The organism is Streptosporangium sp. NPDC000239, assembly GCF_040300765.1.
Classification (GTDB): Bacteria; Actinomycetota; Actinomycetes; order Streptosporangiales; family Streptosporangiaceae; genus Streptosporangium.
Map to the genome: position 1 here is coordinate 68,984 of NZ_JBEPEI010000018.1, position 56,915 is coordinate 125,898.

Annotated in this window: 55 protein-coding genes, 1 tRNA gene and 1 pseudogene (1 of these 57 cut by a window edge); 43 read left to right on the forward strand and 14 right to left on the reverse strand. The window is 69.0% G+C overall.

Features of this window, described 5'->3' with window-relative positions; all coding sequences use genetic code 11:
* The 3 genes and pseudogenes from ABT340_RS33120 to ABT340_RS33130 form a co-directional block, all read left to right on the forward strand.
* Positions 1–311, forward strand: a pseudogene (locus ABT340_RS33120) (hypothetical protein); the annotation flags it as partial.
* A gap of 209 nt (positions 312–520) precedes the next feature.
* Entirely contained in the window at positions 521–661 is a 141-nt protein-coding gene (locus tag ABT340_RS33125) for a hypothetical protein (protein WP_352014821.1), read from the forward strand.
* Positions 662–768: 107 nt separating this feature from the next.
* Entirely contained in the window at positions 769–1,419 is a 651-nt protein-coding gene (locus ABT340_RS33130; protein WP_352014822.1) for a hypothetical protein, read from the forward strand.
* Between the two features lie 96 nt (positions 1,420–1,515).
* Here the strand turns inward: ABT340_RS33130 and ABT340_RS33135 are convergent, their stop codons facing one another.
* Positions 1,516–2,676, reverse strand: coding sequence for a PucR family transcriptional regulator (locus ABT340_RS33135; RefSeq protein WP_352014823.1), 1,161 nt, complete (start codon positions 2,674–2,676; stop codon positions 1,516–1,518).
* Between the two features lie 282 nt (positions 2,677–2,958).
* Between ABT340_RS33135 and ABT340_RS33140 the strand changes: the two genes are divergently transcribed.
* Genes ABT340_RS33140 through ABT340_RS33165 form a run of 6 tightly spaced genes read left to right on the forward strand, consistent with a single transcriptional unit; the run spans position 2,959 to position 11,691 of the window.
* Positions 2,959–3,747 carry an alpha/beta fold hydrolase gene (locus ABT340_RS33140; RefSeq protein WP_352014824.1) on the forward strand — a complete coding sequence of 263 codons (789 nt, stop codon included), beginning with the start codon at positions 2,959–2,961 and terminating at the stop codon, positions 3,745–3,747.
* 25 nt (positions 3,748–3,772) lie between these two features.
* Entirely contained in the window at positions 3,773–4,633 is an 861-nt protein-coding gene (locus tag ABT340_RS33145) for a VOC family protein (RefSeq protein WP_352014825.1), read from the forward strand.
* A gap of 23 nt (positions 4,634–4,656) precedes the next feature.
* Complete coding sequence (locus ABT340_RS33150; RefSeq protein WP_352014826.1) at positions 4,657–6,426, forward strand: FAD-dependent oxidoreductase; 1,770 nt, start codon at positions 4,657–4,659, stop codon at positions 6,424–6,426.
* Between the two features lie 6 nt (positions 6,427–6,432).
* On the forward strand, positions 6,433–7,986 hold the full coding sequence (locus ABT340_RS33155) for an FAD-dependent monooxygenase (protein ID WP_352014827.1): 1,554 nt from the start codon (positions 6,433–6,435) through the stop codon (positions 7,984–7,986).
* Entirely contained in the window at positions 7,983–10,031 is a 2,049-nt protein-coding gene (locus ABT340_RS33160; RefSeq protein ID WP_352014828.1) for an acetate--CoA ligase family protein, read from the forward strand. Before ABT340_RS33155 ends, ABT340_RS33160 begins: the two co-directional genes overlap by 4 nt.
* The gene (locus tag ABT340_RS33165) at positions 10,012–11,691 is read left to right on the forward strand and encodes a (2,3-dihydroxybenzoyl)adenylate synthase (protein WP_352014829.1); all 1,680 of its coding nucleotides are present in this window, start codon (positions 10,012–10,014) and stop codon (positions 11,689–11,691) included. The genes ABT340_RS33160 and ABT340_RS33165 overlap by 20 nt, the downstream gene beginning before the upstream one ends.
* Positions 11,692–11,910: 219 nt before the next feature.
* On the opposite strand, the gene ABT340_RS33170 is transcribed toward ABT340_RS33165, so the two are convergent.
* On the reverse strand, positions 11,911–12,279 hold the full coding sequence (locus ABT340_RS33170; protein WP_352014830.1) for a VOC family protein: 369 nt from the start codon (positions 12,277–12,279) through the stop codon (positions 11,911–11,913).
* Between the two features lie 63 nt (positions 12,280–12,342).
* On the opposite strand from ABT340_RS33170, the gene ABT340_RS33175 reads away from it, so the two are divergent.
* On the forward strand, positions 12,343–12,825 hold the full coding sequence (locus ABT340_RS33175) for a MarR family winged helix-turn-helix transcriptional regulator (protein WP_352014831.1): 483 nt from the start codon (positions 12,343–12,345) through the stop codon (positions 12,823–12,825).
* A gap of 218 nt (positions 12,826–13,043) precedes the next feature.
* On the opposite strand, the gene ABT340_RS33180 is transcribed toward ABT340_RS33175, so the two are convergent.
* On the reverse strand, positions 13,044–14,174 hold the full coding sequence (locus ABT340_RS33180; protein WP_352014832.1) for a serine hydrolase domain-containing protein: 1,131 nt from the start codon (positions 14,172–14,174) through the stop codon (positions 13,044–13,046).
* 190 nt (positions 14,175–14,364) lie between these two features.
* Between ABT340_RS33180 and ABT340_RS33185 the strand changes: the two genes are divergently transcribed.
* The 3 genes from ABT340_RS33185 to ABT340_RS33195 all read left to right on the forward strand — a co-directional run bounded on the left by ABT340_RS33185 (position 14,365) and on the right by ABT340_RS33195 (position 16,997).
* Complete coding sequence (locus tag ABT340_RS33185) at positions 14,365–14,865, forward strand: hypothetical protein (RefSeq protein ID WP_352014833.1); 501 nt, start codon at positions 14,365–14,367, stop codon at positions 14,863–14,865.
* Positions 14,866–15,644: 779 nt separating this feature from the next.
* Positions 15,645–16,226 carry a hypothetical protein gene (locus ABT340_RS33190; RefSeq protein ID WP_352014834.1) on the forward strand — a complete coding sequence of 194 codons (582 nt, stop codon included), beginning with the start codon at positions 15,645–15,647 and terminating at the stop codon, positions 16,224–16,226.
* A gap of 222 nt (positions 16,227–16,448) precedes the next feature.
* Entirely contained in the window at positions 16,449–16,997 is a 549-nt protein-coding gene (locus ABT340_RS33195; RefSeq protein WP_352014835.1) for a DUF2199 domain-containing protein, read from the forward strand.
* Positions 16,998–17,807: 810 nt separating this feature from the next.
* Here ABT340_RS33195 and ABT340_RS33200 read toward each other — a convergent pair.
* Positions 17,808–17,897: transfer RNA gene (locus ABT340_RS33200), tRNA-Ser, on the reverse strand.
* A 488-nt stretch (positions 17,898–18,385) separates the two neighbouring features.
* Positions 18,386–18,949, reverse strand: a complete 564-nt coding sequence (locus ABT340_RS33205; protein WP_352014836.1) for a YceI family protein — start codon at positions 18,947–18,949, stop codon at positions 18,386–18,388.
* 101 nt (positions 18,950–19,050) lie between these two features.
* Here ABT340_RS33205 and ABT340_RS33210 point away from each other — a divergent pair, with 101 nt between their 5' ends.
* The gene (locus ABT340_RS33210; protein WP_352014837.1) at positions 19,051–19,563 is read left to right on the forward strand and encodes a MarR family winged helix-turn-helix transcriptional regulator; all 513 of its coding nucleotides are present in this window, start codon (positions 19,051–19,053) and stop codon (positions 19,561–19,563) included.
* Here the strand turns inward: ABT340_RS33210 and ABT340_RS33215 are convergent.
* Positions 19,523–20,032 carry a SigE family RNA polymerase sigma factor gene (locus tag ABT340_RS33215; RefSeq protein ID WP_352014838.1) on the reverse strand — a complete coding sequence of 170 codons (510 nt, stop codon included), beginning with the start codon at positions 20,030–20,032 and terminating at the stop codon, positions 19,523–19,525. The genes ABT340_RS33210 and ABT340_RS33215 overlap by 41 nt on opposite strands.
* 306 nt (positions 20,033–20,338) lie before the next feature.
* On the opposite strand from ABT340_RS33215, the gene ABT340_RS33220 reads away from it, so the two are divergent.
* A complete protein-coding gene (locus tag ABT340_RS33220; protein WP_352014839.1) occupies positions 20,339–21,316 on the forward strand; it encodes a hypothetical protein in 978 nt (325 codons plus the stop codon).
* A gap of 5 nt (positions 21,317–21,321) precedes the next feature.
* A complete protein-coding gene (locus ABT340_RS33225) occupies positions 21,322–22,167 on the forward strand; it encodes a MauE/DoxX family redox-associated membrane protein (protein ID WP_352014840.1) in 846 nt (281 codons plus the stop codon).
* Positions 22,168–22,291: 124 nt separating this feature from the next.
* On the opposite strand, the gene ABT340_RS33230 is transcribed toward ABT340_RS33225, so the two are convergent.
* Complete coding sequence (locus ABT340_RS33230) at positions 22,292–23,473, reverse strand: DUF8462 domain-containing protein (protein ID WP_352014841.1); 1,182 nt, start codon at positions 23,471–23,473, stop codon at positions 22,292–22,294.
* A 380-nt stretch (positions 23,474–23,853) separates the two neighbouring features.
* Here ABT340_RS33230 and ABT340_RS33235 point away from each other — a divergent pair, with 380 nt between their 5' ends.
* Genes ABT340_RS33235 through ABT340_RS33250 form a run of 4 tightly spaced genes read left to right on the forward strand, consistent with a single transcriptional unit; the run spans position 23,854 to position 27,269 of the window.
* A complete protein-coding gene (locus ABT340_RS33235; protein WP_352014924.1) occupies positions 23,854–24,624 on the forward strand; it encodes a M15 family metallopeptidase in 771 nt (256 codons plus the stop codon).
* Between the two features lie 53 nt (positions 24,625–24,677).
* The gene (locus ABT340_RS33240; RefSeq protein ID WP_352014842.1) at positions 24,678–25,541 is read left to right on the forward strand and encodes an NUDIX hydrolase; all 864 of its coding nucleotides are present in this window, start codon (positions 24,678–24,680) and stop codon (positions 25,539–25,541) included.
* Positions 25,542–25,572: 31 nt separating this feature from the next.
* A complete protein-coding gene (locus ABT340_RS33245; RefSeq protein ID WP_352014843.1) occupies positions 25,573–26,580 on the forward strand; it encodes a permease in 1,008 nt (335 codons plus the stop codon).
* Positions 26,577–27,269, forward strand: a complete 693-nt coding sequence (locus tag ABT340_RS33250) for a TIGR03943 family putative permease subunit (protein ID WP_352014844.1) — start codon at positions 26,577–26,579, stop codon at positions 27,267–27,269. Before ABT340_RS33245 ends, ABT340_RS33250 begins: the two co-directional genes overlap by 4 nt.
* Before the next feature lie 6 nt (positions 27,270–27,275).
* Here ABT340_RS33250 and ABT340_RS33255 read toward each other — a convergent pair whose 3' ends face one another.
* Both ABT340_RS33255 and ABT340_RS33260 read right to left on the reverse strand, forming a co-directional pair.
* A complete protein-coding gene (locus ABT340_RS33255; protein ID WP_352014845.1) occupies positions 27,276–28,043 on the reverse strand; it encodes a PrsW family glutamic-type intramembrane protease in 768 nt (255 codons plus the stop codon).
* Between the two features lie 91 nt (positions 28,044–28,134).
* Positions 28,135–28,701: a cadmium resistance transporter gene (locus ABT340_RS33260; protein WP_352014846.1), complete on the reverse strand. Its 567-nt coding sequence runs from the start codon at positions 28,699–28,701 to the stop codon at positions 28,135–28,137.
* Between the two features lie 115 nt (positions 28,702–28,816).
* Here ABT340_RS33260 and ABT340_RS33265 point away from each other — a divergent pair, with 115 nt between their 5' ends.
* From ABT340_RS33265 to ABT340_RS33285, 5 genes are all read left to right on the forward strand, one after another.
* Positions 28,817–29,548, forward strand: a complete 732-nt coding sequence (locus ABT340_RS33265; protein ID WP_352014847.1) for a hypothetical protein — start codon at positions 28,817–28,819, stop codon at positions 29,546–29,548.
* Positions 29,549–29,817: 269 nt separating this feature from the next.
* A complete protein-coding gene (locus ABT340_RS33270; protein WP_352014848.1) occupies positions 29,818–30,099 on the forward strand; it encodes a hypothetical protein in 282 nt (93 codons plus the stop codon).
* 227 nt (positions 30,100–30,326) lie between these two features.
* Positions 30,327–30,680 (forward strand): hypothetical protein, encoded by a 354-nt coding sequence (locus tag ABT340_RS33275; RefSeq protein WP_352014849.1) that lies wholly within the window; start codon positions 30,327–30,329, stop codon positions 30,678–30,680.
* 62 nt (positions 30,681–30,742) lie between these two features.
* Positions 30,743–30,982, forward strand: coding sequence for a cell division protein SepF (locus ABT340_RS33280; protein WP_352014850.1), 240 nt, complete (start codon positions 30,743–30,745; stop codon positions 30,980–30,982).
* 53 nt (positions 30,983–31,035) lie between these two features.
* Complete coding sequence (locus tag ABT340_RS33285) at positions 31,036–31,602, forward strand: hypothetical protein (RefSeq protein WP_352014851.1); 567 nt, start codon at positions 31,036–31,038, stop codon at positions 31,600–31,602.
* Between the two features lie 9 nt (positions 31,603–31,611).
* Here ABT340_RS33285 and ABT340_RS33290 read toward each other — a convergent pair whose 3' ends face one another.
* From ABT340_RS33290 to ABT340_RS33305, 4 genes are all read right to left on the reverse strand, one after another.
* Positions 31,612–32,004: a (R)-mandelonitrile lyase gene (locus ABT340_RS33290; RefSeq protein ID WP_352014852.1), complete on the reverse strand. Its 393-nt coding sequence runs from the start codon at positions 32,002–32,004 to the stop codon at positions 31,612–31,614.
* A gap of 48 nt (positions 32,005–32,052) precedes the next feature.
* Entirely contained in the window at positions 32,053–32,664 is a 612-nt protein-coding gene (locus tag ABT340_RS33295; protein WP_352014853.1) for an HAD family hydrolase, read from the reverse strand.
* A 43-nt stretch (positions 32,665–32,707) separates the two neighbouring features.
* Positions 32,708–33,466, reverse strand: coding sequence for a DeoR/GlpR family DNA-binding transcription regulator (locus tag ABT340_RS33300; RefSeq protein ID WP_352014854.1), 759 nt, complete (start codon positions 33,464–33,466; stop codon positions 32,708–32,710).
* A gap of 142 nt (positions 33,467–33,608) precedes the next feature.
* Entirely contained in the window at positions 33,609–34,547 is a 939-nt protein-coding gene (locus tag ABT340_RS33305; RefSeq protein WP_352014855.1) for a hypothetical protein, read from the reverse strand.
* A 177-nt stretch (positions 34,548–34,724) separates the two neighbouring features.
* On the opposite strand from ABT340_RS33305, the gene ABT340_RS33310 reads away from it, so the two are divergent.
* A complete protein-coding gene (locus ABT340_RS33310; protein ID WP_352014856.1) occupies positions 34,725–35,966 on the forward strand; it encodes a cytochrome P450 in 1,242 nt (413 codons plus the stop codon).
* Positions 35,967–36,104: 138 nt separating this feature from the next.
* Here ABT340_RS33310 and ABT340_RS33315 read toward each other — a convergent pair whose 3' ends face one another.
* Positions 36,105–36,647, reverse strand: a complete 543-nt coding sequence (locus ABT340_RS33315; RefSeq protein WP_352014857.1) for a hypothetical protein — start codon at positions 36,645–36,647, stop codon at positions 36,105–36,107.
* Positions 36,648–36,785: 138 nt separating this feature from the next.
* Here ABT340_RS33315 and ABT340_RS33320 point away from each other — a divergent pair, with 138 nt between their 5' ends.
* The 17 genes from ABT340_RS33320 to ABT340_RS33400 all read left to right on the forward strand — a co-directional run.
* Entirely contained in the window at positions 36,786–37,460 is a 675-nt protein-coding gene (locus ABT340_RS33320) for a response regulator (RefSeq protein WP_352014858.1), read from the forward strand.
* The gene (locus ABT340_RS33325) at positions 37,457–38,836 is read left to right on the forward strand and encodes an ATP-binding protein (protein ID WP_352014859.1); all 1,380 of its coding nucleotides are present in this window, start codon (positions 37,457–37,459) and stop codon (positions 38,834–38,836) included. The genes ABT340_RS33320 and ABT340_RS33325 overlap by 4 nt, the downstream gene beginning before the upstream one ends.
* Positions 38,833–39,441 (forward strand): hypothetical protein, encoded by a 609-nt coding sequence (locus ABT340_RS33330; protein ID WP_352014860.1) that lies wholly within the window; start codon positions 38,833–38,835, stop codon positions 39,439–39,441. The genes ABT340_RS33325 and ABT340_RS33330 overlap by 4 nt, the downstream gene beginning before the upstream one ends.
* A 431-nt stretch (positions 39,442–39,872) precedes the next feature.
* Positions 39,873–41,705 carry an AfsR/SARP family transcriptional regulator gene (locus ABT340_RS33335; protein WP_352014861.1) on the forward strand — a complete coding sequence of 611 codons (1,833 nt, stop codon included), beginning with the start codon at positions 39,873–39,875 and terminating at the stop codon, positions 41,703–41,705.
* A gap of 33 nt (positions 41,706–41,738) precedes the next feature.
* Positions 41,739–42,893, forward strand: coding sequence for a sensor histidine kinase (locus tag ABT340_RS33340; protein WP_352014862.1), 1,155 nt, complete (start codon positions 41,739–41,741; stop codon positions 42,891–42,893).
* The gene (locus tag ABT340_RS33345; RefSeq protein WP_352014863.1) at positions 42,847–43,545 is read left to right on the forward strand and encodes a response regulator transcription factor; all 699 of its coding nucleotides are present in this window, start codon (positions 42,847–42,849) and stop codon (positions 43,543–43,545) included. Before ABT340_RS33340 ends, ABT340_RS33345 begins: the two co-directional genes overlap by 47 nt.
* A 106-nt stretch (positions 43,546–43,651) precedes the next feature.
* Complete coding sequence (locus ABT340_RS33350) at positions 43,652–45,091, forward strand: alpha/beta fold hydrolase (RefSeq protein WP_352014864.1); 1,440 nt, start codon at positions 43,652–43,654, stop codon at positions 45,089–45,091.
* Between the two features lie 126 nt (positions 45,092–45,217).
* On the forward strand, positions 45,218–45,343 hold the full coding sequence (locus ABT340_RS33355) for a lasso RiPP family leader peptide-containing protein (protein WP_352002374.1): 126 nt from the start codon (positions 45,218–45,220) through the stop codon (positions 45,341–45,343).
* A gap of 79 nt (positions 45,344–45,422) precedes the next feature.
* A complete protein-coding gene (locus ABT340_RS33360; protein ID WP_352014865.1) occupies positions 45,423–47,222 on the forward strand; it encodes an asparagine synthase-related protein in 1,800 nt (599 codons plus the stop codon).
* Complete coding sequence (locus ABT340_RS33365; protein ID WP_352014866.1) at positions 47,222–47,479, forward strand: lasso peptide biosynthesis PqqD family chaperone; 258 nt, start codon at positions 47,222–47,224, stop codon at positions 47,477–47,479. The genes ABT340_RS33360 and ABT340_RS33365 overlap by 1 nt, the downstream gene beginning before the upstream one ends.
* The gene (locus ABT340_RS33370; protein WP_352014867.1) at positions 47,476–47,898 is read left to right on the forward strand and encodes a lasso peptide biosynthesis B2 protein; all 423 of its coding nucleotides are present in this window, start codon (positions 47,476–47,478) and stop codon (positions 47,896–47,898) included. The genes ABT340_RS33365 and ABT340_RS33370 overlap by 4 nt, the downstream gene beginning before the upstream one ends.
* Complete coding sequence (locus ABT340_RS33375; RefSeq protein ID WP_352014868.1) at positions 47,895–48,659, forward strand: ABC transporter ATP-binding protein; 765 nt, start codon at positions 47,895–47,897, stop codon at positions 48,657–48,659. The genes ABT340_RS33370 and ABT340_RS33375 overlap by 4 nt, the downstream gene beginning before the upstream one ends.
* On the forward strand, positions 48,659–51,223 hold the full coding sequence (locus ABT340_RS33380) for an ABC transporter permease (RefSeq protein WP_352014869.1): 2,565 nt from the start codon (positions 48,659–48,661) through the stop codon (positions 51,221–51,223). The genes ABT340_RS33375 and ABT340_RS33380 overlap by 1 nt, the downstream gene beginning before the upstream one ends.
* Positions 51,223–52,977 carry an ABC transporter ATP-binding protein gene (locus tag ABT340_RS33385; RefSeq protein ID WP_352014870.1) on the forward strand — a complete coding sequence of 585 codons (1,755 nt, stop codon included), beginning with the start codon at positions 51,223–51,225 and terminating at the stop codon, positions 52,975–52,977. The genes ABT340_RS33380 and ABT340_RS33385 overlap by 1 nt, the downstream gene beginning before the upstream one ends.
* A gap of 62 nt (positions 52,978–53,039) precedes the next feature.
* Positions 53,040–55,760 carry a type 2 lanthipeptide synthetase LanM gene (gene lanM, locus ABT340_RS33390; RefSeq protein WP_352014871.1) on the forward strand — a complete coding sequence of 907 codons (2,721 nt, stop codon included), beginning with the start codon at positions 53,040–53,042 and terminating at the stop codon, positions 55,758–55,760.
* 13 nt (positions 55,761–55,773) lie between these two features.
* Complete coding sequence (locus ABT340_RS33395; protein ID WP_352014872.1) at positions 55,774–56,565, forward strand: methyltransferase domain-containing protein; 792 nt, start codon at positions 55,774–55,776, stop codon at positions 56,563–56,565.
* Positions 56,566–56,570: 5 nt separating this feature from the next.
* Positions 56,571–56,915: the 5' portion of a nuclear transport factor 2 family protein gene (locus ABT340_RS33400; RefSeq protein ID WP_352014873.1), read on the forward strand. 60 nt of this gene lie beyond the right edge of the window; the window shows 345 of its 405 coding nt (coding positions 1–345); the start codon lies at positions 56,571–56,573; the stop codon falls past the right edge of the window.

Consider the following 56,915-nt stretch of genomic DNA (forward strand, 5'->3'; position numbering starts at 1 on the left):
GCGACGGAACCGTACGAACCTGGAACACCGACGGCACCCCACGAGCCACCCTCACCGGCCACACCGGCGGAGTGAACGCCGTGGCGATCTCCCCAGACGGCTCCTGGCTGGCCAGCGCCTCCGACGACGGGAGCGTGCGGATCTGGGCCATCAGTGATGACCCGTCATGCATCGCCGTCGTACGTGGTGAAACAGCGATGTTCGGCCTGTGCTGGAGCGAGCCGAACATCGTGATCGCCGGTGGAGCACGGGGCATCTCCATATTCAAACTGTCCACCCCGAGCGGCCGAGGAGCCCTGTCCCGTTCCTAGCCCGAGAGAGGCCTTTCGCGTACGGAGGATCGGGGCTTCGAACCCGGATGGGCGGCAAACCCGGACGTGCTCGTTCAAACGTGGTTCCACCGGCCGGTGGTCCGGGTGGTACCGCTTCGGCACCGCGAAGACAGCGCCTGCCACGGAAACGACAGTGGACAGCGTGGGCCGGGGCAGGCAGGCTGATCGCCGACGATGAGGGAGAGACCATGAATCTCGGCGTTTCAGGCATGAGCTTGATCTTCATGCTGTTCGGCGCTTTCATTCAGTTCCTGGTCATCTATTTCGCCGTACGCCTGGCTCTGAAGCATGACCGTGAACGGTCCGGGCGTGATTGGCCGCACAGATAGTTCCCCCGAGAGCGGAACAGCCAACGCCAGGCACAGCACGTGAAACGGCTGGGGCCACAGGCGGGACGGCCAGACCTACGGCCCCGCACGAGGAAGCCCTGAGAGATATGGATCATGACATCACCGACGTTCCTCAAGGGCTCACTCGTAGGGCCCGCGACTTTGTCAAAATTCATGGCTTCCGGGTGAGACCTTCGAAGGGCGATCGATTTCGGGACAGGTGGATCGCGTTAGGCATCCCGGCACACGAGATCGATCGGGCCGCGGAGTACGAGGCTCGTTGGGGTGGATTCGCGCTCCCGCCGGCTCCGCATTACGAGGGTGGTCCCCGGGTTCTGTCTTCGGATATTCCGGAAGGTTCACCGGCCGAAGGCTGGTGGTTCGACGCGGGCGGACAGCGGACGTCGGTTCCCTACGCCTTCATGATCGGTCCTGGTGATGAGTTCGGTATTCACAGCGAACTCTGGACCCCTCTGCACGCGACCGTCGAGGGCTGGGTGGAGTCGGTCGCGCTGGCCTACCACGCGTCGATGTGGGCCACGAAAATCACGAAGATCACAGGCGACGAGGTTGAAGCGATCCAGCTCGAAGGTTATGAGCCCGTACAGGAGGTGGCAGGGCTGGCGGACACCTGGTGGAGGGGACCGGACTCGCTTGTGGCGATCTACAGAGGAGAGGCGGAGTGCCTTTCCGCTCCTGCGTGCCGGACCGCGTTCGTCTATACGGGCCTGGATCGCTGGGGTCTCCACGGTGGCTGACCCGCTGATCGAGAAATACGGGCGTGAGGTGAAGCCGGCCCTTCCCGGTGACGACCTCGAACGACGCCAGGCGCACGGTTCCGGGTCGCGGACGTGTCACCTGTGCGGCCACAGGCCGGCGAGGCGGGCGATGCGGAGGCCGGCGTGCAGTTCCAGGCGGGTCGCCCCGTCCGTGATGTCGCAGCCGATGATCTCGCGGATGCGGTCAAGCCGGTAGTAGAGCGTGCTGCGGTGGATGCGCAGACGCCGCGCCGTACCCTGGATCTCGCCGCCGCTGTCGAGGTAGCCCTCCAGGATCGTCGCGAGTTCGGCACCCTGGGGCGCGCCCAGCAGGCGTCGCACTCCGGCGGGGAGCTGGCTCGCTGTCAGCCGGTCGAGCGGCAGTTGCAGGAACAGACGGTCGATGCCGAGGTCCTCCCAGAAGACCCGCCTGCCGTAACGACGCCTGTCCAGCCGGGAGGCACGGAGGGCGAGCCGGGCCTCGTGGTAGGAGTCGACCGCCTCCGGCAACGACGGTTTCACGCTGCCCACACCTGCCACGACCTCCTCCAGATCGTGGTCGGCGAGGGCGCGTTCAAGCCTGTCGTGGTTGACCGGACGCGGAAAGAGAACGATTCCCTCGGCTCCGAGAACGGCACCGACGATCTTCACGGTCGTCGATCTCATGGTGAATTCGAGGGTCGCCTCGACGGCAAGTCTCGTCACCGACCTTGAGGACGACTCAGGGGCCTGGAGGACGAGAACCGAGTAATTCTCGACGTCATCGATGAGGTTTTCCCGCACGAGGGTCTCCGCCGCCGCCGAACGGGCCTCCGGCGATTCTCCGAGCAATGCCGAAAGCAGGTTCTTCGAATTCTCCTTGTCGTGCCTCCGCTCGGAGATCCGCAGTGAGAGCAGCGCGCCCATTTCCGGCGCGGCGGATTCCAGTACTTCGAGATCGTCGACGCGCGGCGCCTCCCGATCCTCGACGTAGTAGACGTAGCCGAGCAGCTGCTGTTCATGACGCAGCGGCAGGACGACCAGCTCCCCGCCGGCCTGAGGCACCCGCACACCGTGCTTCACGTAGCGTAGCCGATGCCCTTCCACCAGCGAATTCGTCACCGGCGCCGTCGAGCCCGCGAGCAACCGGGCGAGCCGGGCCAGCCGGGCGTCGGTGTCGTGGACGCTGAACGCCGCGATCTTCAGGTCGTGGTCGAGCACCACCAGCGCCACGCCGAGACGGTCAGCCAGGTCCTGGACGGCGTCATCAAGGCTCACAGGGGTTGCTCCTCTCCTGCGACACAACGTCGGATCAACACCGACAACTAACGACACATCGTACGAAGCGCATCAACGTGGTGTCTGTCTACGGTGGTGCGACAACGCACAAGCTAGCAATACCAGGGGCGAAAGAGGCAAGTCCCGCCGTCGCCTGGCAGGCCCGATCCCGGCCGTTCACCGATCAACGCACCATCCTGAGCAATGCCCGTGCGTGACAGGAAGGAGCCCATTCCAGTGACCGAGCGCACCGTCGAAACCAATGGCTATTCCACTTTCTTCTTGGAAAGCGGGGAGGAGAGCCACGAGACCGTAATTCTTCTGCACGGCGGCGGCCCCGGCGCCAACGCGGGGTCGAACTGGAGCAGCTTCATCCCCGCGCTGAGCGACGACTATCACGTGGTCGCCCCCGACCTCGTCGGCTACGGCCGCACCGACCACCCCGAGGACATGCCGGGCAGCCTGACCGGATGGATGCGCATGCGGGTCGAGCAGGTGCTCGCCCTGATGGACGTCCTCGGTGTCGAGCGGGCGCACCTGGTCGGCAACTCGATGGGCGGCGCCCTCGCCATGCACCTGGTGATGACGGCACCGGACCGTTTCGCCCGGATCTCCCTGATGGGCAGCGCGGGCGGGCACTCGCAGCCGACGCCTGAGGTCATGCGGATGGTGTCCTTCTACAAGGACCCGACGATCAGCGCGCTGGAGAACCTCACCAGGTGGTTCGTCTACGACGAGGACGCCCTGGGCACGTCGATCTCGGAGATCACCGAAACGCGTTACAAGGAGGTCATGCGGCCCGAGGTGCGGCGTTCCTTCGAGCGCTTCTTCTCCTCCTCCCCCGCCGAGATGGCCGTACCGCCGTCCGCGCTGCGCCGGATGCCGCATCCGTTCCTCATCGTGCACGGCCGTGAGGACCGCTTCGTCACCCCCGACTCCAGCGTCTTCCTGCAGCAGCACCTGCCCAACGCGCAGCTGCACGTCTTCCCGAAGTGCGGACACTGGGTGCAGATCGAGCGCACCGCCCAGTACGCGGCACTGCTGCGCGGCTTCCTCACCGACGCGTTCTGACCCCGTACGACTAGGAGAGCACAGCATGGACATCAAGCAGCTCGGCTACCTTGGCCTGTCCGCGCGTGAGCCGGACGCCTTCACCACCTACGCCACCGACATCCTCGGCATGCAACGGGTCGAGGGAGAGGACGGCGCCACCCACTTCCGCATCGACGACATGCACCACCGCATCACCGTCGAGGCCGGAGAGCAGGACGGCGGCGCCTACTACGGCTGGGAGGTCGCCGACGGCGACGCGTTGAGCGCCGCGCTCAACGAGCTGAGCGACCACGGCGTCGTGGCCCACGAGGCGACGCAGCGGGAGCTGGAGATCCGGCGCGTGGCCGGTATGGCGCACTTCCTCGACCCCGCGGGCAACCGGGTCGAGCTGTTCCACGGGGCCTCGCTGGGCGAGGGGCGGTTCACCTCGGCACGGGACATCGAACGGTTCGTCACGGGTGACCTCGGCCTGGGCCATGTCGTACTCGCCAGCCCGGACGTGGCGGCCCAGCAGCGGTTCTACACCGACGTCCTGGGCTTCAAGATCAGCGACACGATGCGGGTGCCGTTCCAGGCGACGTTCCTGCACACGAACCCGCGCCACCACAGCATCGCCTTCGTGGACGGCCCGTTCTTCGGCATCGACCACCCGTTCCTGCACCACTTCATGCTTGAGGTCCCCGACATGGACCAGGTGGGCCGGACCTACGACCTCGTGCTCGACCGCGACGTCCCGGTCACCATGACGCTCGGACGGCACAGCAACGACCAGATGTTCTCCTTCTACGCCGAGTCCCCCGTCGGTGTGCACACCGAGTTCGGCAGCGGCGGCGTCCTCATCGACGACGAGACCTGGCAGGTCACCGAGATCCCCGGCCCCGACCTCTGGGGCCACCGGCACTGACCGCACCTTTTTGGAGCCATGACATGGATACCCTCACCCCCGTCGTGGAGACGGACGTACTGATCGTCGGGGCCGGTCCGGCGGGAGCCACCGCCGCGGCGCTGCTCTCGACGTACGGCATCCCCAACGTGGTGCTCAACAAGTACCCCGGGGTCTCGAACACGCCCCGCGCGCACATCACCAACCAGCGCGGCGTCGAGGTGCTGCGTGACCTCGGACTGGAAGGGGAGGTGGTCAAGAACGCGACTCCGCAGCACCTGATGGGCGAGCACGTGTACGCCACGAGCCTCGCCGGGCGGGAGCTCGGCCGTCTGCGCACGTGGTACACCCATCCCCACTTCAAGGCCGAGCACGACCTCGCCAGCCCGTGCTCCGTGTGTGACCTGCCGCAGCACGTGCTGGAGCCCATCCTGGTCAACGCCGCCGCCTCACGGGGGTCGTCCGTCCGCTTCAACACCGAGCTGCTGACGTTCACACAGGACGACGACGGCGTGACCGCCCTGGTCAGGGACAGGCTGACCGGCCAGGAGTACGGCATCCGCAGCAAGTACCTGATCGGCGCGGACGGCGGCAACTCGACGGTCGCCGCGCAGGCCGGCCTGCCCCTGGTCGGCAAGATGGGGCTCGGAGGCTCGATCAACGTGGTGTTCGAGGCGGACCTCACCCGCTTCGTCGAGCACCGTCCGGGCGACATGTACTGGTTCGTCCAGCCGGGCGTCGGCCACGACGGCAACGGCATCGGCGTGCTGCGCATGGTGCGTCCGTGGACCAAGTGGGTCGGCGTGTGGGGCTACGACGTCAACGCCGGGCAGCCCTCGCTCACCGAGGAGGACGGCGTCCGCATCGCGCACCAGCTGATCGGCGACGACCAGGTGCCGGTGAAGGTCGAGTCGATCTCCACCTGGGCGGTCAACGACGTCTACGCGACCGACAACATGGTCGGCCGGGTCATCTGCGTCGGCGACGCCGTACACCGGCACTCGCCCATGAACGGCCTCGGTTCGAACACCTCCATCCAGGACAGCTACAACCTGTGCTGGAAGCTCGCGATGGTGTTGCGCGGCGAAGCCGCACCCACGCTGCTCGACAGTTACCGCGACGAGCGGCTGCCGGTCGCCAAGCAGATCGTCCAGCGCGCCAAGCGCAGCGACGGACTGATGCCGCCGATCTTCATGGCGCTGCGCCTGCCGCCCGCCTCCGGCGCGCAGGAACTGCACGACGCCCTCGACGCCCTGCTGCAGCCGACGGCCGAGGGCGGCCGGCTGCGGCAGGAGTTCGACACCGCGCTGCAGGACACGATCATGTGCTTCAACACGCACGGCGTCGAGACCAACCAGCACTACGCGTCCGCCGCGATCGTGCCCGACGGCACCCCCGAACAGCCCGCGCCGCGTGACGAGGAGATCTACTACTTCGCCTCGACCCGTCCGGGACGCCACCTGCCGCACGTGTGGCTGACCAGGGACCAGCGGCGCGTCTCCACCTTCGACCTGTGCGGCCGGGGCCGGTTCACCCTGCTCACCGGCATCGACGGCGCCGCCTGGCGGGAGGCGGCCGAGCGCGTCGCCAAGCGCCTGGGTGTGCCCATCCGGGTCTGGTCGATCGGCCGCGGCTGCGACTACGAGGACGGCTACGGCGACTACCGCACCCTTTCCGAGGTCGCGGAGGACGGGGTTCTCCTGGTCCGCCCGGACCACATGGTCGCCTGGCGGTCCGCCTCCGCGGTGGACGATCCGGAGGCGGCGCTGGGCGCCGTGTTCGGCCAGATCCTCGGCCGCACGACCAAGGAGTAGTGGGCCATGCGCATCGCGGTGGTCGGCGGCGGCCCCGGCGGGTTGTTCTTCGCCGCACTGATCCGGCAGGCGGACCCGTCGTACGAGGTGACCGTTTTCGAGCGCAACCGCGCCGACGACACCTTCGGCTTCGGGGTGGTCTTCTCCGACCGGACCCTGGAGGCGATCCACGAGGCGGACCCCGTGCTGCGCGAGGCCCTGGCCGAGCACGGCAGGCACTGGGAGGACATCGAGGTCCGGCTGAAGGGCGAGCGGATCAGGTGCGGCGGCAACGGCATGGCCGCGGTCGTCCGGCGCACGCTGCTCCTGATCCTGCAGGAACGCGCCCGCTCCGTCCGGGCGGACCTCCGCTTCTCCACCGAGGTGACGTTGGACGACCTGGCGGGCTACGACCTGGTGGTCGCCGCCGACGGAGCCTCCTCGCGGATCCGCGAAGCGCTCGGTCCCGACCTCGACTCACAGGTGGAGACCGCCTCGGCCAAGTTCATCTGGTTCGGCACCGACCACCTCTTCGACGGGCTCACCTTCGTCCACGAACGCGGCCCTGACGGCGTCTTCGCGGTGCACGGATATCCCATCTCCGACACCATGTCGACGTTCATCGTGGAGACCGACGAGGCCTCCTGGCGGCGTGCCGGTCTCGACGCGTTCGACGTGAACCAACCTCCCGGGGCGAGCGACCTGCGCTCCAAGGAGTACCTGGAGAAACTGTTCGCCGAGCAGATCGAGGGCGGACGGCTGCTCACCAACAACTCCCGATGGGGCAACTTCCGCACGCGCCGTACCCGCCACTGGTACGCGCTGGCCCCACGGCCCGTCGTCCTGCTCGGCGACGCCGTACACACCGCGCACTTCTCCGTGGGTTCCGGCACCAAGATGGCCATGGAGGACGCCGTCGCGCTCTCGCGGGCGCTGGTCGGGAACCCGGGCGACCTCGCGGCCGCCCTCGCGAGCTACGAACGGACGGCCAAGCCACCGGTTCTGCGCATCCAGGACTCGGCGCGGCCAAGTCTCGCCTGGTGGGAGAACTTCGGCGACTACCACGACGCCCTTGAGCCGTGGCAGTTCGCCTACCACTTCATGTCCCGCAGCATCTCCGACGCACGGCTGGCCAGGCGTGCGCCGCAGTTCACCGACTCGACCCACCGCCGGTGGCGGGACCTGCACGGCGCCGACCCGCTGGAGACGCGCTTCGAGGTGACCGGCTGGTCGGCGTCCGGCCGGCTGCTCGACGTCGTGGCCGGAGCGGACGGTGCCCCCACGGCCGTCCTGGGGGAGAGTGATCTGCCGCTCTCCACGGTTCCGCTGCCCGGCGCGTGGGGCGCCCTGCTGGAGGCGCCGGACGACGAGGCCGACCTGCCCCACCTGTCCGGCTTCACCACCGGCGCGGTGCTGGTCGCCGTACACGGTGGCACGGCTCTGACCCGCACCCGGCTGTGCGAGGAGGTACGGATGCGCACAGGACTTCCCGCGCTGCTGATCGAGCGGGATCACGACCGGGACCGGGCACTGACCACGGTGCTCTCCGGTCGCGCTGACCTGGTCGGAGTGCTCACGTGAACGATTCCGGCCCGCTGGGCCCGCTGTTCGCCCCCCGGGGCATCGCGGTCGTCGGCGCCTCCCGCGACCCGGGCAAACTCGGCGCCGCCATGGCTCGTTCACTGTCCGGCTTCGACGGATTCCTGGCACGGGTGAACGCGCGCGACGACACCATGTACCCGTCCGTCGGCGCCGCCGCCGCAGCGGGACCCGTCGACCTCGCCCTGCTCTGCGTCCCCGCCGCGGCCTGCGCCGACGTGCTCGCGGAGGCGGCCGCCGCGGGCGTGCGAGCCGCCGTCGTGTGCGGCGGGGGGTTCGCCGAGGCGGGCGGCGCCGGAGTCGGGCACCAGCGACGGCTCGGCGCCATCGCCCGGGACTCGGGCCTCCGGCTCCTCGGCCCGAACACCAGCGGCTTCCTCGCTCCCCACGCGCGGGTGACCGCCAGCTTCGTCCCCGGCGTCCACCGGGTGGCACCTGGCGCCGTCGCCGTCGTCGCCGCCAGCGGCGGCGTCAACCACGCCCTGGCGTTCGCGCTGACCGAGGCGGGGCACGGCGTCAGCCTCGCCGTCGGCCTCGGGAACGGAGCCGACGTCACGGCTCCCGACGTCCTCGACCACCTCGCCGACGATCCCCGCACCGCCGCCGTCGCACTGCACGTGGAGTCGGTGGCGGACGGTCCCCGGCTGGTCGCGAGCGTGCGCCGCCTCACCGCGACCCGGCCGGTCGTCGCCCTGGTCGTCGGCCGTCACGACGTCGGGGCCTTCGCCGAGTCCCACACCGGGGCGCTCGCGACCTCGTGGCGCACGACGCGCGCGGCCCTGGCCCAGGCGGGTGCGGTCCTCGTCGACGACGAACGCGAACTCGTCGACGCCGTCGGCGCGCTCGCGGTGACCCGGGGCCGTCCCCACGCCGCCCCGGGGGTCGGCGTCGTCACCGCCCAGGCGGGTCCCGGCCTGCTGCTCCTCGACGACCTGCGAGGTCGCGGGGTCCGGGTGCCCGAGCTCACTCCCGGCACCCGCGAGACCCTGGCCGGGCTGCTGCCGCCGCTGACCTTCCAGCGCAACCCGGTCGACACCGGCCGTCCCGGACCCGAGCTGGGAGCGGTGTTCGCCGCCGTCGGCGCCGATCCCGGCGTCGACGTCCTCGCGGGCTACGTCCTGCACGAACCGGACGCGGTCGACGTCGTCGCCGCGCTCACCAACGGCATGACCGCGGACGTCCCCGTCGTCCTCGGCCTGGCGGGCGTGGGCGAGGAGGTCGTCCGCGACCGCCGAGCCCTGCGCGAGTCGGGCGTCGCCGTGGTCGACGACGCCCGTGGCGTCGCCGCGGCCACCGCCGCGCTGCTGGCCGACGCCCGAGCGCGTACGGCCCGCCCCGCCGTCTCCACCCCGTGGGCGGCGCCGACCGGCCTGGCCGCCCGATACGACGAAAACGCGGGCAAGGACCTGCTCGAACAGCTGGGTGTGGCGACCATGCCGCGCCACGCCTGCGCCGACCGGGCCGCGGCCCACGCCGCGTTCGACCTCGTCGGGGCTCCGGTGGCCGTGAAACTGCTGGACGCGGACGTCCTGCACAAGACGGAGATCGGAGGCGTGCACCTGGGCGTGTCCTCCCACGCCGACCTGGACGCCGCACTCGACGAACTCGACGCGGCGGGCGCGCGCCGCTATCTGGTCGAGGCCATGGCGCCCGCCGGGATCGACCTGGTGGTCGGCGCCCGACGCGACGTCGTCTTCGGACCCGTGGTGCTCGTGGGGCTGGGCGGCACCGTGGCCGAAGCCCTGGCCGACGTCGCCATCAGGCTCGCCCCGGTCTCTCCCGGCGAGGCAGCCGGCATGCCGTCCGAACTGACCGGGCGGGCCCTGCTCTCCGGGTGGCGCGGCGGCCCCGTCCTCGACTCCGACGCCCTCGGCACGATCGTCTCCAGGCTCGGCGACCTGCTCGTCGCCAATCCGCTCATGGAGGAGATCGAGGTCAATCCGCTACGGCTCACGCCACAAGGTCTCATCGCGCTTGACGCCGTCATCCTCACCAGGAAGGCCGACGATGCCCACACCGATCACTGAGCACACCGTGCCCTGGCCCGAGGCCGACGTCACCCGCTTCACCGAGGAGGGCCTCTGGGCCGGGGCCGCGATCGGCACCCTGCTGCGGGAGGTCGCCGACCGCGACCCGGACGCCACGGCGCTGACCGACGGCACCGGGCTCCGCCTCACCTACGGCGAGCTGGCCGACCGCGCCGACGCCGCCGCCGTACGCCTGCGTGGCCTCGGCATCGCCCGGGGCGAGCGGATCGTCATGCAGCTGGGCAACTCGTGGGAGTTCGTCGTCCTCCTCCTGGCGTGCCTGCGCGCGGGCGTCGTGCCCGTGATGGCGCTGCCCGCCCACCGCCGGGCCGAACTCACCTATCTGGCCGTCCATTCCGAGGCCGTGGCGATCGCCGTCCCCGACCGGACCAAGGACTTCGACAACCAACGGCTCGCCCACGACCTCGCGGCCGACGTACGCGCCGCCACCGGGGCCGGATGGCGGGTGCTGGTCGCCGGGGACGACATCGAACCCGGAAGTGTGGACCTGCGGAGCCTGTGCGGCCCGCCGACCGACCGGGCCGGCTTCGACATGCCCTCTCCCTCCTCCCGGGACGTGGCCCTCTTCCTCCTTTCCGGGGGCACGACCGGCATGCCCAAGCTCATCGCCCGCACCCACGACGACTACGCCTACAACGCCCGGGCCAGCGCCGAGGTCGCCGGGGTCACCTCGGAGTCGGTCTACCTGGTCAGCCTGCCCGCCGGGCACAACTTCCCGCTCGCCTGCCCGGGGATCCTGGGTGTACTGCTCGCCGGAGGGCGGGTGGTCATGCTGCCCTCGCCCGAGCCGGTACGGGCCTTCGCCACGATCGCGGCGGAAGGCGTCACGCACACCGCGGTGGTGCCCGCGGTCGCCGGCCGCTGGCTGGAGCGGGCGGCCGAGCACGGTGCCGGACAACTCGCCAGTCTGCGGGTCATCCAGGTGGGCGGCGCCCGCCTCGCGGACGAGCTGGCGTACAAGGTGAAGCCCGTGCTCGGGGCGACGCTGCAGCAGGTGTTCGGCATGGCGGAGGGGCTGCTCAACTTCACCCGCCTTGACGACCCCGCCGAGACGGTGTGCACCACGCAGGGCCGTCCCCTGTCGCCTTTTGACGAGATCAGGATCGTGGACGAGCAGGACCGGGACCTGCCGGACGGTCAGGCCGGGCTCCTGCTCACCCGCGGGCCGTACACGCCTCGCGGGTACTACCGGGCGGCGGAGCACAACGCCCGCTCCTTCACCGACGACGGCTGGTTCCGTACGGGTGACATCTGCCTGCGCACGCCCGAGGGTGACCTCGTGGTGGCCGGTCGCGACAAGGACATGATCAACCGTGGCGGGGAGAAGATCTCCGCCGAGGAGATCGAGAACCTCGTGTACCAGCTCCCCTCGGTGAGCCAGGTCGCCGCCGTGGCCATGCCTGACCCCCTGCTGGGGGAACGCGTGTGCCTGTACGTCGTTCCGCGGGCCGGGGAGACGGTCACTCTGGAGGAGATCCGCGGGCAGATGGAGAGCGCGGAGGTCGCCCGCTTCAAGTTTCCGGAACGGCTCGTCGTCGTCGAGGAACTCGCCTGGACCAAGGTCGGGAAGATCGACAAGAAGGCCCTGAGAGCCGACATCGCCGACCGCCTCAAGGCGGAGCTTCCGGGCGGCGTCTGAGCGTCCGGTCGTCTCCGGGGCTTCTCGGTAACCCCTGAGCGTCCGGTCGTCTCCGGAGCTTCTCCGTAACCCTTGAGCGTCCGGTCGTCTCCGGAGCTTCTCCGTAACCCTTGAGCGGCCGGCCATCTCCGGAGCTTCTCGGTAACCCCTGAGCGGCCGGTCGTCTCCGGAGTGCGGAACCCGGTCCGTGACGACGCGGTCCGGGGCCGGTTCGGCTTGTCAGGCGCGGTCGTGGAGGGTGACGTGGTAACCGTCGGGGTCCGCGAAGGTGAACGTCCGGCCGAAGGGGCCGTCGATCGGCGCGGAGACGACGGTGTGACCGTCGGCGACGAGAGCGTCGTGGATGGCCTGGACGTCGGTGGCGTGGAGCCAGATCGCGGCGCCGATGCCGGGCCGGGCGACGGACGCGAGATCGGTGCCGGGAACGACGTCGCGGAGCGCGAACGCGATCGGCTTCGTCTCGAAGACGACGGCGTGCGGCGGCCCGGCCTGCGAGCGGACGAGGCCGAGGTACCGCTCATAGAACGCCCGTGAAGCGTCAAGGTCGCGCGCCTGGAGCGAGATGAAGTCGGGGCCGGTGACGGGCATGGTGGTGCTCCTTCTCTCCGTGTCAGATTCCTGACACGGAGCAATGTATGTCAGAATTCTGACATGAGTCAAAACGGCCCCGGCGTTGACCTGGACAAATCACTGGGCTACCTGCTGAAAGAGGCTTCGAGCGCCCTGCGCGTGGCCATGGAGGAGGTGCTGCGGCCACTCGGGATGAGCGTGACGCACTACTCCTGCCTCGAACTGCTGGCCCAACGACCGGGCTTGTCGAACTCCGAGCTCGCGCGGGGCGCGTTCGTGACACGGCAGTCGATGAACGTGCTGCTCCAGGCCCTGGAACGGGACGGCTACGTGACCAGGCCCGCGGAGGCTCCCGTCGGGAAGGTCCTTCCCACACGGCTCACCCCTCGCGGCCGGCGGAGCCTGGAGAAGGCGACCGTGGCGGTCCGGGCCGTCGAGGTCAGAATGCTGGCCGGCCTGACCGAGACCGAGCAGTCAGCCGCGTTCCTGATCCTGCGGAGCATGATCCACTCCCTACGCGACAGCGACGGCGACGTAGGTTGCGCCGACGGACGTGGTGCATGAGTTTCCCCGGCCAGATGACATGGCGCCGCGAATGAGGACGGCCATCGCATGATCCTTCGGGATGGCGCGCCTCGATGTGAGCGCACGCCGGGAAGGGGCCGGGTTCTCCTTCACCACATGAACGGACGGGCGACACGGCACGGAGGCGTCGACGTCAGTCGCTCCTTCCCGGCCCCGGTCCCGTTGATCATTCTGGGCCGAGGCCGGGCCGCGCCCCCTCAGGAGCAGAAGGCGGAGTCGATCATCTTGCTGAAGGCGGCCATGTCGGCCGGGGACTGCTTCTGGTTGACGGAGAGGGCCATCTTCGTGCGGCCGTCCAGGGTGGTGAAGGCGCTCGTGAGATAGCCCGGAATGCCTCCGTTGTGACCGATGATCTCCCGCCCGCACGAGGTGGACATGGAGATCAGGCCGAGGCCGTAGTCCCCCGGCTGGATCTTGATGGGAACGGTCTTCCTCATTTCGGTGAACTGGGCGGGCTTGAGGAGCTTGCCGGTGACCAGGCCGTTGAGGAAGGTCGTCAGGTCCGCCGTGGTCGTGATCATCGCTCCCCCGGCGCCGGCGATGCTCGGGTTGAGCCGGGTCACGTCCACGTACTCGCCGTCGCTCTTGTTGAGGTATCCGTGGGCGTGCGGCCCGGGGATGGTCGTGGAGTACGTCGGCGCCGAGGTGCCGCGCAGCCCCAGCGGCTTGATGACGCGCTCGGTGACCTCACTCTGCCAGCTGTGGCCGGTCACCGCCTTGATCAGCATCCCGACCACCACATAGCCGGTGTTGGAGTAGGAGAACTTCGTGCCGGGCTCGAAGTCCAGCGGCCTGGTCAGCGCGGTCCTCACGATGCCCTCGTCGGTGAACCGGTTGAAGCGCAGCTTCAGGTAGGCGTCACCCGACGTCGGGAACTCCTTCATGCTGGTGTAGTCGGGTATCCCGGCGGTGTGCTGGAGGATCATCCGTACGGTGATCTCGTTCTCACGCGGCAACAGGCCGGGCAGATACTTGCCGATGGGGTCGTCCAGTCCGATCCGGCCTTCGCCGACCAGCTGCAGCACGGTCACCGAGGCGAAGGCCTTGGTGACGCTGCCCATACGGAACGACCCGTTGGTCGGTACGGGACGCCCGCCGTCGACCGTGGCCGTTCCCGAGCGCAGGACGCTCTGCCGGTCTCCCTCGCTGAGCCTGGCCTGCACTCCGACCGCGGTACCGGTACGCACCATCGCGTCCATCGACCTCTGGAGCGAGGCCGTGGTGCTCGGGGCGGGCTTCTGCCCGGCGTGCGCCGGGACGGAGAAGAGGGCCAGACCCGTGGTGGCGAGGGCGAGAGCGGCGGCGGCTTTGGACGGGGTGGTGCGCATGAGGAGGTTCTCCCGGTAGGTTCTCGCGCCACGTCGGCGCTGGTCACAACGCTAGGAGGGCAGACCTCGGCGAACGATCCCGCCAGGGAGACAGTAAGGGAGGAGGCGGACCGGTCCGCGACGGTAGGGACGTCCCTACCGTCGCGAACCGGCGGAGCCAGCGCGCCCTGCGGACCGGCAGGGGTGGGACGTGCCCACTTCCGTCACCCGGGAGCTCCTCGAACGCCCCGCCGCCGAGCTGACGGACGCCGACCTGGCTCGGCTGGGCAAGGCCTTCCTCGACGACATCGGCTTCGCGCCGACCTTCGCCCTGGAACCGGACCTGCTGGTGCCGCTGGAGGAGGCGCTGAAGGTCGTGGAGCGCGACGTCCGCGCCGCGGGGATCACCGGGACGCTTCGGATGGTCGTCCCCGACCGGGACGCCATGGGTCTGGCACGGGTGGAGTTCCGGGGCATCTGCCACGGCAGCGGCCTCGGGCCCGGCGGGGACGCCCAACAGGTGCTCCAGTCTGTGGCCGACGCCACCCAGGACGTGGTCGTGGAGGCGACGTGGAAGATGTGGCCCGCCTGTCCGGTGCACGATCGGTGCCTGCTCGCCGAGTTGGAGAACGAGATCGCCGTGTGGCGCTGCACGAGCGGCGGAACGCACACCGCCGCACCGGTGGGCGAACTACCGCCCCAACGCCGTTAACGGCCCGCTGATCCGCTGGCTTTTCCCAACAAAGCATCCCCGTCGTAGCTTGCGGCCGTCGGCGTCGTGAGAGCAGACTGGTGGCTCAGCAGCCTGAGAGGGCTCGCGATCAACCACCCCTCGTGGCCCGGCCTTATTCTCATCACCCCTGAGGGTTCGTGACATGTCGACGGGGGCCAGCAGCACCAGGGTGGCGTCTGAGGTCCTTATCACCCTTGCGAGGGTTCGCAACTAGGCGAACGCAAGCATCTACGCCACCGGGTTGCGTCCTCATCGCCCTAGAAAAGGGTCGCAACCCGGCAGGCGGGGCACCGCCCAGGCCTGATCACCCTGCGAGGGGTCGCGACCTGGTGCGGCCACGATGCCGCTCGCCGCCGACGTTTCCATCAAGATCATCCCCGATGATCCTCGGCCACGCGACCGCAGCCTTCACGAGCGATGTCCACCCCTCAGCGGCCGAGAAACGCAGGAACAGGCGACGAGGGCGACCGCCGCGTTCGTGCCACACCAGAAATGGAACACGCCCGTTCGTGCCCTCAATGTGGCCCCGGCTCGGTTCGGAGTCGTCCGAGCCAGCGGCCTCCCGGGTGACTCCTAGAGTGGGAGTACCGACGGTTTTACAGCTCGTGACCGTTCCCGTCCATGCAATGCCCCTGACCCGTGGCGCCTCTTGTTTGGCCACCACACCATCAAGATCATTTCACGCATATTGCACGAGCCCCAAGAAGCCCATGTCATCTCCGTGCGGCTTTCGCCGAGCTTCCATCCACAATGGACCAATGCGAGGACCGTGGGTACACACTGGCCGGCTCTGGACGAACGGCGATCCGTTTCTCGCCGTCGATGCCTCACTGCGCGACGCGTGGCGTGGGTTCAGCGACGACCAATACGACGACATCGTGGATCTCGGCCCGGAGGACACCAGCATCCCGGTTGGAGCCGGCCAGGCGGCTCTCGTCGGCGCGGACGGAGTCGTCGGTGACGACAGCTGGATGGAGGTCTTTCAGGCAGAGGATGGCGGTATCGCCGTCGTGCAGGCATCCAGTCCTGACTACCCACGTACGTTGACACAGGCCCTCGGCTACCCGGACACCGACGATGAAGACGGTGCCCCGCTCATCGTGCACAGCGGCGAGATCGCCTTGTTCAGCGCCGCGTGCGACGGTACCGGGCCACACTCGCAACGCCTGGTGCCCGCCCGGCCAGGACCGGTGCCATCAGTAAACGGGCGACCGCCGCACGGGGCCGATCCAGGTCTTCTGATAACGACGACGTATACAACGTTCGCGTTCAAGGTGCGCTGGTGCACCCAGCTAGACGAAGAGAGCTGCTTCGCCCGGTGGCTGCTGGCTCCTGCATGAACCTTGTGATCAGTAGATCCCGAACGATCTCCGGGATCGTTCAGAGCCGTTCGCTGTACTGCTCGTCGAACTCCCGCCATTCAGATCCGTCCGACTCGGTTCGTGATCGTCCGCCCGGATGGCTCCCAGAAGGCTGGCCGATCACCTTCTTCCTGCTTGCTCTGTCATTCCGCGCAACCAGGCACGCGACAGAGGCTCCGCCGACAAACAGACGAAGCCTCCATGATCATCGAAAGCAAGAGTATGGACGAACTATGGAAGGGTTCGGATATGACCGAACGGGACGGCTCCTCCTCCGGAGGGGTGTGCGCATGCGGGTCTCCGCTCGATGAACGTGATCGCCAGATACGCTTTCGGCTACCCGATCCCGTGTTGGACCTTGATCCTGCCGATCTCGAAGCTCGCAGGTGGGGCAACGACGTCATGATGGCGGTCGAGGGAGTGGGGGCGTTCGTCCGATGCCTCTTGCCGGTCAAGCTTTCGCACGGGTTCTCGGCCACCTTCGCCCTCTGGCTCGCCGTGCACCCATCAGACCTGCGGACCGCCTATGAGGTGTGGACAGCGCCGGAGTACGCCGATCTAGAGCTGACCGGCTTCATCGCCAATGCCGTCGAGCCTTGGGGCGCAGAGCTTTTGGCCGCTCCCGCACATGCCACCGTGAAGGATCCGGAACATGTGCCGTACATCGTGGAGACCCCCCATGAACTGCTGGGCCAGGTAATCACCAATGAGTGGCCACACCGCGAGGTGCTGAACGCGATGCCGCGATAGTCCGTTGATGTCTCCGTGGCAATCCCCTGAAACCGTGGAGACTTTTCTATGCGGCGACGAGCTGCTGACGTCTCGCCGTGGTAGCCCCTCGGGCGGCGGCCATCTGGTGTTCGTAGACGATCGGTGGTAGCCCGTCGGCGGCATGAAAGGGTCTCTCCATGCGCACGTTGAAGGTGCTTACGGACTGGTTCTGGCGAGTAGACGCGTCATTGGGCGGTGCCGCCAAGCCGCATCGCGGTCAGCGGTTCTCAGCGGCCCATCCTGCGCGCCTCGGGCTGATCGCCGCCGCCGTTGTCTGCGGCTTCCTGGGCATCATCTTGTTGATCGGTGCCGCAACGGGATGGGAACACGCTTTCACGTCGGCCACCTTGCTCTTCTGCCTCTGCGTAACCGTCTTCGCCGGGGCGTGCATGATGGGCATCGGCTACTTCGAACGCAGGCGTCAACGCCACTATGGGGCCTACCGACACGAGGTTCAGGATGAGCCTGGCATCGACGCGGGCACCCCAGGCCAACGCGCGGCACTCGCGCCGCCGCGCTTGGTACCCGGTGGAGCTGTGCCATGCCGGTGGACAGGCGTTCGTTCGCCGTACACACCATTTCAACGGTGCCGGAGGTGCGTGAGACCTGGCGGTGGCGGATCCGTAAGGCGTTGCTCTGCGGCCAGACCCGGTAGGACAGGCCCCTGGTCTTGGAGGGGGCCGTCCCGCCGCGTCCCTCGCACCGCGCCGCCTGTGGTGGCGCGACCACGACGCCTCCGGAGATCAGAAAGGCCCTCCCCCCGTTGCCGGGGAGAGGGCCTTTCTTCTGCGGAGGCTCGGGGATTTGAACCCCGGATGGGCGGTAAACCCAAACCGCATTAGCAGTGCGGCGCCATAGACCTGACTAGGCGAAGCCTCCTGGTTGCCGAGTGGCTCAGCATAGAGTACCGGCCATCAGGCGAGGCAGCAAAGCGGTTCCCGCAGACGCCGTGTCGGGGAGGCGTGTACCGGTTATCCACTCCTGTGGATAACTTTGTGCACACCTGTGGACGATCAGCGATTCTCGCAGGCAGACACGGCTGTGAGTCTGGGGATTCCCGCCAGACGAGACGTCCGGTACCACCTGACGGAATATCAACTTCCCGGGAAAGCCGGAGGGTACTGCCCCGACCACACAGGCGGGCGCCGGACCCCAAGCCCAGCCGTACCCAAAGGCCACAGGAGTGATCTCACCGGAAAATCCACAGGCTCCCTCCCGAACACCGGAAAGGAGCCTGTGGACAACGAATCCCGAACGCCGGGAGGGAACCTGTGGACGACGACTATCGGGCGACGAAGGTCACGACGCCGGGCAGGCGGCGAGGACCACGACACCACGCGGGCCCATCGACCCTCCCATGACGATCGTCAGGCGGCGGGGTTGGCCTCGCCCTCGATCTCGATCTTGATCTTCTTTCCGACCAGGACGCCACCGGTCTCCAGGGTCTGGTTCCAGGTCAGGCCGAACTCCTCGCGGTCGATCTCGGTCGTGATGGAGAAGCCCCACACGGACTGGCCCCAGGGGTTGGTGCCCGCGCCGCCGTACTCGACGGTGAGCTCGACCGGCTTGGTGACGTCGCGGATGGTGAGGTCACCGAGGACGGTGAACTCGTCGCCGGAGTGGCCGACCACGCGCGTGCTGCGGAAGGTGATCTCGGGGAACTTCTCGGCGGCGAGGAAGTCGTCGCCACGCAGGTGGCCGTCGCGGTCGGCGACGCCGGTGCTGATGCTCTCGGCCTTGATCGTCAGCTCGGCGGAGGACTCAAGGGGGTTCTCGGCGACGGTGACGCTTCCGGCGAACTGGTCGAAGTGACCGCGGACCTTGCTCACCATCATGTGCTTGACCATGAAGCCGATCCGGGTGTGGGCGGCGTCGAGGTTGAAGGTACCCGCGGCGGGGAGCTGAAGGTTCTCCCAGGTCCGAGTGGTCATGACTACTCCTGAAGAGGTGCTTGCAGTGCGGATGTTTGCGTCAACAGATTTCTACATGAGGAATATTCCCCACGTCAACCATCATCGGTTAAAGTGGAACGGTGACCTCCTTTGACGACTCCCGGTTAACGGCCATGGGCCTGTTCGCGGAAGCCTTCGGCGGCCTGCTGGCGAAGACCCACACCTCCTTCGCCGAGGCGGGGCTCTCGGACATCGACTTCGAGACCCTCATCCGGTTGGCACGTTCCCCGGGCAGGCGCCTGCGCATGAGCGACCTGGCCGCACAGACCAGCCTGTCCACCAGTGGGGTGACCCGGGTCGTGGACAGGCTGGAACGTGAGGGACTGGTCGCACGGCAGGCGTGCGCGACCGACCGCAGGGCCTCCTACGCCGTGATCACCCAGGCGGGCACGGACCGGCTCACCGCGGTGCTCCCCCGGCACCTGGCGGACATCGAGGAGTGGTTCACCGGCCTGCTCCCCCCCGAGCAGCTCGATGTCTTCCTCGACATGCTGCGGACGATCCGCGACGCCGTACGGCCGTGCGCGACGGCCGGGGCGGAGTCCGGGGAGTCTAGCGCTGGGGCTGCGGCTGTCGCTGCTCAGGAACCGTGAGATCGCCGCGTAGCCGCGCCATCGCCCTGGAGACCGTGCTCTTGACGGTGCCGACGCTGATGCCCAGCGCCCTGGCGATCTCCGGCTCGGTCATGTCCTCGTAGTAGCGCAGCACGACGGCGGTCCGCATCCTGGTCGGCAGCCGGTCGAGGGCCTGTTCGACCTGCTCGGGCAGATGGCCCGAGCCGCTGACGAGGACGGGCTCGGGGATCTCCTCGGCGGGATACTCCTCCAGCTTGCGCCGCCGCCACCAGGAGATGTTGATGTTGACCATCGCCCGGCGCACGTAGGCGTCGAGCGCCGCGCGGTCGTGGATGCGGCCCCAGGCCAGATAGGTCTTGAACAGGGCGGCCTGGAGCAGGTCCTCGGCGTCACTGGGATGCCCGGTGAGCTGACGGGCCGCGCGCAGCAGTGTCGGACCGCGAGCAACGACGTACTCGCGGAACTCCTCATGGATTCCGCCGCTCACCGCGATCACCAGCCTGTGGTCAGGTGTGCCTCGTGGCCAGAATCGCAGCCAGAGCCCCTAAACCGGCTGAACCGGAACCTATATTTCGTCCCGTCAACAGCAAAGAACGCCTCCCCCAGGCAGAGGTGTCCCAAGTCGGAGTCAGGTACTGGTTTGCCCTAGAACGGGGAATGACCCGTTCCACCGGGAGGGGGAATTTTGCTACCCCGCCACCCCACCGACAGGATTATTGGCCGAAGCGAACGGCGAGACTCCCGTGAGCGTGTGACGCTGACCGGGAGACCTTCGCGAAACATGGGAGTGACGATGCCGTATCGCAGCGCCGACCGCCGCCGCGTGCTGGCCGCCGCCGTGCTTGGCAGATCCCTCGACTCCCCCGGCTCCCCCGACGAGCGGGAGCCGGACCCCGAGGCCGACTCGGAGGAGGGGGAGCCCCTGCGTTCGATCACCGGCGAGATCCTGGACGTGAGCCCGCACCTGATCGTCGTGGAGACCCCCGAGGGGGAGGAGGAGCGGCTCGTCATCGCGCCGTGGGCGACCGCATGGCGCGGTGAGAACGTCTCCCCCGCCGACCTGCCGGTCGGTGCCCACGTGATCGTCAGGGCCCTGCAGGGCGGCCGGGTCGTCGACCGGATCTGGGCCGACATCACCCGCATCACCGGCGTGATCCAGTCCGTCGGCAGCGGCCGCAGGGACCTCACGGTCGAGCTGTACTGCGGGCCCCACCGGGGGCGGCGCACGATCGTCATCCCCTACGGCGCCTCGGGACGCCTGCGGGTACGGCACCCGCAGTTCGAGCCCGGCTACCTGTTCGACGCCATCGGAATCCGCGAGGACGGTGTCGCCCACGCCCGTCTGCCCGCGACCTCCCAGCCGCCCTACCGGTGGACCTCCGTGCCGAAACCGCCTCCCGGGTACGGCGCGCAGGCCCGTATCTCGGGCACCTCGACCTGGTCCGACACCTTCGACTGGGGTGAGCGGGGCGTGGCCTATCCCATGCTGGAACACGCCGACAGCGACTGCCAGGACGCCGGCGTGTCCTGTACGGCGCTGCCGTACCTCGCGCTGGGTTCCGCGCTCAGCGTGCGCAACGTGTGCGCCGGGCGGACCTCGGTGCTTCCGATCGTGGCCTGCGGCTGCCTGGCGGGCCGGTTCTGCGACCGCTGCCTGGAATGCGGCACCTCTCCCCGTGGCCGGATCGTGGAACTGTCGCCGGTCTCCTTCGTGGAGCTCGGCGGGGAGCTGACCAAGGGGTGTTTCAACGCCCGGGTCGGATTGGGGTGACACAGATGCTGACGATGATCGCCGCCGCGCAGCTTCCGGTGCTGAGCGCGCTGCTCGTCGCGGGAGCGCTCGCCAAGGTGTGGACGGCCAGAGGCGAGGCGGAGCCGGGCGTGCTGAGCAGGCTCGGTCCCGCGGTGCTGGTGGCCGACCGCTGGCGTGCGCCCGCCATGCTCGGCTGCGCGGCCGGTGAGGTGGTCCTGGTCGCCGGGCTGGTGACGACGGGTCATCCGGTGTTCCGCTGGGGTACGGCCGCGTTCTTCGCCGTGTCGACCTACGTGCTGTGGGAGCTGCGGCGGCGCCGTCCGGACGTGGGGTGCGGCTGTTTCGGCGAGGTCAGCGCGGTGCCGGTCGGGCTGCGCTCGCTGGGGCGCACCATGGTGCTGACCGCCATGTCCCTCGGGCTGGTCTGGACGCCGCGGATTCCGGGCTGGGCGCTGTTGTCCGGTATGAACTGGACGCAGGCGGTCGCCGCCCTGGGCGGGCTGCTGGTGCTCGCCGTACTCTCGCCGGAGATCGAGGAGGCGGCGGCGCGGCTGCGGTATCGCGCGCCGTGTGAGCAGCGCCCGCTCGACCCCGCGCACGCCCTCGGCCGGCTGCGGGCGAGCGCGACCTGGCGCTCACACGTGAAGCTGCTGTCGAGCACCGAGCCCGTGGACAGCTGGCGTGAGCTGTGCTGGCGGTTCTTCGTCTACGAGGGGCGCGGTCACACGGGTGAGCCGGTCGAGGTGGTCTTCGCGGTCTATCTGAGCGGGCGGCACCCGGCGGTGCGGGTGGCGATGGTCGGCTTCGACGGACAGCCGGTCGAGGAGATGTCTCTGCTGGAATCTATGCCCGTATCGGCTGGACGCTAGAGAGCTCTAGATCTTTCTAGCGGTTCCATACAGCTCTATACGGCTCTCTAGCTTCCCCACTAGAGAGCCGTATAGAGGGCTAGGGCCCCGTGTAGACCGTGACATCACTATATCGAACATGTGTTCAAACGGGCTGGGAACGCAGGAACTTTCCGAAGTGTGGCACCGTGAACGCGATGAATCCGCGCTCGGCGCTGTAGATCAGGCCCTTCTTGATCAGGCTGTCACGGGCCGGGGAGAGGCTTGAGGGCTTACGGCCCAGCCCCTCGGCGACCTCCGCGGTGGCCACCGGCTCGTCCCCGATGGCGGCCATCGCGTGCATGTAGTCACGCTCGGCGGGTGTCGCCCGCTCGTATCGGCTGCCGAAGAAGCCGACCGCCAGCTCCTCCTCCGCCTCGGGCGCGGAGACCTTGATGTCGTCGGCGGTGATCGGGCTGCTCAGCGCCAGGTCCCAGGCCACCTTGCCGTAGGCCTGGACGAAGTAGGGGTAGCCGTCGGCCGCCTCGTAGAGGGCGTCGAGGGCCTCCTGGGTGAACTCGACCCCCTCGCTCTCGGCGGGGGCGATGAGCGCCAGGTCGGCCGCCTCTCGGTCGAGCCGGTCGATCCTGGCGTAGCGGAACAGCCGCTCGGAGTAGCTCTTGCTGGCCGACAGCACGCCGGGCAGGTGCGGCAGGCCCGCGCCGACCACGATCAGCGGGCCGCCGCTCTGGGACAGCTCGTGACAGGCTGCGCAGAGCGCGGAGACGTCCGGCGCCTGCACGTCCTGCATCTCGTCGATGAACAGGGCGATGCCGACCCCCAGGTCGGTGGCGACCCCGGCGGCGTCGACGAACAGCTCGGTGAGGTCGATCTCCAGGTCGCCCGAGTCGGCGCGGCCCCGGCTCGCGGGCACGTCGATGCCCGGCGACCAGTGCGAGGTGCCCTTGGCCGCGCTCGGGTCGCGCATCGCGAAGGCCTTGAGCACGCCGAGGAACTCCTCGATGCGCTCCGGCGCGCGGTGCCGGGGGGCGAGCTCACGGATGGCCAGGTGCAGCGCGGCGGCGACCGGGCGCCGGATCGACTGGTCGGGCCTGGCCTCGATCTTTCCCGTGCCCCACAGCCGCTGCATGGCCATGGACTTGAAGGTGTTCAGCAGGACGGTCTTGCCGACGCCGCGCAGGCCGGTGATGACCATGCTGCGCTCGGGACGACCGCGGGCCACCCGCTCCAGGACGATCTCGAACTGCTGCAGCTCTCGGTCACGCCCGGCGAGCTCGGGAGGGCGCTGCCCCGCGCCGGGGGCGTACGGGTTGCGCACGGGGTCCACGGTCTCGGACTTTATGACGGGATATAGCGGCCGAGGTAGATTTCCGTAGAAAGGGCTACGGCGTGTCGCACGAGGCCGTGCGCAGGGGTGCGTCGCGGGGACATGGGGTGTCTCGGGCACCGCGAGCATCGCCATGACACACCCCCATCTGGGCAGACACCGCCCGAACCCGTGTTCGATCCGGTGCGACCGACTGTAGCGCCCCTTCGAACACCTGCGCGGGATTTTCGCCAAAAACCTCGGCCAAGGAACGTCAGGGCGCGGGCGACCGTACGGGGCGGTGGGGCGCGGCGGCTACCCTTTGTCACGTCAGGTGGCCGGACGACTACCACGGTCCGCCCGGCGTGCGGCGACGACAAGTGAGAGGCTCACGACTCGTGATGCGTAGTATCCAGGCGACGCTCGCGGTGGCCACCGCCTGTCTCACGACCGGTCTCGCGACGGCGTGCGGCACGACCACCGCCCAGCGGCCCGCCTCCGGTTCCCCCGTCTCCCAGACCTCCGCGGCCGACGAGACGGCCCAGAAGACGGTCCAGGAGACGGCACCCCCGGCTCCGGGCTCGACCCCGAGCCGTACGGCCCCGCCGAAGTTCTCGGCCACGGTCTCCAAGGTCACCCGTGAGCAGGTCAAACACTCCTGGCGGCCGGGTTGCCCCGTCCCCCTCGACGGCCTGCGGATGATCACGATGACCTACTGGGGCTTCGACGACAAACCCCACACCGGCAAGCTGGTCGTGAACAAGGACGCGACCGAGGCCATCACCAAGGTCTTCGGCCGTCTGTACGACTGGCGCTGGCCCATCTACAAGATGGAGCCCGTCGACGCCTACAAGGGCGACGACTTCGACTCCATCGACGCGAACAACACCTCGGCGTTCAACTGCCGCGCGGCGACCGGGTCGAGTCACTGGTCCCAGCACGCCTACGGCAGGGCCGTGGACATCAACCCCCGCGAGAACCCCTACGTCTCGGCCGACGGCTCGGTTGCGCACAAGAACGCCAGGAAGTTCGCCAAGCGCCCGGTGGACGCCCCCGGCGTGGTCAACCCCGGCGACCGGGTCGTCAAGGCCTTCGCCCGGGTCGGCTGGGGCTGGGGCGGCGACTGGTCGGGCATCAAGGACTACCAGCACTTCTCCGCGGGCGGAAACTGAGCGCCCGCCCCGCGATCAGAACCGGCCGGAAGAGGCGGTGCGATGATGGGGGCATGGCGGCCAAGGACGGGGACGGGTGGGTCGAGTGCGCGCTCGGCCATCGGCACTGGGGGGTGTACGGCGCGGCCGGACTGCTGGCCGTGCATCATGACGACGCCGGCACCCCGCGTGTGCTGATGCAGGAACGTGCCGGGTGGAGCCATCACGGCGGCACGTGGGGCCTGCCCGGCGGCGCGCTCGACAGTCACGAGAACCCCGTGGCGGGCGCGTTCAGGGAGGCGGGCGAGGAGGCCGGGCTGGACGGCGACGACCTGCGGATCCAGGGCGTCTACGTCGACGATCACGGCGGCTGGTCCTTCCACACGGTGATCGCCGCGACTCCCCGGCTGCTGGACGCCCTGCCGGCCAACGACGAGAGCGTCGACCTGCGCTGGCTCACCCCCGACGAGATCCCCGACAGGCCGCTGCATCCCGGTTTCGCGGGAAGCTGGCCGGTGATCGGGCGGGCGCTCGGTCCCGTGCTGGTCGTGCTCGACGCCGCGAACATCGTCGGCGCCCGTGCCGAACACGGCTGGTGGCGTGACCGCGCGGGGGCCACCGCCAAGCTGGTCTCCGAGGTCGGCGCCCTGGCGGCCAGCGGCGTGCGCGCGCTGCCCGCCAGGGCACCCACGCTGACCAGGTGGTTCCCCAGGTTCGCCGTGGTGGTCGAGGGGGCGGCCCGTGACGTCCCCGGGGTTCCCGGGGTCACGATGATCTCCGCGCCCGGCAGCGGTGACGACGCCGTGGTGCGGGCCGTACGGCAGGCGCCGGGGTGGGAGCACGTCCTGGTCGTCACCGCGGACCGGGGGCTGCGTGAGCGGGTCGTCGCGCTGGGCGCGGACGTGACCGGCCCCAGGTGGCTGTTGTCCCAGCTGTGATGGACCGTAGGGATCTGACACGATATGGATCATGTTTGGGTCCCGGAGTGGCTGGGATGACGAGGGGGTTCTGCCGCCTGACTCGTGGGGGCGGGGCACGTCGCGACTGCCGTGGGGGTTCGCGTTCGTCGTCGTCCTGTTGGTCGTGGGCAGGCTCACCCTCACTCCCCACCTGACCTCGCCCGCCCTGCGGACCTGGGCGACGGTGTTCGTCGCCGTGTGCGTGCAGGCGCTGCCGTTCCTGGTCTTCGGGGTGGCGCTGTCCGCGGCGATCACCGCGTTCGTCCCGGCGTCCTTCTGGACCAGGGCGCTGCCGAGGCGTCCTGCCGCCGCGGTGCCGGTCGCGGGCCTGGCGGGCGCGGTGCTGCCGGGGTGCGAGTGCGCCTCGGTGCCGGTGGCGTCCGGCCTGATGGCGCGGGGGGTGACGCCCGCCGCCGCGCTGGCCTTCCTGCTCGCCTCCCCGGCGATCAACCCGGTGGTGCTGGTCTCCACGGCCGTCGCCTTCCCCGGGCAGCCGATGATGGTCCTGTGCCGGTTCGGCGCGTCGCTGGCCGTCGCGGTGCTGACCGGCTGGCTCTGGTTGCGGTACGGCCGTCACGAGTGGCTGCGCGTTCCCTCCCCTCCACACGGTGCGGGCGGCAGGCTCGCGAGGTACGGCGAGGCGATGCGGCACGACCTGCTGCACGCGGGCGGATTCCTTGTCGTGGGAGCCCTGGCCGCGGCCACGCTCAACGTCGCCGTCCCCCGGGAGTGGCTGGACGCGGTCGGTGGGGTGCCGTGGCTGGCCGTACCGGTGATGGCCGTGCTCGCGGTGCTGCTGTCGATCTGCTCGGAGGCGGACGCGTTCGTCGCGGCCTCGATGACCGCGTTCCCCGCGACCGCGAAGCTGGCCTTCCTGGTGGTCGGGCCGATGGTCGACCTGAAGCTGATCGCCCTGCAGGCGGGCACGTTCGGCAGGGCGTTCGCGGTCAGGTTCGTCCCGGTGACGTTCGCGCTCGCCGTACTGGTGAGCGCCCTGTTCGGAGAGGTGCTGCTGTGAGCCGCGTGACCCAGAGCCTCGTCCTGGCGCTGCTCGGCGGCGTCGTGTTGTGGATCTCGGGGTTCTCCACGAGCTATCTGAACTACGTCAAACCGGGCTTCCGGCCGTTCCTGGTCGGGGCGGGGGTCGTGCTGGTGGTTCTGGGCGTCGCGGGGCTGTTCACCAAGCGCAAACATGATCACGGACATGGGCACGGGCACGGGGTCGCGTGGTTGCTGTGCCTGCCGGTCTTCGCGATCCTCCTGGTGGCGCCGCCCGCGCTCGGCTCCTTCGCCGCGGCCAGGTCGCAGGCGCCCGCGCTGCCCAAGCGGGATCCCGGCGCCTTCGCTCCGCTGGCCGGGGGCGGTCCCGTGGACATGCCGATCGGCGAGTTCATCGGCAGGGCGTGGGACGACGACAAGAAGTCCCTCACCGGCCGTGCCGTCCGGCTGACCGGCTTCGTCGTCCCGGCCAGGCGCGGGGGCGAGTGGTACGTCACCCGGATGCAGATCGCCTGCTGCGCGGCGGACGCCTTCGCGCTGAAGGTCCTGGTCAAGGGGATCAAGGCACCGCCGAGGGACACCTGGGTCGAGGTCACCGGGACGTGGGTCCCGCACACGTTCGGCAAGATGCCCAACGGGTTGATCTACCCCGAGTTGGCGGGGACCAGGCTGGCGAGGGTACCGGCGCCCGCGGAGCCGTACGAGTAGGGCCTCCTAGACGGAGGACGGTGCCGTCTCCGACGGCGTGGCCTTCTCCAGGTCGCGGGTCGCCCGATGGAACAGCCAGTAGCTCACCGCGGCGACCACCGGGAAGAAGAGCTTGACGCCGCCGGGCAGGTCGAGGATGAGCAGGCCGTCGTTGAGCGAGTGGAGTACGGCCGCCGCCGCGAAGGCCGCGGTGACCGCGCTGGTCAGCACGACCCGTCTCCTGGTCTGCCACACCCCGAAGGCGACCGCGCAGACCAGGCCGGTCCAGGCCAGGTGGCTGAACGGGGTGGTGAGCCCCCGCATGAACAGCACCATCCCCGCCTCAACGGCGCTGTCGTGCCTGATGCTCTTCCAGGCGTACGACATCGACTCCATGATGGCGAAGCCGGTCGCGCAGGACAGGCCGAGCGCGACGCCCGCGGGCTTGGTCAGGTGCGCCCCGGTCAGCGCGACCGCGAGCAGGGGGACGAACTTGGCCGCCTCCTCGATCCAGCCGACGCGCAGGATCGTAGGGTTGTCCTTCTCCGAGATGAGCAGGGCGTCGAAGTAGCCGCCGAGCAGCAGGGCGACACCCCCGCCGAACAGGAACATCCCCACCAGCGTGGTGCCCGGCACGCTGTCGCCGATGCGGGTGCGGTCGTGGATGGCGAGGAGGAGGGCGGCCGGGCCCGCGGCGGCGCCGTAGAAGAAAGCCGCGGGCATCACGGCGCGGTTGCCGACCATTTCCATCATGAAGATCAGGGAGGCGGACAGCGCCATCATTGCGATCCACACTTTGAACCATCTATGGCGATAGAACCGTAAATGTCCTCGCATGTGGAACTATTCCCCATTCGAGGCCGTGCAAATTCGGACGAATGGTGCATTATTCGCTAAAGAGCGTGCCCGCCAGGATGGTCACGCCGATCACCATGAAGATCACGGGAACGAGCCACCGCCCCCACCGGTCGACCAGGTCGATGACCCTTCCGTGGGAGCCGAGCCAGGAGGCCGTGACACACCAGAGCGCCACGAGCACCGCGAAGACCGCGACCGTGACGAGGCTCGCCACGGTACCGGCCGTACGGAACAGCGGGGTGTAGACCGAGATGTTGTCGGCGCCGTTGGCGATGGTCACCCCGGCGATCGAGACCACCCCGGAGGCGACCGGCCGCTCGTCGTCCGCCTTCGCCAGGAGTCCCCGCACCCCCAGGCCGAACGGCACCAGCCCCAGCAGCCCGACCCACCGGTCCGGAACCACGGTCAGTCCGAGCGCCGCGACGGCAGACACGGCCACCAGCGCCGCGATGCCGGTGTACTGCCCCGCGACGATCTTCCACGGCCTGGGAGTGGCCTTCGCTCTCGCCGCCAGGAACAGTACGGTCAGGATGACGATGTCGTCCACGTTCGTCCCGGCGAAGACGACGGCCGCCGTACCGATCGTTTGCCACACGTGGGCATTATGTCGGCTGGGGTGGCTCCGAATTCGGGGGTTAAGATCGATTTAGTCGCGACTGTGCCGTACCGCCCGTTCCATACCGGTCCCATCGGCCCCCCGGAGGTTTCGCGTGGCCCACCCGCCGCCGCAGTACGGCAGGCCACAGCGGGGCGAGACGGGCCGGGGTGTCGCGGCCATCCTGACCATGGTCATCGGCGTGCTCATCGCGGCGACCATCGCGCTGGTGATGGTGCTCAACCCCGTCTCGACACCGAAGGACACCTTCCCCACCCAGGGGGCCGAACGCTCCGAGTCGTCGGCGCGACAGGCCGCCCAGCTCGCGCTCGACACCTACTCAAGCGGGTCCTACGGCGACTTCTGGGACCTGTGGAGCACCCAGTCGCAGACAGTGATCAAACGGGAGGACTACGTCAGGCTGTTCCAGCTCTGCCCGCCCCTCGTCCAGGACGGCCGGTTCACCATCTCCAGCGTCGCGGTCGAGGGCGACCACGCCACGGTGCAGGCGACCGGACCCGGGGACCAGAGCGAGTTCGGCTTCGTCTTCGAGGGCGGCGAGTGGCGGTACACGCCTCCCGCGCAGCAGGAGACCGACTACCGGACCAAGACCGTGGACCAGCTGGCCCAGGAACGACGGACCGCCGGCGGCTGCGGCAGGGCCTCGGACCCCTCCGCCGCCCCTTCTGCGACCCCTTCGTCCAGCCCCTCCTACGGCGCCCCGACTGATCCGTCCGCGACCCCTTCGTACGGCTCCCCTGCCGATCCGTCCGCCGTTCCCTCGTACGTCCCCTCGACGGCCCCGGACCCCAGCTCCGTGCCGACGTCGTTCCTCATGCAGGGCTGACCGTTCCGCATGGGATCCGTTCTCCTCTTCCCGGCTTCAGCTCTTAAACCCAGAAAAGCCCAGGAAAAGCACCGTAAAGGCTTTCACAGCCTGGGTGGAAAATGGGCAACCATCCCGATAAATCACTGAAGACGGCCTAGCGCACCCTCATCTCGCAAATCATCAGTCAACTCTGTGGCATCGCCGGTATGTCACGAATATCGTGAGATCGTATGCCTTGCCGCGCAGCCGATTCTCATGCCGACGACCAGTGACGGAGGCTGGGCCTGATGAATGTGCACACCGGGATCGCGACGCTGTTCGCCTTCGCGACCGGAGCGCTCGGGCTGTACGTGCTGGCGACCAACCGGCTCCCCCGCTGGATCCGCAGCCGCGACGAGGGCCAGGCCTCCGCGTACGGCTGGGCGAAGCTGCTGATGGCCGTGTTCATCATCATGATCGTCGTCCCGCAGGCGATCGGCCTGCCGTACGGGCTGGTGGTCGGGTCGATCCTGCTGGGCCTGGTGGCCGCGGCGGCGTCCTGGTGGCTGACGCTGCGGCGAATCCGCTGACCGGCCGCTTTCCTGCCGGGCATTCCCCGAAATAGCCGGCTCCATGGCAGAGTTTCAATGCGTGACACAAGTCTCGTTACCATAGAAATACGAAACGGACACACTTTCGTGTTTTCCGCCCGGCCTGCCCCGGGGAAAGCCGTCCACGGGCCGTTCAGCCCGGCGAGAAAGGTCACAAAAAATCATCACGCATATGTCAGATGCGGCCGGTTCGATATATTGACGATGTGTCGCCCAGCGAACGTCCTCTGTCCGCCGATGAGCGGGCCGTGATCCTGGCCCTTCTCGCCCGGGACTTCCCCGGTGCGGAAGACCTCAGGAGACAGGTGCCCTCGGTGGTCGTGACCAGAAACTGCGGGTGCGGATGCGCGACGATCGACTTCCGCACCGAGGACGAGCCTCCCACCCTGGGCAAGGAGCTGGTCTCCTCCGCCTACGTGCGCGGGCGCGACGACGGCGTTCTCCTCTTCGTCAGGCACGGGCGCCTGTCCCACCTGGAGGTCTACTCCAGCGACGGCGACCCGGCCCCGCTGCCACGCGTCGAGGACCTGGTCATCGACCCGCCCGACACCTGGGAGTGAGGACTCCGTACCCCCGCAATGTGAAGGCTTGACCATGTCCTGACACGGGAAAAACCAACTCCGTGATCAAACTGTGCCCGAAGGACTACAAAGAGGCCCTCCACGTCGGCCACTACTTCCGCACCGGCAACCCCGTGGTGATGGACCTCACCGGGCTGCCGGACAGCGAGGCCAGGCAGTTCGTGGACTTCGCGGCGGGTCTGGTCTTCGGCAGGGGCGGCGCCCTGGACCGCCTGTCGCACAAGGTCTTCCTCCTGATGCCCCGGGGCATGACCAGGACCCCACCCCCGGAAGGCGCCTGACCCCACGGAAAACCAGCTGAACATCGCTCCGTGAACCACGACAATCCTTGATCATGGCCACACATCAGGCAGTCGAAGGTCTACGGCGCGCGCTGGAATCCGGCAAACCTGTGCGGATCATTCGCGACATCGACGGCGCCGACCGGCTCGACGCCTACGTGGTCGGGCTCGGACGCAAGTGGGTACTGCTCCACACCATCTCCGCCGGGTTCCACCTCGACGGCCACTCGGTCGTACGGCTCCGCGACGTCGAGCACGCGACACGTTCCAACTGGAAGGCCGCGCGGGTCGCCCACCGGGCCCTCCGGCTGCGTGAGGAGCGTCCCCGGACGCCGCCGGGCATCGACCTCGACACGACGACCGGTCTGATCGACACGCTGACCAGGGCGTTTCCCCTGGTGAGCGTATACACCGAGAAGATCGACCCGGACGTCTGTTATATCGGCCGCGCCCACGGGGTCACGAAGCAGAAGAACCTGCGGCTCCAGGAGATCAGCCCCCGGGCGGTCTGGGGGTACGACTGTTGCAAGTACCGGACCACGGACATCACCAGGTTCGACGTCGGGGACGGCTACATCGACGCCCTGCACGCGGTCGGCGGGAATCCACCGGACCTCTGAGCAGGCCGTTCACCCCCGGGAGCCGGTCCGGGGGCCGCTGTACTCGGTGTCGCTGACGTGTTCGCGCCAGGAGACGTCGTCGTCCTCCCACAGCGCGAGATGGGACATGAACCGGTCCGGAGCCGCGCCGTGCCAGTGTTCCTCACCCGGCGGGGTGTGGACGACGTCGCCGGGACGGGCCTCGATGATCCCGCCCTTGCGTGCCTGGATCAGCGCGACCCCCTCGACGATGAGCAGGGTCTGGCCCAGGCCGTGCGAGTGCCACGCCGTACGGGCTCCCGGGGCGAAGCGGACCATGTTGGCCCGCATGTGATCGCCCCGGTAGACCACGTCCGCCCAGACGTCGCCGGTGAAACACGCGGCGGGCAGCTTCGTGGTCGGTGGTCGCCTCAGGATCTCCATCAGGCACCCCCTTGCGCTCTCGGGGGTATGTTCCCCGGTCACCGGGGTTCAGAGCAGGCCGTACCGCTCCAGCTCACCACGCAGGGCCGCGGCGTCGGTGAAGAGGATCGCGCCCATGCCGACGGCTTCGGCGCCCCTGACGTTCGCCGGGCTGTCGTCGACGAACAGCGCCCGCTCGGGAGAGAGGCCGAAACGATCGAGCGCGTACCGGTAGATCTCCGGATCCGGCTTGATCATCTTCAGCTCTCCTGAGACGACGATGTCCCTGAAGACCTTCAGGACCGGATAGTGGTCCACCGCCAGCGGGTACGTCTCGGCCGACCAGTTCGTGATCGCGTACATCGCCGTCCCCGCCCGCTGGACCTCGGCCAGGATCTCCGACGTGCCCGGGACGAGGCCGTCGAGCATCTCCGGCCACCTGCTCCAGTAGGCCTCGATCAGCTCCCGGTGGTCGGGATGGCGTTCCACGGCCTCCCTGACGCCTTCGGCGAAGGGACGGCCGCGATCCTGCTCGGCGTTCCACGGGCCGTGGCAGACCTCGGTGAGGAACCACTCCATCCGGTCCTGGTCCTCGATGAGCTTGCGGTAGAGATGCCGGGGGTTCCAGTCGACGACCACCCCGCCGAGATCGAACACGACCGCCTCGTAGCGCTGCCCCATCGTTCCCCCTGTCGTGGTCAAACGTCATGGTCAAACGTCGTGGTCAAACCAGGATCACCTCGACCCCGGCGGCTTCGATCTTCCCGATCTCTCCCGGCGGGGCGCCGTCGTCCGTGACGACCGCGTCCAGCTCGCCGATCGGGCAGACATGGCCGAGCCCGGTCATGCCGAACTTCGAGGCGTCGCACACCGCGATCTTCCGCTGCGCCGCGGCGATCGCGGCCTGCTTGACCGGCACCTCGGCCAGGTCGTGGGCCGTCAGCCCGTGCCCTGCGGAAAGCCCGCACACCCCGAGGATCACGGTGTCCACCCGCAGGGCGCGCAGCGACATCTCGGTGAGGTGCCCGGTGAACGACGACGTCCTGGGCAGGACCTGCCCGCCGGGCACCAGCAGTCTCACCTCGGCCGCGCCGCTCAGCGCGTTCACCGAGTGGAGGTCGAGGGGCATCGCGGTGATCCTCCGGCCGGCCAGCGCGCGGGCGACGCGCAGCACGGTCGTCCCGCTGTCCAGCACGACGGACTCCCCATCGGCAACCAGCTCGTCGATCTTGGCGGCGATCCGCCGCTTGACGTCCACGGCCTCGCGCTCACGCACCGCGAACGGCGGCGCCTCCCCGCGCAGCATCAGGCTCACCGCGCCGCCGCGCACCCGGCGCAACACCCCCTGCTCGGCGAGCTGGTCGAGGTCGCGGCGGATGGTCATCTCCGAACAGCCGGTCCGCTCGGCCAGCTCGCCGACCGTGACCCGCTCCGCCGTACGCAACCAGGAGATGATCTCCAGCAGCCGATTCGAACCCTCCACATGTGCTAATAAACGTGAATGATGTGCGAAAGTCAACCTTCCGCTCGTTCAGCCCGGCTCCTCACCGACGGTGACCATGCCGAAGGAGTCGTGGACGGGCGCCGTGTACTCCCTCATCGCGGCCCATGTGATCATCTGGCGGCTACTGGATGGTCAGGCGGTGACCGTGGTCCACGGACCGGGGGCACAGGAAGATGGTCAGGGCTCCGTAGCGACCGAGGTTGAGCGTGGTCGGCTCGACGGTCTCCTGGCACTCGGACGTGCTCCGGTCGAGATGGCGCTCTTCGAGAGGACGCCATCGCGGCTCACTGCCGGCGTCCCACTCGCTGCTGGCCAGCTTGAGGAGCGGCTCGGTCTCGGTCCCGCAGACGTCGCAGGGCAGCTCGTACATGTCAGAGAGATGCCATGACTCCCACCCGCCGATCTTGCAGCCGGGCGCGATGGACAGAAGGTACTGGTAGTCGCCGTCGTCCCACTCGTCGAGGGCCGCCTGAAGCTTTTCGGGCAGTTCCTCGGGATAAGGGTATTCGGTGACCCGTTCGGGACTCAGCACGCAGGAACGCGGTAGACAGTGTTCCACGCTCAGGTCGGCCGCCTGGGCACCGAGAATGCGGTCAGGGGTGGTGTGGTGTCGCATGGGCGGTTCCGCGAGCACATCGACGAGATCGTCGCTTCGACGCCAGACCAGTAGTGGGGCGGGTCCAACGATGTCTTCCATGTCGTGGTCATTGGGACACCACAGCACCTGGAGCAGGTCTTTGCCCTCCGGAAAAGGGATCTCGGGAATGTCACGCGCGTAGAACTGCGCGACCCCGACCATGGGCACCGGGCTCTCGGGAAGGTGATCGCGCCGATCCAGCCAACCGGGCTGCCCAAAGGGCGCGACCTGTATTTGGACGACCCGGTCACAGGCGGGCCACGGTTCAGCGACCGGCCAGATCAATGGCCCTCCGATGTGACTGTCATGGATGGTCGGCTTTCCCGGGCGTGGATGAAGCCGGACGGCCGTCCTGGCGTAGGCGTTCATCCAGGGGAACCTCTCGACGAGATCGATCGGAGGGTCAGGGGTCGTGAAGGTCATGGCCGGGAAGCTTAGGCAACGGACCCGACAGACCGCCTCCCAGAAAAGAATGACCGGTTAATCCGGCAAATGAGGAAAAGTCGGTTTTCGGAGGAAGTTAAGCATTGACCGTAAACGGTGGTATGCGTACGTTCCGGGAGGGTCGTCGCTGTGGCGCCCGGAGCCGAGAGGGGCACCATGGCCACCGATTCCATCCCGAACGACATTCCGAACGACATCGTCCCCGGGCCGCTGGGCACCCCGTCACCCGAGTACGCGCGACGCCACGAGGAGGGGCCGCTCGATCCGGCCGTCATGCCGAGCGGGGACATGGTGCCGGTCGCCGTCAGATACGAGGACGTCCGGACCCTGCTCGGCTCGGCGGCCTCAAGCCGTAACCTGCGCCTTCCCGGCCTGCCCCGGCTGGTGAGCGGCGTGGGCATCGACGACGACCCCGACGCGCTGATCAACCAGGACCCGCCGGAGCACACCCGCTACCGGCGGATCATGTACGGAGCGTTCACGCCCCGCCGTACCGAATCGTGGCGGCCGTGGGTCGCGGCGATCGCCGGTGAGCTGCTCGACGGGGTCGGCGAGGAGTTCGACCTGGTCGAGGCGTTCGCGGTGCGGTTGCCCGGCCGGGTCATCTGCCGGTTGCTGGGTGTCCCCTATGACGACTACGACCGGTTCGTGGCCTGGACGGACATGTTCCTCACCACCTCGACCGCCACCGAACAGGCCCGGTACCAGGGCTACACCGAGTTCATGGCCTACGCCCGGGAACTGGTGGCCTGCCACCGCGCCGAACCCGGTGACGACCTCATCGACCTGCTCGTGCAGGCCCGTGACGAGGAGGACCGGCTGAGCGAGGGTGAGCTGGTCAACACCGTGTTCGCGCTGATCACGGCGGGGCACGAGACCACCGCCTCGATGGTGTCCAAGGGGGTCTTCCGTCTCATGCTCCATCGCGGGCAGTGGGACGAACTGGTCGCCCGGCCGGAGCTCGCGGCGACCGCGGCCGAGGAGATCCTGCGTTACGACGGGCCGCCCGCCAGCGCGTTCATGCGCCGGCTGACCGAGGACGTCGAACTCTCCTGCGGCGTGCTGAAGGCGGGGAGCGTCGTGATGCCCGACCTCAACGCCGCCAACCACGACCCCCGCGCCTTTCCCGAACCGGGACGGTTCGACATCCACCGCTTCGAAACGCAGCCGCCGCATCCGCACCTGGCCTTCGGGTACGGCCCGCACCGCTGCCTGGCCGCCGCGCTGGCCAGGGTCGAACTCACCGAGGCCCTCAGGGCGCTGGCGACCCGGCGGCCGGGGTTGCGCCTGGCCGTACCGGCCGAACAGGTCGAGTGGAGTGAGGGGCTGACCCGTCGTCCCGTCGCACTACCGGTGACCGCGGCCCGCCGTGACAACCGGACAGACCGGGTGGAGTGACCACCCGGTCTGTCGGCTCGCGACGCTGCCAGAGGCTCACGCGTCCTGTCCCCACCCCCGCGAGGACAGGACGCGTCCCCTGATATCCCCTGGCCGCGCGGCGCCGTCACGGACTCCGTCTCACGACGGAGACACGCCCTACTTCTCCTCGTACGGCGCGGGCGGGGCCAGCGGGGCGCACTTCTTCTGGGCCTTCTCCCAGGCGTCCGACTTGGGCTTGACCTCCTGGAAGTCGGCGGGCTTCTGCTCGTCCGTTTCGATGGGCTGCCAGACGCCGTTCTCCCGCAGGCACTTGGCCCACGTGGCGAACTTGGCGTCCTCCTTGGGGGTCGTCGGCCCGCCGCCGAGGATCACCCAGTCCCACTCCTTGCACGCCTTCATGGCGGCGGTGAGCTGGGCCTGGGTGCTGTCGGTCACGGCGCTGGTGTCGAGGTCCTGGCCCTTGGCCGGGTCCGGGATCTTGATCTTGTTCTCGCGCATGCATCCGGCGAACTTCACCGCGGCCTTGTGCCAGCTCAACGTGGCCGGAGCGGCGGAGGGAGCCGTGGCGGGCTCGGCGGAGGTGGCGGCCTTCGCGCCGGAGTTCGCCGTGCTGGCGAAGCTCTGTACCCCGCACGCCGTACTCAGCGCCAGTGTGGGAAGGACGGCCAGTACGGCGAGACGCCGTTTGGTGATCAACACGGTTCTCTCCAATGGGTCGGTTGACTGCCCATCACCTTGGCCCGTCCATATGAGCGACCTGTCCACACCATGTCATGAACGTGTAATAGCTTCCGAGACCGGACAAATCGCAAGTCATGGCCGTCGATACTGGAACGCATGGCACGCGTGTTGCTGGTCGAGGATGACCCGAGCGTCAGAAACGCCCTGACAATCGCCCTCAAGGGCAGGGACCACGAGGTCGAGTCGGCGGCGTCCGGGGAGGAAGGACTGGCGCTGCTGGCGCACTTCGCCGCCGACGTGGTGGTGCTCGACCTCATGCTGCCCGGTATCGATGGGTTCGAGGTCTGCCGCCGCATCCGCGCGACCACCTCGACCTCCATCATCATGCTCAGCGCGCGGGGCGACGACTTCGACGTGGTCGGCGGTCTTGAGGCCGGGGCGGACGACTACGTGATCAAACCGGTGAGACCCCAGGTGCTTGAGGCCCGGATCAGGGCGGTGCTGCGCCGTACGGAGAGTGTGCCCTCTCCGGTCGAGACCTACGACACGCTGCGCATCGACCGCGCCTCCCTGACCGTGAACAGGGACGGGCGGCGGATCGCGCTGCCGCCGATGGAGCTGCGCCTGCTGCTGCACCTGTCGGCCGTGCCCGGGCAGGTCTTCAGCAGGCAACAGCTGCTTGAGTCGGTGTGGGACCACGACTACCTGGGCGACTCACGGCTGGTCGACGCGTGTGTGCAACGGCTGCGTTCCAAGATCGAGGACGTGCCGGGCGAGCCGAGATACGTGCAGACCGTGCGCGGGTTCGGGTACCGCTTCGGGCCGGTATGACCTGGCTGCGAGGACTACGGGCCCGGCTGGTCATCACGTTCGTGCTGGTCGGCGGGCTGAGCGCGGTCGGAGCCGCCGGGCTGACCTACTACAAGGCGCAGAACAACCTGCTGGCCGGAGCGCAGAACCGGCTGCTGAAGGACTTCAGGTACCGGGTGCTGCTGCTCTCGCGTGACGTCGCACTGCCCGCGAACGACGAGGTCCTCGACCAGCTGGCCGAGGACCTGGAGGTCGGCAACCGCGACGTGTACGTGGTCAGGGACGGCGAGGTCCCCTCCGACAACCGCATCACCGGTGAACTGCGTGCGAGAGTCCTGCGGCGGGACGAACTGGTCTGGCAGCGGGTGGTGGACGAAGGCGTGCCGTACCTCGTGGGCGGCAGCAGGGTCATGTTCGGCGCGGGCGGCGAACCATCGGGTATCACCGTCTATCTCGTCGAATCGCTCTCGCAGACCGCCACCGACGAGACGGCCGTACTGCGCGCCGCCCAGACCGCCACGCTGCCCGCCGTGCTGCTGGCGGTGCTGGCCGGACTGCTGGCCGCGCGTGGCGTGCTGCGCCCGGTCGCCGACCTGGACCGCGCGGCCCGCCGGCTGGGTGAGGGGCGGCTTGAGACCCGCCTGCCGGTGCGGGGCGGCGACGAGCTGGCCCGGCTTGCCGGGCAGTTCAACGCGACCGCCGCCGCGCTGGAGCACTCCGTCGGCGAGCTGCGTGAGATGGAGGCCAGGTCACGGCGGTTCGTCGCCGACGTCTCCCACGAACTGCGCACCCCGCTGGCCGCCGCGACCGCCGTCACCGACGTCCTGGAGGCCGGAGCCGACCGGCTCGACCCCAACGCCGGAACCGCCGCCCGGCTGGTGAGCGCCGAGATCTTCCGGCTCACCAGGCTCGTCGACGACCTGATGGAGATCTCCCGCTTCGACGCGGGCGCCGCCGTCCTCAACCTCAACGACGTGGACGTCGGCGCCGCCGTGGCCGCCTGCCTGCGCTCACGCGGCTGGGGCTCCGAGGTCGTCGTGGACCTGCCGCCGGACATCGTCGTCCCCCTCGACCCACGCCGCGTGGACGTCATCATCGCCAACCTCGTCGGCAACGCGCTGCGGCACGGCGAACCGCCCGTCACCGTCCGGGTGCGCGCGACCGACGACATCGCGACGGTCGAGGTCTCCGACCATGGCCCCGGCCTTTCCGCCGACGTCCTTCCGTACGTCTTCGAACGCTTCTACAAGGCCGACGCCGCCCGTGCCCGCTCGGAGGGCAGCGGCCTCGGCCTGGCCATCGCCCGCGAGAACGCCCTCCTGCACGGCGGCGACCTGACCGTCGCCCCCGGCCCTGGCGCCGTCTTCACCCTCACCCTGCCGAGGAAACGCACATGAGAGCCCCCCTTCTCACGATCTGCGCGGCACTCCTCATGGCCTGTACGGCCTGCGGCATCGGTCCCAGCGAAGTGATCGGCGCCGGAGAACCCGCCCGTGGTTTCATCCAGGGCACTCCCCTGTACTTCGTGCGGGACGGCGATCTCATCCTGGTCAGCCGTCCCGACGCTCCGTTCGGGGCCTCCGAGGCCGTCGAACTGCTGCTCGGAGGGCCGACCGATCGGGAGCGGGAACTCTCCCTCGGCACCCGGCTGCCCGATGGCCTGGCCGTCAAGGTGAGCGACCACGGGTTCACGCTGGACACGAGCGGTTCGAAGATGAGGAAACGCCTGACACCGACGATCCAGCCACGGAGCAAGGGCGTTCCGGCGATACCGGACCGCCGGTTGTCGACCCTCGACCTCGACCTGGTGGAAAAGCCGGAGGACCGGGCCGGTCTGGAGCCGCGGTCGTTTCCGACGGTCGGCCACCTCTCGCGGCTGGCCACGGGACAGCTCGTCTGCACGATCGCCACCGCCACGGCCACCAGGAACCACATGAAGGTGAACGACGTGCGGGTGACCGTACCGGGTGGAAAACAGACACGCTGCAAGGACTTCATGTGACGTCCGGCCCGCACCGGCCGGTCGTCGAACGGAAAGCGCTTCCGAAAACCCCGTCCACGGCGAACTCCGAAGCGCCTCTCGAACGCGCCGCCTCGGTCCTCCCGAGCACGGTGGGAGATCAGTCCCAGGGGGTGTCGACCAGGGAAACCGACGGAAGAGGGCCGGCGCAGGCGGCGGTCGCGGCATAAAGCAGGGTGGCGGCGGTGACGATGGTGGTGATGACCAATTTCCTGACCGGCATGGTTACGGCCTTTCGCCTCGGTTGAACTCGCTGACTGCGACAGCAGGAACGTAGAGAGAAAGTCCTTTGCGGCCCTATCCCGCGCCTTACTCGCCCGGACGAGCCACCCGCGATAGAACGGCGATAGAGCCATGACAGCCGCCTGCTCATCATGGAACCTGAAAGGGTTGCCACCGGCAGGAGGCGAGACATGGTGCGAGAGGCGGGCGGTCGGTCAGCGGAGCGGACACGCGCGAGGACGAGCCGGTCCACCGGCAGGGCGACGCGCTTCGGCTTCCTGGGAGCCGTGGCGTTGTGGAAGGAGGACGGGGAGGTCAGGCTCTCCACAAGACGGGCGAGGACGGTCATGGCCCGGCTGCTTCTCTCCCCGGGCCAGTTGGTGAGCATGGACGCCCTGGTGGACGGGCTCTACGGCGAGCGTCCTGTCAAGAGCGCGCGCAACCAGATCCACCGAGGGGTCGGGGAACTCCGGCAACAGGGCGTCCTCATCGTCGAGCAGGACGGTTCCTACCTGCTCAGCACCCCCACCGAGGTGATCGACGCGTGGCGGTTCAAGAGTCTGACCGAGTCCGCCAGGACCGCGGCGCACCCCCGGGACAAGGCCAGGCTCCTGCAGGAGGCGCTGAAGGTCTGGCGTGGCCCGGCTCTGGCCGGGTTGGACAGCCAGGTGTTCAGGGCAGCGGCTGAGGAGTGGGAGGAGCGGCGGCTGACGGCGATCCAGGAGCGCTTCGGAGCCGACCTGGCCCTCGGCAACCACAACGACCTGATCCCCGAGATCCGGCGCCTGACCAGCGAACACCCGATGCGTGAGCACTTCTCCTGGCAGCTCATGACGGCCTGTTACCGGGCCGGTAGGACCGGGGAGGCCATCGCCGCCTTCACCAGGCTCCGTGAGGAGCTCGCCGAACAGCTGGGCATCGACCCCTCTCCCGAGTTGCGGCACCTGTACGAGCAGATCCTCCGCCAGGAACCCGTACCGACAGAGGACGCGCCGGTTCCCCGGCAGCTCCCGCCCCGCCCTCTGAAGATCACCGGCCGGTCCTGGGAGTTGGAGCGGATCCGGACGGCGCTGGAACGGGGCAGCCGCACGGTGGCGATCACCGGAGCCAGTGGCTCGGGCAAGACGACGCTGGCCCTGGAGGCGGCCCACGGTTCGGCGGAGCTCTTTCCCGACGGGCAGCTCTACAACACCGAGCCGGACGACGTGCTGCCCGGCATGCTGCGCGCGCTGGGCGACACGAGGGTGCCGAAACGGCAGGACGAACAGAACGGCCGCCTGCGCACTCTCCTGGCCAGTCGGCGCATCCTCATCGTGGTGGAGAACGTGGCCGGCGCGGCGCAGGTCCGCTCGTTCCTTCCGGCCTGCCGGGAGTGCGCGCTCATCGTCACCAGCCGTTCGTCCCTCTCCTCGCTGCGTGAAGCCGTACAGATCACGCTGGGCGGTCTGTCCGTCGATGACGCGTGGGCGCTTCTCGCCGACGGTGTGGGGGCCCATCGCCTGGCGGCCGAGCCCGAGGCCACCCATCGGGTGATCGAACTGTGTGACGGCCTGCCTCTGGCCGTGGACATCATCGCCGCGAAACTGGCCGCCAGACCGCACTGGGACATCGCCACCCTGGCCGCCCGTCTGGAGGACCCCGACAGAATCCTGTCCGAGCTGCGCCATGACGACCTCGACATCCGCGCCGCCCTCGACAGCGGTTACCTCTCGCTGTCCCCTGAGGCCAGGACGCTGCTCAGGAAGATCGGCTACTCCGGAAAACAGGATGTCTCGGTCCAGGACGCCTCGTGTTTGGAGAAGATCTCACCGGCCGAGGCGGAATGGCGGATCGAGGCCCTCGTCGATGCGCGGATGCTCACGGTCTCCGGAATGGAAAGCGGCGGGCGGTTCACGTATCACTGCCCTCCGATGGTGCTGGCGCACTCAAGGGAACGGGCCCTGACCGAAGATCAGATCACCGAACTCGACGCGGCCGTCAGCCGCGTTCTCACCGGGATGGAAGACTCGACAGGTCGCCATTGATCTCCAAACCACAGGGGGGCAGAGTGCAGAACTGTGCGGCGTAGGCGTTTCGGCGGATCCCGGACCGCGGACTGCCTGGTCATCCTGTTCGCCTGGATACTGTCCTCCTCCGGCGCGAGCGGGACCGCTCTCATCGTTCAGGCGCTCATCGGCGGTCTGGCCTCGGTCGCCCTGTTCCGGCGACGGACACAACCCGTCCCGGTCCTGGTCGTCAACCTCGTGTGCGCCCTGGCGACACAGCTCCTGGTATCGCATCCGGTGCTGCCCGGGGCGCTGGCGGTGGCCCTGTACGCCGTCGGCAGGCACGCTCCGCCCCGCGTCTCCTGGACGGCGGCGGTGATCGCCGGTCTGGTCTACGGCGGCACGCTCGTTGTCCTGCACGCCCTCGGCTCCCCGATCCTCAACCGGGACGCGGACGGACAGCTGTCCGTGGCCTTCCTCGTCGCCGCGCTGCTGCTGTGTCCGCTTTTCCTGCTGGTCGCCTTCGGGTGTCTGGTGCGGCTACGCCACGAGCTGAGAGAACGTGAACGGTCCGAACTGGAGGCGACGGCCGTACGGGCCGAGCGGGCGCGTATCGCGCGGGAGCTCCACGACGTGGTGGCCCACCACATCAGTACGGTGAACGTCCTGCTCGGCGCGGCACGGACGATCCTGCGCAAGGACCCCGACCGGGCGGAGACGGCGCTGGCCACGGCTGAGCGGAACGGTCGCGACGCCATAGCGGAGCTGCGGCACCTGTTGCACGTGCTGCGCGCCGAGCAGACGCACAGACCCGAGAGTGAGGACCACGCGACGGGGGTCGCCCTTCTGCCCTCTCTCGTGGAGCGGGCACGGGGCGCCGGGCAGCGGGTCCGGCTTGAGGTGACCGGAGATTCGTTCCCGCTGGGGGCCACCGTGGACAACGCGGTCTACCGGATCGTCCAGGAGGCGCTGACCAACTCCCGCAAACACGCCGCCGGAGCCGCGGCCACCGTCACGGTGGCCTACCTTCCCGGGGCTGTCGAGGTGGAGGTGAGCGACGACGGCCCGGCCGTACAGCACACGTCGGAGACGAACGGCTTCGGCCTGCGTGGAATCACCGAGCGTGTCACCCTTTGTGGCGGGGAACTGCAGATCGGGTCCGTTCCAGAGGGAGGTTTCCGTGTCCGTGCACGCATCCCGGCCGATCAGGGTGCTGATCGTCGATGACCAGGCGCTGATCCGGGCGGGTTTCGGGATGATCCTTGAGGCCCAGGAGGACATCGTCGTGGTGGGCGAGGCCGAGGACGGCGACGCGGCGTGCCGGATGTGCGCGCGGTCGGCTCCGGACGTGGTGCTGATGGACGTCCACATGCCCAAGGGCGTCGACGGCATCACCGCCACCAGGCGCATCACCGCCGAGCATCCCGGCGTCCGGGTGGTCGTGATCAGCACCTTCGACCTCGACGAACATGTCATGGAGGCGCTGTACGCCGGGGCGTCCGGTTTCGTGTCCAAGGAGATCCCCCCCGAGGAGCTGGTGCGAGCGGTACGGATCGCTCACGAGGGCGAGTCCGTGGTGGCCCCCCGGCTGCTGACCAGGCTGATCGAGAACTTCGTCCGCTCACCGCCGCCACGCCACCGTCCCAGGCTGACGGGCGTCACCGACCGCGAGCAGGACGTGCTGGTGTTGATCGCCCGCGGCCACTCGAACGCCGAGATCTCCGCCGCTCTCAAGGTCACCAGATCGACCGTCAAGAACCACGTGACCAGCCTCTTCGCCAAAACCGGGGTACGCGACCGGGCCCAGGCAGTGATTCTGGCCTACGAGGCCGGACTCGTGAAGCCGGGGGACCAGGCCCCCAGAGCGGCCGGCTCGTAGGACTCGGGTCCCAGGGCGAGGACCCTCTTGGAGGGGGAGGAAACCCCGCAGGTCAGCGGCGATCCTGAAGAAGTCCGCAGAACACGGCTTCTTCATGGAGAGCACCATGAAACTGCTGGCCGCCGGTTTCCTCATGACCGCGACGACCCTGTACACGGTGACACCCGCCTCCGCGGCTCCCATGATCGACTGGAGGCCCTGCCCGCACGACGTGGCCGCGCAGTGCGCGAGTCTGCGGGTTCCCGTGGACTGGGCGCGTCCAGAGGGCCGGACGATCGCACTGCGGCTCATGAAGCTGCCGGCCCTCGCGCCGGACAGGCGCATCGGCACCCTGTTCGACGTCCCCGGCGGGCCGGGGGAAAGCGGCACGGAGGCGCTGAAGCGCCCCTCTGAGCTGCACAAAGCGCTGCGTCAGCGGTTCGACGTCGTCGGCTACGACCCGCGTACCGCCGTGGCCCTGTCGGCTCTTCCCGCCTCGTGCACCCGGACCTGGTCCACGCTCACCGACCCGCGCGACCATGCCGCCTACGCCGGACAGGTCAGGGCCCTGAGCAGAGGGGTCGCCGCCTGCAGGCGCGACGATCGCACCGGCCTGCTCACCCACCTCGACTCGATCTCCGCGGCCAGGGACATGGAGGCGGTCCGCCGAGCCCTCGGCGAGACCCGGCTCACCTTCACCGTCCGGTCGTACGGCGGGGTGCCGATGACGGCCTACGCCCGCCTGTTCCCCGAGCGCGTCCGCGCCGCCTACCTCGACGGGGTTCCCGACCACGTTGACGCGTGGACCGGCAGAGGCAGGGAGTGGCTCACGGGCACCGAGCAGGCCTTCGACCGTTTCGTCTCCTGGTGCGCCGCCACCACCGCGTGCGAACTGCACGGCAGGAACGTCAGGTCGCTTTGGCGCCGGCTGGTCCGCCGGGCCGACGCGTTCCCTGTCCCCGTGCTGAAGGGGGCCTTCGCCGGGCGCGAGCTCACCGGCTGGCACCTCAGGATCTCCGCTCCCGTCCTCCTGCTGCCCGGTGTCGCCGGCGACAGCTCCTGGCGTGCCTTCGCGGCGTCCGTACGGGGAGCCCTGCGGGGGGACGCCTCGGGGTTCGCGATGCCGAGCCTCGGAAACCTGCGGCACTGGACCAGGCCGGTGGTTCTCGCCCTGCAGTGCCCGGACGGCCTCTGGGGCAGGACCGGTTACCCGGCCCTCCGCGGAAACCGTGGGCTTCTCGAACGGCTCTCCCCCGACTTCGGTGCCCTGTCCTATCCCAACCTGGCGTGTACCGGCTGGACCGTCCCCCTTGCGAATCCGCCCCGGCCACTGCCCGCGAGGAGGCTTCCCCCCTTCCTCGGAGCGGGAACCCACCCGGGCGACTACACGCCGACCCGCCGCCTGCTCAGGCACATCCCGGGCTCGGCGACCGTGCGCTACGACGGCCCGGGTCACGTCATCTACCTGGGCGGAATGCCGGGCGCCCACTGTGTGGTCGAGCACGCGGTGCGCTACCTGACCGACCTCACCCTGCCCTCGGGTGCCGTCTGCCGGGCGAAGAAGTGACGAGGAAGCGTGCGGGAAACGGGGCCTGCGAGAGTTTCACATGTCAGCAAGGACGGGGCGAAACAAAAAACGCCCCGGCCGTTAAAACTAAAAAACACGCGAAACGCGTTTTCGAAAGGAAGAAACATGAACGAGAAGACCTTCGTCTACGAGGTTCCGGCTCTGGTCGAGGTTGGCGACTTCTCCGAGCTCACCCAGCTCACCAACCGCGGCAAGTGGGCCGACAGCATCTGGGGCTACTACTTCGACTAATTCGAAGAGTAACTAGCCGCGACGGTGTCCGGCGGCGGCGCCGCCGGACACCGTCTCCAACACGGAAAAGGAGGCCGGGATGAAATTCATCATTTTTCCCGACAATCCGGAAGCGGACAGGATCAGGAGTATCCTTCCCACCGCGCTCGGCGAGAAAGTGTTGACGCATCGTTCCGGCCGACCGTGGCTTCTGGGCCAGTGGCCCGACTTCGACATCGTCCAGGCTGAGTCGGCACACGCCAGGGTCGCCCTTCTGGGAACGGTGGACATCACCGAGACCGCCCTGGCCGAACGGCTCCGCCGGGTCCGCTCCATACGTGACCTCGACGCCCTGGCGAGCTCGATCGCGGGGTCGTTCCACCTGATCGGCTCCGTGAACGGCACGGTGAGGGCACAGGGCAGCATCTCGACCGCCCGGCAGATCTTCTACGGCACCGTCATGGGCGTCACCGTCGCCGCGGATCGCCCGCAGAGTCTGGCCGAGCTCACGGGGGCCGGGATCGACGAGGAACGTCTGGCGCTGCACCTGCTCACCCCGTTCGGAGCGCCGTGGCCGTTGAACGAGGTGAGCATGTGGAAGGGCGTCCGCGCCCTGACACCGGGGTGCTACCTGGAGATCTCCGCCAACGGCGCCGATCGCCAGGTGCCCTGGTGGACGCCTCCCGAGCCCACGGTCCCGCTGGCCGAGGGAGCGGTGAAGGTCCGCGAGGCCCTGGACGCCGCGGTCACGGCCAGAAGCCGGGGAACCGGCGTCCTCAGCTCGGACTTCTCCGGCGGAGTGGACTCCACCAGCCTGTGTTTCCTCGCCGCCGGGAAGAGCAGCGAGTTGGTCACCGTCCACTACGAGGCCTCGGGCAGCCTGAACGACGACAAGCACTGGACCGACCTCTGCAGAACCGACCTGCCGCACGCCCGGCATCTGACCGTACCGCGCGGCACGGGCCCCGCCCTGTACTCCCCTTTGGCCGAGGCCCGGCTCGACCTTGAGGGGCCTGCTCCTCTGGCCCGCCCCCGCGCGCGCATCGAGCACGTGCTGCGGCTGGCCGCCGAAACCGGTGCCACCCGACACATGCAGGGAACGGGGGGCGACGAGCTGTTCTTCGCCACCACCACCTGCCTGCACTCTCTGTCACGCCAACAACCGCGACGATCCATGCAACACATCAGGGCCGCCGCGTCACGATATCGCTGGAGCCTGGCCACCACGGTGCGCCAGATGTCCGCCATCAAGCCCTACGCCCGCTGGCTGGCCAGGAGCACCGACCAGCTCACCGACCAGCGGGTCTGGGGATACGAGACCGGGTGGGAACCGTCCCTCCGCATGCCGCCCTGGGCGACCGAGGAGGCCGTGCTGACCGCGCGCAGGTTGATCCGCGAGGCGGCGGCCGCGGGCCCCGAACCGTTCTCCCCCCTGCCGGTCCAGCACGAGATGATCCGCGCCGTACAGGCGAACGGCTGGATCATCCGCGGAGTCTCCCGGATCGCGGAGCAGTTCGGCATCCTGCTGGAGGCTCCGTACACCGATGACCGTGTCCTTGAGGCTGCGCTCTCCATCCGCCTTGAGGACCGGATCTCGCCCACCCACATGAAACCCGTCCTCGCCACCGCGATGCGAGGGCTGGTCCCCCATGTCCTCGACCGCCAGACCAAGGCCGACGGAAGCACCGACTTCTACGAGGGGTTGCGCCGGCACCGGCACGAGCTCTGGGCCATGTGCGAGGACTCACACCTGGCCAGGATGGGTCTCATCGACCCTGAGGCGATCCGCCCGGTCCTCTTCGGAGAGCACGCGGACGCACGGCCGTTCATGCCGTTCGACTCCACGCTGGGTGTCGAACTCTGGCTTCGATCCACAGCCGACCGTGAAGGAGCACCGTGATGGCCTGGCGTCTGCCCGCGCATGTGACGTTCACCGAAACCGACACCGGGGCGGTCCTTCTGGACAACCGCCGCGGCAGATACTGGCAGACCAACGACACCGCGGCGATCGTGCTGAAGTGCCTCATGGCCGAGGGGGACCTCGAATCGGCGGTCGCGGTGCTGCGTGAACGGTACCCGGACGCGGCGGACCGGGCCGCCGACGACGTCCAGCAGATGATCGAGAAGCTGGCCGCGGCCAAGCTGGTGACCCGGTGAGTCCCAAGATGGTGGCGCTTCAGCAGGCCACCGCGCCCCCCTGGCGGCTACGCCCCGTCGTGCTGGCCGCCATCCTCCTGGCCTGGCCGCTGGCCCGTTGCGCCCCCTACCGGTTGCACGCCGTACTCCGCTCCCTGAGCAAAGGGGCCAGGGCGGCGACCGCGGAGGAGGCGGAGCGGGCCAGAAACGCGATCGTGGGCCTGAGCCTCAGGCACGGTGGCCCGCGCTGCCTCGAACGATCCATCGCGATCGCCCTCATGTGCCGGGCGGCGGGCAGCTGGCCGGACTGGTGCGCGGGTGTGAGCACCCACCCCTTCGAGGCCCACGCGTGGGTCGAGGCGGAGGGGGAGCCCATCGGTGAGAACCCCGACGAGATCATTCATTTCTTCATCACCATGAAAGTGTCGGTCCGCTCATGACTGTGCAGAAGACCTCCGTGGAACAGCGGCTCTCATCCGCCGTGGGTCTGGAGCAGGTGAGTCACGTCTACGGCGCGAACGAGACCACCGTCACCGCGCTGAAGAACGTGACGTGGTCCTTCACGCCGGGCTCCTTCACCGCGGTGATGGGGCCCTCGGGCTCCGGCAAGACGACCTTGCTGCAGTGCGTGGCGGGACTGCTCGAACCCACCGACGGCTCGGTTCTCCTCGGCGAGCACCGCCTCAACGGGATGTCGGAGAAGAAGCTGGCGACCATCCGCCGTGACCTGATCGGCTTCGTCTTCCAGGCCTTCAACCTGATCCCGGCGCTCACCGCCGCCGAGAACATCACGCTCCCCCTCCGGCTGGCGCACCGTGCCACGGACCAGGCCTGGATGAACGAACTCGCCAGTCGCGCCGGCATCGCCAACCGCCTGAGCCACCGGCCGCACGAGCTGTCCGGCGGGCAGCAGCAGCGGGTGGCCATCTGCCGGGCGTTGATCACCAAGCCACGCGTCCTCTGCGCCGACGAACCGACCGGTGCCCTGGACAAGGCCTCAAGCAAGGCGGTGCTGTCGGTGCTGCGCGACGCCGTCACCGAACTCGCCCAGACCGTGATCATGGTGACCCACGATCCGGTCGCCGCCGCCCACGCCGACCAGGTGCTCTTCCTCGTGGACGGAAGGATCGTCGACGTCATGACGGCGCCCACCCCCGAGCGGGTGGCCGCCACCATGACGCGTCTGGCAGGTGAGGACTGATGCTGTCCATCGCATGGAGCACGCTGCGGCGCCAGCCGGGCGTGCTGCTCGGGGCGTTCCTGATGATCGCCATCGGGTCCGGCCTGATCAACGCGTTCGCCGTCATCCAGTACTCGGCGACGCACGCGGAGGCACCGGTAGAACGGTACTCGGCCGTCCCCGTCGTGGCGGGAGGGGGCACGGGGCTGTTCACCCAGGAAGCGGTCAAGCGGGTCCGGGGGCTTTCCTCCGTCCGCGAGGTCGTGCCGGAGCTGACGTTCACCGCGATCGTGCTGGACAGGCACGGGCAGCCGGTGCTTCCGCTCACGAGAATCGCGCAGTTCGGTCACGCCGCGGCGAGCGCGAAACTCACCCCCTTCGCTCTCCGTGAGGGCCGGTGGCCCGCCGGCCCCGACGAGGTGGTGCTGGACCGGGAGCTGGCCGAGGCGGCCGGGGTGTCTCTCGGACAGCCGGTGCCGGTGCTCGTGGCCGGCGCGAGCCGTACCTACCGGCTGGCCGGGACGGCGGAGCCCGGATCCTCAACAGGGCCGCTGCCCTACCAGCGCACGCTCTTCTTCGCCGACGAGCGCGCCGCCGAGCTGGCCGGACGCGGCGCCGGACGGGTGGACGCGCTGGGGATCTCCGTCAACTCCGGGTTCAGCCCCGCGACGGTCGCGGCGGAGGTCGAATCCCTGCTGAGCCAGACGGTCCGGGGTGACGCCCCGGGACCGGCGGGGCTGCCGACCCTGCGCGTGGCCGCGGGAGCCGACCGCGGCGTACTGGAGGGAAGCCTGCCCGACGACCGGGCGACCGGACAGACCATGAGCATGCTGACCGCGATCGTCGCCCTCATGGCCATCACCGTGATCAGCGGCGCGCTGATCACGTCGATCCGCCGCCGTTCCCGGCAGCTCGCCCTGCTCAGGGCGGTCGGCGCCACCCCGGGTCAGGTCAGGTCCCTCTGCCACGCGGAGGCACTGATCCTCACGCTGGTCGGCGGAGTCGTCGGAGGTGTCCTGGGGCTGGGGATGGCCGAACTGCTCGTCGTCGCCCTGCGTTCCAGGGAGATCTTCAACCCGGCGTTCCGGGTGAGCTACAGCGCGCAGCCGATGGTTCTGGCCCTCGTCGCCACCATCCTGGCCGGCCAGGTGGCCGCCTGGCTGACGGCACGCACCGCGTTGAGAATCAGGCCCGCGGAGGCTCTTGCCGACTCCGTCGCGGTGACCGAGCAGACCGGGAAGAGCACTCTCAAGATCGTGGTGGGTGTCCTGGCGCTGGCCGGCGCGGGCACCGTCCAGGTCCTTGGCATGACCGGTCTGATGCCGCCCGCCCTGCGTGGCGTCTACGGCGTGCTGGCGAGCGGGCTGGTCATGGTCGGCATCGGGTTCATCGGTTCCTGGGTGGTCTACGGACTGGCCCGGGTCAGCCGTGCCCCCATCACCGCGCTCTCCTCGGTCAGCGGCTATCTGGCCGCCGCGAACGTACGGTTCCAGCACCGCCGGTACGCGGGGGTCGTGGCACCGCTCGCTGTGGGAGTGGCGATCGCGGGGTGGGCCCTGAGCAGCCTCCCGCTCTACACGCTCAGCACGACGGAGGAGGCGGCGGAGCGGATCAGCGCGGACTACATCCTCAGGACGCCGCTGATCCGCGACGCCTACATCGGGCTCAGTGAGAAGACCCGGCAGGAGGTGGCGGGCATCGCCGGTGTCACGGCCACCGTCGGCCTGTGGGACGCCTGGGCTCAGGCCACGCCCGTACGCACGGGATCGGCCGGGGGGATCCAGGACACCGCCGCCACCTACGCGACCGTGACCACCGGCAAGGTCGACGGGCTGCTCGACCTCCAGATCCAGCAGGGCAGACTCTCCGACGAGGGAGTCGCCGTGGGCCACTCCTACGCGCAGCAGCGTGGCATCTCGCTCGGAGACCGGGTGGAGGTACGCATCACGGGCGCGTCGTCCCCGGTCGTCCTGCCGGTCACGGCCGTCTTCGGCCTGGACAAGGGCGGCCAGGAGGGTCTGCTGCTGCCCGGCCGTGCCCTCTCGGGCCATGTGGCCACGCCCGCCTACAACCGGATCCTGGTCCAGGCCGAACCCGCCGCGCAGTCGCGACTCCACGACGTCGCCGGAGGGAGCGGACTGGTCAAGGTGGAGTCGACGGGGGAGTTCCGTCAGCGGTACGTGGCGGAGCGCGCGGCCGGCACCTCCAGCATCGGCATCCTCGCCGTGGTCCTGGTGGGCGGCTTCCTCCTGTTGGCCGCGGTCAGCGCGCTGGTGCTGAGCGCGGTGGACCGCGCAGGGGAGTTCAACTCCTTCCGCCAGATCAGCGCGGCCCCGCGGCAGATCATCGTGATGGTCGTCTACGAGATGGTGCTGACGGTCGTCCCCGCCTGGTTGCTGGGGGTGATGGCGACCGCGTGGATGGCCTTCCTCATGGCGGGCGGAGACGTCGCGGCGGCCGTACGGGCGATGCCCGTGGGCACCCTCGCCACCTTCGGGCTGGTCGGGCTGGTCACCGCCGTCGCCGGATGCCTGGTGGCCTCGCGTACGGCGATGAGAAGCCTCAACCGATTCGAGATGGGCTGATGAACGCCACGACGGGAGACATCCGGACACGCCTGCCCGCCTGGCGGCTCCTGGCGAGCCACAGCCTTCCACACCGCGGGCCGCTCCTGGCGGGCGGTGCCCTGAACCTCGTGGGAACCGCGGCCGGACTCGCCCAGCCACTGGTCGCCAAGCAGGTCATCGATGCGATCGGCGTGGGAGGGACGTCGTGGAGCCCGGTGCTGGCACTCGTCGGGCTCGTCGTCCTCAGCGCGCTCTGCGCCGCGTGGGGCACCTACCTGCTGGAACGGGTGGCGGCGTCCGTCGTGTGCCGCGCCCGTGGCAACCTCATCACGAGGATCATGCGTTTACGGGTCGACGCGCTGGACCGCCCCGGCGACCTGATCTCACGGGTGACCTCCGACACGACGCTTCTGAGCGGCGCCGCCTCGCAAGCCCTGGTGGAGCCGCTCAGCGGCGCCCTCATGCTCGTCGGCGGCATCACGCTGATGGCCCTGCTCGACCTTCCGCTGCTCGCCGTCACCGCGGGCATCCTGATCCTCATTCTGGGAGTGGTCGGCCTGGCCATGCCCAGGATCTCGCGCGCCCAGCAGGGTGTGCAGCAGTCGGTCGGAGAGATCACGACGGCTCTGGAACGGGCGCTCGGCGCCTTCCGCACCGTGAAGGCGAGCGGTATGGAGAGCGCCGAGATATCCCGGCTGGGAACCGCCGTCGACCAGGCGTGGCGGCATACCGTCGGCGCGGCGAAGTGGGCCGCGCTCGCCCGGGTCTCCTCGGGGCTCGCCATCCAGGTGGCCTTCCTCACCGTGCTCGGGGCCGGGGCCGCCCGGGTAGCGTCCGGTGATCTCTCCGTGTCCTCGCTGGTGGCGTTTCTGCTGTACCTGTTCAACCTGGGCCAGCCGATCGCGACCCTCGTGCAGGGCGCCACGGAGATGCAGGTGGGTCTGGCCGCCGTACGTCGCATGCGCGAAGTGGAGGACCTGCCGGTCGAGGCGGAGGGGCGGCCCACGGCCACGGTGGACAAGCCCGTCTACCGGCAGGCCACGGCCGCCTTCCAGAAGGTCTCCTTCGGCTACGGCGAGGAGCCCGTCCTGCGCGAGGTCAGCTTCACCGTCGCCGGCGGCGAGGTCACGGCGGTCGTGGGCGCGTCCGGCGCCGGGAAGACCACCCTCTTCTCCCTGCTGGAGCGCTTCTACGAGCCGTCGTCGGGGATCGTCACGCTCGACGGCAAGGACGTGCGGCAGTGGCCGCTGGCCGAACTGCGTCAGCAGATCGGTTACGTCGAGCAGGACGCCCCCGTTCTGGCCGGCACGCTCAGGGAAAACCTGTGTTACGCCACGCAGGAGGTCTCCGAACAGGAGCTGGAACACGCGCTGGCCAGGACGAGGCTCACCGAGTTCGTCGCGAACCTGCCCGACGGTCTCGAAACGCGGATCGGCCACCGGGGCACGACGCTCTCCGGTGGCCAGCGTCAGCGGATAGCCATCGCACGTGCCCTGCTGCGTCGTCCGCGGATCCTGCTGATGGACGAGGCGACCTCCCAGCTCGACGCGGCCAACGAGCTCGCGCTGCGGGAGACGATGACCGCCGTGGCGAAGACGACCACGGTCGTCATGATCGCCCATCGGCTCTCCACCGTGGTGGGGGCCGACCGCATCGTGGTGTTGGAGGGCGGGCGGGTGCGTGCCAGCGGAACCCACGAGGAACTGCTGGCGGCGGACGGCTTCTATCGGGAACTCGTCGGCAGCCAGCTCCTTTCCGGCCGGCGCGCCTGAGGAATGCCGTGATCGACGAGATACGCTCACGCCCCGCCGGCCCTGTCCGGGTGAAGGTCCCGGTGAGGCTCTACGGAACCCGTTACGACCAGGTCCCTTTCTGCGGGCTGGTGGAAAGGTTCGCCGACCGTCACCGAAGCCTCCTGAGAGCGAAGGCCGCGGCCTTCGAGGACGTCCTCACCGAGGACGCCTGGGACTCCCTGACGGCGAACCTGATCGACGGCCTGGTCTCCGTCAGCCACCAGACTCTGATCTTCGAGCTCAACGAGTCACGGACCGGCGGGCTGCTCACCGGAGAGACTCCCGAGGACAGATATCGCCATTACAACGACCACCTGCTGGGTGACCCGTCCTACCTCGCCGCTCTTTCCGGCAGGTACCCCGGGCTCGGCCGGGCTCTGCTGAGCCATGCGGAGAACTGGCTGACGAACTCCCTGGAGCTGCTCTCCCGGCTCACCACCGATCTTCCTCTGCTTCGGCGGCATGGATGGATATCGGAGGGCACGACGACGGTCGACGCGCTCCGCTGCGGCCTCGGGGATCCGCACGACGGCGGCCGATCCGTCACAGAGGTGGCCTTCCACGGCGGAGTCCGGGTCATCTACAAGCCCCGGCCACTCGACGCCGAGGAGCTGTACGGCCAGGCCGTCACGTTGCTCAACGACCTGAACGGTCTCGGCGGCCACGGCGACAGGGCCGAACTACGGGCGATGCGGGTCATCAACCGGGGCCGGTACGGCTGGTGCGAGTTCATCGGTCACAGTCCCGCCTCCGGTCGCGAGGCAATCAGCAGGTTCTACCGCCGGATCGGCTCCTGCGCCGCGCTGCTGACCTGTCTGGCCGCCACCGACATCCACATGGAGAACCTCAGGGCGGCGGGCGAGTTCCCCGTTCCGATCGATCTCGAAACCGTTCTCCAGCCCTCGCCCTCCTCCTCGGCCGTCGCGGATTCCGCCGCGGACAGGGCCTTCGCGTCGCTCTCCCGAAGCGTCCTGGCCACCGCGATGGTCCCCGGACGGCAGCTCCCCCTGGAAACCAGTGCGATAGGCGGTGGGCTGGGCGGTCCGAGGTCGCTGAGAAGGCTCGCCCTGGTCGCGCCGTTCACCGACGTGATGCGGACAGGGCTGATACCCGCGACCCTGGAGAAGACCGGGAACCTTCCCTTCCTGAACCACGGACGGGTTCAGCCCGCGGCCCACGTCCCCGATGTCGTCCGGGGATTCCTGGACGCCTACGACGCCATCGCGGCGAACAAGCCCGCCTTCCTCGCGCTGGTCCGCCGGTTCCGCGACGCCGAGATCCGCTATCTGCCCCGGCCGACCCAGGTCTACGGCGTGCTGTTGGGCGAGCTCCATCATCCTCGTCGTTTTCGAGAGCCCCTGGAGACGGGGGAGCTCTGGCCCGAACCGGCCGAGGCGGAGCGGGACCGGTTGCTGGCCGAGGCGGAGCGAGGCCAGTTGCTGGCCGGGGACGTTCCCCGCTTCTTCACCAGCGCCTCGTCGACCTCGCTCCGTTTCGGGGAGGGCGGCGAGATCGACGGCTTCTTCCACGAGACGGGCTGTGAGGCGGTCGAGCGCAGGCTGCGGATGTTCGGCGCCGAGGACCGTGCCGCCCAGCTGGACATCCTGACCTCCGCTCTCAGCACCCTGCCGCACTCCTCGCCCCCCTCCGTCCTCGCCTCCTCCCGCCCGGCTTCCGGGCGGAGGAGCCTGCGGGACAGCACCCGTGAGGCCGTCGACGCGCTGGCCGACGAGGCGATCCTCGGAAGAACGGACTGTACCTGGATCGGTCTGGCCGGAGACAGCGCGAGCGACGAGCCACGCACCTATGGGGCACTTCCCACAAGGCTGTACGACGGGCTGTCCGGTATGGCCCTCATGTTTGGCTACGCGGCGAAGGTGTACGGGGATGATCGTTATCTTGGGCTGGCGTCACGGAGCATGCGTCCGGTTCTCGCCGAACTGCGGAACGAACGGCTGGTCGGCGCGTACACGGGAATGGCGGGTACGTTCTACGTCCTGGCGCACCTGGCGGTGCTGACCGCCGACGAGACCCACCTCGACATCATCGACCGCTGGACCCCGCTCTTCATCAGGAACATCGGTGAGCGGTGGGAACCCGGCCTGGTCTCAGGGCTGGCCGGGGCGGCCGTGGTGGCCTGCGACCTCTACGAACGACATGGCCTCTCCGGGCTGAAGCCGGCGATCGCCCTCTGCGTCGAGCGGCTGACGGGCTCTCCGTGGGATGACGTGGACGACGGCTTCGCCAACGGGAGGGCCGGAATCGGCTGGGCGCTGCTCAGGTCCGGCCGGGCCCTGAAGGATGCCGGAGCAGAGGAGGCGGGACTCCAAGCCCTGGCCTCCGGCCGGGGCATGACGGCCTCTGAGCCCCACTGGTGCAGCGGCGCCGCGGGAACGGGAGTCTCCCGGCTGCTCGCCCACCGCCTGCGGCCCTCCCCGGCGTTCGTCGAAGAGGTGGCCGGAGCCCTGCCCGTGGTCACGAGGAAAAACCCGCCCGCCGACCACGGTCTCTGCCACGGGGGGCTTGGCGGTCTGGAGTTCCTCCAGCTCACAGCCGAACGCCTCCCCCGGCTGGGGCGAGAGCCGTACCGGCGGATGAGGCGGGATCTCGTGGCGAGCGGCGCCGTCGTCGCACACGCGCACGGCGGCCGTTTTCCCGGGCTGCTCACCGGAAGGGCCGGAGCCTGCCTGTCCCTGTTGCGGCTGGTGGCCCCGGAAGAGGTGCCTTCTGTGCTCTCCCTAGAAGGGGCAAAAAAGACATGAGGGATTTTTCATTATGAATACTGACAATCGCGTACGGCGTCGCGAGCTCTTCAACAAGGACGCGGACGGCTACCGTTCATCGCGGCCCGGCTACCCCACCCGCGCCTACCGGCTTCTTGAGGAGGCCGGCGCACTGCGCCCCGGCGCCAAGGTCCTGGAGATCGGCGCGGGCAGCGGGCAGGCCACCCGGGAACTGCTGGACCGGGGCGCCGATGTCTGCGCCGTGGAACTGGGGGCCGACTTCGCGGCCCGGCTCCGTGCCGAGTTCCACGACCGGCCGCTCACCGTGATCGAAGGTGACTTCGACGCGCTCCCCGACCTCAGCGGGGACTTCGACCTTGTGGTGTGTGCCTCAAGCCTGCACTGGCTGGACAGGTCCACCGCTCTGCGGAGGATCGCGTGCCTGCTTCGCCCCGGCGGCTGGATCGCGGCGTGGTGGACCGTCTACGGAAACCCGGCAAGGCCCACTCCTTTCCGCAGCGCGCTCAACGCTGTTCTTCGCCACCACCGCCCTGCGGGAGTCCTGGATGTTGTCGGACCGTTCGACCGTGATGTCTGGATCGAAGCGTTGGGCGCCGCCTCCTTCGAGGGCATCCGGACGGAGGTGATCCAGTGGCCGATGACGATGTCGGCCCAGGAGCTCTCCCGGCTGTACGCCACCTTCGCCGCAGTCCGGGAACTCTCCGAACCGGTCAGGGACGCCCTTCTGCGGGACATCGAGGCCACCGCGGAGGCGCTCGGCGGCCGGGTGACGGAACACTGCGTCACCGTTGCCTACCTGGCCCGGCGAAACCTGCTGGGCTGACCCTCGTGCCGCACGACGAACAGCCCCCTGGAAGCGTCCGTAGCGCCCACCTGGCGACCATGGCCGCCGACCACGCCCAGCTGAGCTACGAGTATCTCAATTCCGGTGACATCGACGCCTACACCTCTCTCTTCGAGAAGGACGCCGTGTTGCACCGCCCGGAGCTGACCATCTACGGAAGGGAGGAACTGGAACGCTACCACCAGCGGCACGCCGGTCTCCGCCGTTACTCGGTGAGCAGGATCATGGTCTCGGCCTGCGGGGAGCACGTCGTCGTCATCGGCAGCACGACGGAGACGACCGTCGGCGAGCAGACGGGTTTCGCCGACGTGTTCACCGTTTCGAGCTGC

Coding starts and splice junctions, on each gene's coding strand:
- ABT340_RS33125 (WP_352014821.1), top strand. CDS start 521: ATGAATCTCGGCGTTTCAGGCATGAGCTTGATCTTCATGCTGTTCGGC.
- ABT340_RS33130 (WP_352014822.1), top strand. CDS start 769: ATGGATCATGACATCACCGACGTTCCTCAAGGGCTCACTCGTAGGGCC.
- ABT340_RS33145 (WP_352014825.1), top strand. CDS start 3,773: ATGGACATCAAGCAGCTCGGCTACCTTGGCCTGTCCGCGCGTGAGCCG.
- ABT340_RS33150 (WP_352014826.1), top strand. CDS start 4,657: ATGGATACCCTCACCCCCGTCGTGGAGACGGACGTACTGATCGTCGGG.
- ABT340_RS33155 (WP_352014827.1), top strand. CDS start 6,433: ATGCGCATCGCGGTGGTCGGCGGCGGCCCCGGCGGGTTGTTCTTCGCC.
- ABT340_RS33165 (WP_352014829.1), top strand. CDS start 10,012: ATGCCCACACCGATCACTGAGCACACCGTGCCCTGGCCCGAGGCCGAC.
- ABT340_RS33170 (WP_352014830.1), bottom strand. CDS start 12,279: ATGCCCGTCACCGGCCCCGACTTCATCTCGCTCCAGGCGCGCGACCTT.
- ABT340_RS33175 (WP_352014831.1), top strand. CDS start 12,343: ATGAGTCAAAACGGCCCCGGCGTTGACCTGGACAAATCACTGGGCTAC.
- ABT340_RS33180 (WP_352014832.1), bottom strand. CDS start 14,174: ATGCGCACCACCCCGTCCAAAGCCGCCGCCGCTCTCGCCCTCGCCACC.
- ABT340_RS33190 (WP_352014834.1), top strand. CDS start 15,645: ATGCGAGGACCGTGGGTACACACTGGCCGGCTCTGGACGAACGGCGAT.
- ABT340_RS33195 (WP_352014835.1), top strand. CDS start 16,449: ATGATCATCGAAAGCAAGAGTATGGACGAACTATGGAAGGGTTCGGAT.
- ABT340_RS33205 (WP_352014836.1), bottom strand. CDS start 18,949: ATGACCACTCGGACCTGGGAGAACCTTCAGCTCCCCGCCGCGGGTACC.
- ABT340_RS33220 (WP_352014839.1), top strand. CDS start 20,339: ATGCCGTATCGCAGCGCCGACCGCCGCCGCGTGCTGGCCGCCGCCGTG.
- ABT340_RS33225 (WP_352014840.1), top strand. CDS start 21,322: ATGCTGACGATGATCGCCGCCGCGCAGCTTCCGGTGCTGAGCGCGCTG.
- ABT340_RS33235 (WP_352014924.1), top strand. CDS start 23,854: ATGCGTAGTATCCAGGCGACGCTCGCGGTGGCCACCGCCTGTCTCACG.
- ABT340_RS33240 (WP_352014842.1), top strand. CDS start 24,678: ATGGCGGCCAAGGACGGGGACGGGTGGGTCGAGTGCGCGCTCGGCCAT.
- ABT340_RS33245 (WP_352014843.1), top strand. CDS start 25,573: ATGTTTGGGTCCCGGAGTGGCTGGGATGACGAGGGGGTTCTGCCGCCT.
- ABT340_RS33270 (WP_352014848.1), top strand. CDS start 29,818: ATGAATGTGCACACCGGGATCGCGACGCTGTTCGCCTTCGCGACCGGA.
- ABT340_RS33285 (WP_352014851.1), top strand. CDS start 31,036: ATGGCCACACATCAGGCAGTCGAAGGTCTACGGCGCGCGCTGGAATCC.
- ABT340_RS33290 (WP_352014852.1), bottom strand. CDS start 32,004: ATGGAGATCCTGAGGCGACCACCGACCACGAAGCTGCCCGCCGCGTGT.
- ABT340_RS33295 (WP_352014853.1), bottom strand. CDS start 32,664: ATGGGGCAGCGCTACGAGGCGGTCGTGTTCGATCTCGGCGGGGTGGTC.
- ABT340_RS33305 (WP_352014855.1), bottom strand. CDS start 34,547: ATGACCTTCACGACCCCTGACCCTCCGATCGATCTCGTCGAGAGGTTC.
- ABT340_RS33310 (WP_352014856.1), top strand. CDS start 34,725: ATGGCCACCGATTCCATCCCGAACGACATTCCGAACGACATCGTCCCC.
- ABT340_RS33320 (WP_352014858.1), top strand. CDS start 36,786: ATGGCACGCGTGTTGCTGGTCGAGGATGACCCGAGCGTCAGAAACGCC.
- ABT340_RS33325 (WP_352014859.1), top strand. CDS start 37,457: ATGACCTGGCTGCGAGGACTACGGGCCCGGCTGGTCATCACGTTCGTG.
- ABT340_RS33330 (WP_352014860.1), top strand. CDS start 38,833: ATGAGAGCCCCCCTTCTCACGATCTGCGCGGCACTCCTCATGGCCTGT.
- ABT340_RS33335 (WP_352014861.1), top strand. CDS start 39,873: ATGGTGCGAGAGGCGGGCGGTCGGTCAGCGGAGCGGACACGCGCGAGG.
- ABT340_RS33350 (WP_352014864.1), top strand. CDS start 43,652: ATGAAACTGCTGGCCGCCGGTTTCCTCATGACCGCGACGACCCTGTAC.
- ABT340_RS33355 (WP_352002374.1), top strand. CDS start 45,218: ATGAACGAGAAGACCTTCGTCTACGAGGTTCCGGCTCTGGTCGAGGTT.
- ABT340_RS33360 (WP_352014865.1), top strand. CDS start 45,423: ATGAAATTCATCATTTTTCCCGACAATCCGGAAGCGGACAGGATCAGG.
- ABT340_RS33365 (WP_352014866.1), top strand. CDS start 47,222: ATGGCCTGGCGTCTGCCCGCGCATGTGACGTTCACCGAAACCGACACC.
- ABT340_RS33375 (WP_352014868.1), top strand. CDS start 47,895: ATGACTGTGCAGAAGACCTCCGTGGAACAGCGGCTCTCATCCGCCGTG.
- ABT340_RS33380 (WP_352014869.1), top strand. CDS start 48,659: ATGCTGTCCATCGCATGGAGCACGCTGCGGCGCCAGCCGGGCGTGCTG.
- ABT340_RS33385 (WP_352014870.1), top strand. CDS start 51,223: ATGAACGCCACGACGGGAGACATCCGGACACGCCTGCCCGCCTGGCGG.
- ABT340_RS33395 (WP_352014872.1), top strand. CDS start 55,774: ATGAATACTGACAATCGCGTACGGCGTCGCGAGCTCTTCAACAAGGAC.